Source organism: Streptosporangium sp. LJ11 (genome assembly GCF_051918945.1).
Lineage (GTDB): Bacteria > Actinomycetota > Actinomycetes > Streptosporangiales > Streptosporangiaceae > Streptosporangium.
Genome location: NZ_JBPXMB010000033.1, coordinates 1 through 54,817, shown reverse-complemented (window position 1 = coordinate 54,817; position 54,817 = coordinate 1). Strand labels below are relative to the sequence as shown.

The following is a 54,817-nucleotide window of genomic DNA, read 5'->3' as shown; positions in this document are numbered from 1 at the left end:
TCCAGCACGCAGTGGAACGCCGGGATGGCCGTGCCCGGCGCGATCGGGTGGACGATCTCGGCACCGACGAGGAAGCGCCGGTTGACATCGAGCCCGAGATCACGGGCCACCCGGGAGCGGGCGCCGTCCGCGCCGACGACGAACCGGGCCGTCACCGGTTCCGCACCCTCGAACCGCACGAAACCCATCGACGCGTCGACGTACCGTACGCCCAGCAGGACCCGCGCCCCGGCCGACTCCGCCGCGCGGTGCTCGTGCTCGTAGACGGCCGCCATGTCGGCCACGCGGTACTCGTCCCGGTCGCTGGTGAGCCGGATCGGCGCCCGCCGCGACGGCGGATACAGCAGCACGTCCCGGATACCCGGCCCGAGCAGGTGATCCGGCACGTCGAAGTCCTCGAGGGTGCGACGCACGAAGATCCCTGTCGTGCGGATGCCCGTCGACAGGGACCTGCGACGGTCGACCACCGTCACGCTCAGTCCCCGTCGCGCGAGCAGGCGGGCTGTGCGCAGGCCGGCCAGGCCCGCACCCACGACCAGTACATCCACTGTCTGCATACCTTGCGACGGTAGGGGCGACGCCTCATCCGTACGATGGTTTGCACGCTACCTGCCCCATACCTCCACACCGCCGCCACACTCGAGACCGTGGACCGCTCCTCTGGCGAGAGGTGGCCGCAGAACCGGCGTCGGGCTCCTCGAAAGCCCGCGCCGGGGAACTTCGGACGCTCGCTCAGGGTCACGCACCGACGTGGGCGGGGAGAACGTGGCGATCGGCGTAACCGGCCGGCCATCGCTACGCCGCTCTCCTGGCCGGGTAGATGAGGATGAGATCCACGCCGGGCCGGGTGTACAGGCGCAGCCGGTAGAGGCCGGGACCGCTGCGCGCGAGATCGGGGAAGCGCACCTTGCTCGCCGACAGCGTCTGCATCACCAGGCGACCCGATTCGCTGACGATGTCCGCCTCGACCACCGCGTCCCAGCCTTTGCGTCGCAGGGGTGGCGGGGCCGAGCGCAGCGCCTTCGCCGTCACACAGGTCGCCCAGTCCTGGCTGGGGGTGAAGATGAGGGCCAGCTGACCGCTGGTCGCCAGGGTGTCGACCGGTTTCGCGCTCCAGATCGCCGTGGAATCTTCCTCGGTTTCCGCTTCCGCGTCGTAGATGCCGTAGGGCTGGGAGTCCCAGTCGTAGTAGGACGCGGTCGCCTGGAACCGGGTACGCAGCGCGGGCCACGGGTCGCGGCACCGGGCGTCCTCCTCGCGCGCCTCGCGCGCCAGCCGTTCGCGCACGAGGTTCTCCTTCTCTGCCTTCTGCTGGTCCATCTGCGCGGACGACAGCAACAGATCCGGATGTTTCCGTCCGACCACCTCCGGGCAGAGCAGCGCGAGCAGCGCGGGCCGAGCCTTGACCGGCTCCCCGGCCGCGAACCTGGCGCACGCGTCCCTGCCCCTGCCGAGCAGGGCCTGGTCCGAGACATGCCGGCCGGGCTTGGTCACGCTGCACAGGTAGGCCCGATCGCGCTTGTGGGCCGGGATGTCCGCGACACGTGGCGGTTTCGACCACGCCCAACATTCCGCGAACTCATCGTCCTGCCGTCCCATGAGGCCATCGCCCTGCCAGCCCGTGAGCCCATTGCTCTGCCAGGTGTAGGTGAGATGTGGACGGCCCTCGGGTCCGACGACCATCAGCGGGAGGACGGCGGCGGTGGCCGCGACCGCCGTGGGCACTCGCAGAGGCGCCTTCCGCCTCGGCTCACGGTTCAGCTCATGGGCCGTGCGCGCCAGCCAGACGATGTAGAGCACGTTCATCGCCTCGGCGATCGACTCGATCGGGCCGCCGCGCGTCAGGGCGTCCGCGAGCTCCACCAGGAACGCGCTCGCGAACGTGCCCGCACCGATGAGGAGCGTCACCCGGCTCCAGCGTCCGTCGCGCCGCTGGGCGAGCAGGAGCATCACCATCACGACGAACGTGGCCACCACCGCGGCCATGGCAGTCGCCCGGTAGGCCGAACTCACGAAGAACCGGAGCTCTGAATCGTCTGCCAGGCTGTTCGCGAGCGATATGGCCGGTTCCACCAGTCCGAGCAGGAGTAGAGCCAGCCGGAAGGACCGCCCCGACCCGGTGAGCACCACCGTGAACAGCACGAGCGCGGGCACCCAGAGCGCCAGCCCGATGACCGTCTCGACCGGGCCCGGGAGGAACGAGGGGATCAGCAGCCACACCACGTCGGCGTACAGCAGCAGCCGCAGCCACGTGGCCGCCCGGCCCATCGGCACGGCCGTGGGCGCGGGTCCCCGCAGAACCTGCCACAGCATCCACGCGTTCACCAGCCCGAGCAGCAGCAAGCCGCCCAGCACCAGAGGAGAACTCCCGACGCTCTCGCCGGGCGGGTACCACATGGTGACCAGCCATGCGGGTGTCGCGGTGCCGATCACCAGGCTGAGGATGATCGAACCGAGGGTGATGCCCAAGGAGGCAAAAGCCGCCAAACGGTGTATGCGCACGATGAAGCATGATCGTAGTACGACCGGGCGACGCTCTCGCGAAGGTCCGGTGAGGTCCCCCCGGAGCCGGTCGGCCCGCACGGTCCACGGCCGTTCCCGGCCCGGCGGCCCGGCCTTCCCCGTGGTGGCCGACCCGAAGGGTCGCGTCGTCGGCCGAAGCTCCACACCCGCTCCGGCCTGGCCACCGGCCGGCTTGAGGCGTGCTCACCGGTTGGGAGACTTGCGGTACGTGACCGGCTCGTCCCCCTTCCCGGGGAACGCCATGATCAGCAGACGTTGGCCGTTCTCCTGCTTTCCCTTCCACGTGAACCAGTCGTAGTGCACGCGGACGAAATACTCGATCGTGCCTCTGGGGCCGATCCAGAGGTACCTGCCGTGCGCGAGGTTGACGGCGGCGGGGATCAGCGGGAGCACGATCGCCACGGCGGGCAGCGGCCACCGCCTGGTCGCCGACCGCGCCGGCGCCTGCCTCGGGACCGGCCACGGACACCACCTGCGCGATGACGCCCATCCGGACGGTCGCCGCGCTCCAGCGGGGATCCCTGGCCTGGGCGATCAGGATCGACACGGACCACGCCAGCCAGACGTAGCCGTACCCTCCGGCAAGGGTGAAGATCCGCGCGACGGAGCCCAGGTCGAAGATGTCCGTGATTTCCTGGCCGACGCTGCTCACGCAGGCGACGACGCCGGCGACGAGCGAGAACAGCCGCAGCCTGCGGGAGACGATGTCACGGAGTACCAGGAAGAACAGCCAGACGATGGCCAGCTGCACGAAACCGGAGGTGATCGCCGTCACCGACCAGAACCAGTAAATCTCCAACGCCAGAATCAGCGGGACGCCGACGATGCTCGTCAGCCCGTAGCCGACGCTGACATACAGGGCGAGCCGCAGCAGGCCGACCTTCCTGCCCCGGCGTGTCAGCTCGCCGCGGGCGCGCCCGCGCAGCACCTGCCACAGGGCCCACGCCTGGAGCGCCCCGATGAGGACCAGGACGAGCGCCAGCCCCCACGGGACGGTGAACGTGTCTTCGTCCGGACCGAGGAACCAGCCCATGCTGGAGTCGCGGGTGACGACCTTCCAGAGGAGATCGCTCCGGTCGGTGGTCAGCGCGAAGCCGCCCAGCACGGCGATCGCGACGAGGTAGCCGAGCGCGATCAGGACGGCGATCCTGCCGAAACGGTAGCGACGCATGGCCATCTCTCGGGAGGGCGGAGCGGTCAAAGCGCCTAACCCTAGCGAGTCACCAGAAAGTTGATCAGGCTATGGCGAGTGCGGAGCTTTCGCGACCCGTTATCGCTTCTCGTCACGCCGCGGCGCCCGCCCACCGGGACGCCGGACCCCGCACCCGGTGGGCCCGAGGCGCCGCGCCGACGCGCTCGAGCCCGCCGTGAGCGTCAGGACGTGGCCACCGCCGCCCGGAAGCGTCACGAAAGCCCCGAGCCCCGAAAGCACTGTGCCCGGTCGTTACCGGCGTTCCAGGAGGACAACGGGGATCTCGCGGGTGGTCCGCTCCTGGTAGGCCGCGTACTCCGGCCTCGCCGACACCATCAGGCGCCATAGCGGCGGACGCTCCGCGGCCACGGCGGGACGCGCTCGCGCGGCGAAGGCCTCCGTACCGACCTGCACGGTGACGCACGGATCGGCGAGCAGGTTCAGATACCAGGCTGGATGGTGGTCCGCGCCGCGGTTGGAGGCCACCAGGACGTAGCGGTCGCCGTCGAGCCCGTAGACCAGCGCGGTGCGGCGCAGCGCGCCGGTTCTCCGGCCCCGGGTCGTCAGCAGTAGATCGTTCACGCCCGGCCGTGGCCGGCCGCCGGTCTCCCGGAAACGACGGATGTGCTCGGCGATCCAGGGATCCGGGCTGTCGTGGATCTCGGGCATCACGCCTCCCGGATGCTGACGGCGGCGCGGCGGTGGCGAGGGGCCTCGATCTCGTCGAGCAGCGCGATCGCGAAGTCCGCGTACGAGATCCTGGCGGCCGGGTCCGCATGATCGGCGATCCGGTACCGGCCGGTGCGCGTGCCGGCATGGTCGAAGTCGCCGGCCGGCGCGACGTACGTCCAGTCGAGGTCGCAGCCCTGAAGCACGGCGAGCCCCGCCGCGTGGCCGAGATAGAAGTCGCGGTACTCGTTGGGGTAACCGGGCTCGTCCATCAGGGGAGCACCCGACGCCCCGGGCATGATCGACGCGAGGCCGACCACCGCCAGCCGGCGCACGCCCGCCTCCGCCAGACCGGTGGTCAGGGCGCGAGCCGACGCGGTGAAGAACTCGTGAGGCGGCACCGACAGGTCCGCGGCGGCGCTGACGGCCGCGTCATGCCCCGCGGCCGCGTGCGCGACGCTCGTCCCGTCCGTGACGTCGCCCGCCACCACCCGTACGTCGGCCAGGTCACTGTGGCCCGCGAGGTCACGCACCACGGCGGTGACCCGGTGCCCACGCCGGCGCGCCTCGGCGACGACCTGCCTACCGGCTCTGCCGCCCGCGCCGAAGACCACGATGTTCATCGCGAACCACCTTTCACCGGGGCCGGATCCCATCCGCCCGGCCGCTTCGCGGACGCTATCGAGGGCCGTGGTTACCGCTGGGATACCGGCTATCGTGAGGCCATGAGGGAACCCCTGCCCGCCGACATGTTCGACGAGCTGTGCCCGTCCTCGCTCAATCCGATCCGGTTCGGCGACAAGTGGGCGGCGCTCATCATCCGCTGCCTCGAACACGGGCCGCGCCGGTTCTCCGAGCTGCGCGTGCCGCTGAGCCGCGTCACTCCCAAGGTCCTCACCCGGTCACTGCGTTCCCTCGAACGGGACGGGCTGGTCAAGCGCACCGTCCACGCCGGCGCCACCCCGCGTGTCGAGTACGAGCTGACCCCGCTCGGCCACAGCATGCTCCGGCCGATGGCGATCGCCTGCGCCTGGACGCGGGAGCACTGGGACGAGTTGCTCGACGCCCGCGAGTCGTACGACGACAACGCCCGCCTCGACCGCGCCGGCTGACGCGCGTTGAGCCGCGACCCGTACGTGTCCACCGCCTCTGCCACCTGGTACGCCATCGGCCCGGGACGGATCGGACGCTTAACGATCACTTTCCGGAACAGGATGGATCGTTTCCCGCTCGTTCGGTGGCGTGTGGTGCGGGCGGTAGGCGACGGCCGCGACGATCGCGCTTGACAGGGCGACCACCGAGGCGGCCGTGAACGCCGCCGCTCCGCCGGTGTCCGACTCGCTCAGGTAGCCCGCGACGGCGGTTCCCAGGCCGTAGCCCGTCCACATGAAGGTGTTCAACCAGGCGAAGACCTCGGTTCGGTGGCAGGCAGGGCGGCACCTACGTGGAGGCGATGGGCGGTGAGTTCGCCACCGCCCTGGCGCTGATCGTGGACGGCTACGGGGCCGAGCGCTTCGGACGGTGCTCGGCCGATCGGTGCGACGCCGTCTACGTCGACCTCACGCGCAACGGATCGCGCCGGTACTGTGGCCCCGCCTGCACCGCCCGGGCCAAGAGCGCCGCGTACCGCAGCCGGCTGCGACGCTGAGAGATCCGCCCCCTGTCCGGTGATCAGGCCGGGGCCTGCTCCCGGCTCACGCGGGCGATCACGTCCAGCAGGGCGGTCACGGCAGGGAGGCGGAAAGGCGGCGCCAAGGAGGCCGCGTACAACCGGCGGGAGGGGAGCGAGGGAACGGTCGGCCTCCTCACCACCCCCGGGTGTACGGCGCCCCGCACCAGCGTGGGCACGAGCATGACGCCGGATCCGCCCGCGACCAGGGCTTGCCTGCCGTTCCAGTCCTCGCAGAAGAACCCGATCCGAGGGGGTCGGCCCAGGGCTTCGGCGAGCTGCGGGAGCGGGCCGAGGCAGTCGGGGTAACCGCCTTCGATCCACACCTCATCACACAGGTCAGGCAGCGGCACCTGGCTGAGCCGGGCCAGCCGATGGCCGGCGGGCAAGGCGACCTCGAACTCCTCATCCAGCAACGGCAGCAGATCGACTCCGGTGAGATCGGCGGGATCGAGGGGCTCGGCCGACGAGTCGTGCTTGGCCGCCGGCGGATCCGCGTACAGGTTCCAGGCGGTGACCAGGGTGAGGTCGATCCGGGCCTCTTTGATCGCGGCCATCGGCCCCGCGGCGTCCTCCCGCATCAGGCTCAGCCGCACTCCGGGGTGGGATCGGCTGAAACGCCTGATGACCTCCGGCATCAACCAGGTGTTCGCGCTGGAGAACGCCGACAGGCGCAGATGCCCGGTCTCGGCGCCGGTGAAGGCGTTCACCCGCATCTCCAGGGCCCGCAGGCGCGCCAGGACGTCCCGCGCCTGCTTGGCGACCATCTCACCGGCCGCCGTCGCCTTGACGCCGCGCGCGGTGCGCCGGAAGAGGGACACGCCGAGCCTGCGCTCCAGACCGCCGATCTGCCGTGACACGGCCGGCTGGGTCATCGACAGGGCTTCGGCCGCCGCCGAGAAGGAGCCGCGCTCCTCCACCTCGACCATCACCTGCAACGTCCAGGGATCGAGCATGTGCGAGCCACTCCCTCCGATCGGCCTGCCATGCGGACCACGCATGTCCCCCATAAGACATCCGCAGTGGTGTGCATATCACTCCCACGTGATCCTGGGAACCTCAGCGCTTCCCGACACCGAACTGCGAGGGCACAGCATGCACACAGGCTCCGGCGAACACCGGGAGTGGTCCGGCGCGGGCAAGTCGATCGTCGTCATCGGCGGGTACGGAGCGGTCGGCGGCGCGACCGCGCGACAGCTCGGCCTGTGGTTCCCCGGCCGGACCGTGGCGGCCGGGCGCGACCCGACGAAGGCGCGGACCTTGGCGCGATCCACCGGCGCCGCGGTCAGAGCGGAAGGCGTCGACGTCAGCGATCCCGCCGATGTGGATCGGCTGCTCGACGAGGCGGCCGTGGTCGTGATGTGCGTCGAGCGCGCCAACGCGGCACTGGCCGAGGCGTGTCTGCGGCGGGGGGTGCACTACGTCGACGTCAGCGCGTCCACCTCGGTGATCCGGGAGATCGAGTCGCTGGACGAGCTCGCGGCGCGGCACCGGGCGACGGCCGTTCTCAGCGTCGGCGTGGCCCCTGGGCTGACCAACCTGCTGGCCCGTCACTGTCTCGAGCGCCTCCCGTCAGGAAACAGGATCGACATCAGTCTCCTGCTGGGCCAGGGCGGCGACCACGGCGCGGACTCGGTGCGATGGATCGTCGCCGGCCTCACCCGCCCGGACGGGTGGCGGCGGCCCGGCACCCGGCGGGCACGCGTCCGGCTTCCTGGCTGGGGAACGCGGACCGTCCACCCGTTCCCCTTCTCCGACCAGCGGACGATCGGCGAATCGTCGCGGATCACGGCCACCACGCGGATCTGCTTCGACTCGGCCCTCGTCACCTCGGTCCTCTTCGGGCTCGCGACCATCGGATTCTTCACCCTGGTGGGCCGGTTGCGTGCCGAATCGCCGCTCACGTCAGCGCTTTCCCGGTGGCACCGCGGGTCCGACCGCTTCGTCGTCCACGTGAGGGCGTCGGACGCCGAGGGGAACGCGGTGTCGAGCACCGTCACGGGCCGCGACACCTGCCGGATCACCGGTGCCGTGGCGGCTCTGGTGGCTCGCGACCTGTTCACCGCCTCGCTTCCCGCCGGAGTCCTGCACATCGACGCGCTTCAGCCCTCCCGGCCTCTCCTCGACGAGTTGCGCGAGCACCTGACGACCGTCGATCACAACGCCCAGAACTGATCAGGAGACCCATGTCCCTCCCGAACGCCGCACAGGCGAACTCATGGAACGGGCCCGAAGGAGCCCACTGGGCCGAGAGCACGGACCGCACCACGGGCCGCAACACCGCCTTGCACCGGCTGTTGTTCGAGGCCGCGGCGATAGAGGAAACGGACAAGGTCCTGGACATCGGATGCGGCGCGGGCGAGACGACCATCCTGGCGGCTCGTCAGGCGTCCCGCGGATATGCCGTGGGTCTCGACCTCTCCCGGCCGATGCTGGAACGGGCCCGCGCCGACCAGGTCCGAACCGGGCTCGCCAACCTCCGGTTCGAGGAAGGGGACGCCCAGGTCCATCCCCTGGGCGACAGCGAGTTCGACGTGGCCATCAGCCAGTTCGGAATCATGTTCTTCGCCGACCCCGTGGCCGCCTTCGCCAATGTCGGCCGCGCCCTGAAACCCGCGGGCCGTCTCGTCTTCGTGTGCCCTCGGCGGATGACCCGATGCGAGTGGTACACCATTCCGATCTCCGCTCTGACCGGGCCTCCCGAGCCCTCCCCGAACGCGTACGAACCTGGGATGTTCTCGCTCGCCGACCGGGGGAGAATCGAGAACGTGCTCCACGGGGCCGGATTCCGGACGGTCACGGCGGCCTCCGCCGGCGTTTCCCTGTTCTTCGGCCAGGACGCCGCGAGCGCCGCCGGCTTCTTTCTCGGCACCGGCCCCGTTCGCGCGATTCTCGACGACGCGGTCATGACGGCCGACGCCGCCCGAACCGTTCTGGAGGATGCGCTGCGGCCTTACGCGGGTCCTGAAGGCGTCCGCCTGGGCGGAGAGCTTTGGGTGGTCACCGCCCGGCGGTGACTGTTCGAGGTCGCGCCGGAGGCCGCGCCTGACGCCGCGCGCCCCTTTCCGTGGCCCACCGACCTCCTCACCCGTCCAGCGTCAGCTGTCTCGCCGGCTTTTCGCCGGCCATCGCGTCGTCCGATGATGAGATCGCTCTCCCGGTGCTCCGGCGCGGGCGACCGGCCGATCTCCGGCCCGTCCCCGACCAGGGCGCGGATCCTGTCACGCTTCAAGATCTACCTCAGGAAGGTCGATTCATTCGACCAGCCGGGACCAGGGGGTGAACCCCTTTACCTCTCCGGGTTCGCAGGGGCCGGTCACCAGGTGAATCCGCCGACGTAGGTTTCACCCCGCCAGACGACCCTGTGCGGGAAGGCGCCGGCGGCCGTCGGAGTGAGACCGACGCGGAGCAGTTCGTAGTCCTTGCCCCCGCACGGGCGGTTACCGGCCGTCGAATCGTTCTCGTTGTCCTTGCCGACCAGGAGATGCCGACCGGATCGGTCCAGCGCCATCGACACGATCTCGCCGCAACTCAAGGTGAGTACCGTGGTCACCTTCCGGTCCCCGTCGTAGAGGAGCAGCTCGGACGGCTGCTCGTAGCTGCCCTGGCGCACCCGCAGGGTCCGGCCGTCCGGCAGAGGATGAGGGAGAGTATGGCTGCCGTTGTCGCGGGGCGCCCGGACGAGCATCGCCGCGGACGGCGAATCCGACGCGGGCATCCGCACGTCAAGGGCGCCCTCCCAGGCCTTCACCAACTCCGGTCTCGGCGGGTACGTGACCCCGGTGAAGTGGAGGTCGCCGGGAAGCACCAGAGCGTGGGCGTCCCTCCAGTAGAACCCGTACGCGGCCGCCCGCCATTCGACGTCCGGGTCGAGGACGCCGACGTAGGTGGTCTGCTCGTGATCGCGGCCCTCGGTCCGGCGGCTGTAGGCGATACGGCCCTCGGGCGACAGCACGATCCGGTCGACGCTCCCGTTCAGCCTGCCCGACAGCGCCTGACCCAGCTTCGCCTGACCGTCGGCGTCCACCGTCAGGCGGTGGATGCGTGAGACGAAGCCGCGCGGCGACCAGGAGTCCTGGCCCTGCCGCAAGGTCACGCTCACCACGTACTCACCCGGCTCCCGGGTGGCGGCCACCGCGTTGACCGGGATGGCGCGCCTGCCCAGGTAGGGCATGTACTCATGGGCGATGCGGCCCGTGTCCAGGTCCACCGTCTCCAGATAGCCCGCGGTGAGCAGCGCGTACCGGGGAGTGCCGTCATCCGCGACCGGTGGCGCCGCCAGTCGCTCGGGCAGGATCCGTACGGCCTGCACGACGAGCACGATCACCCCGAGCGCCGCGACCAGCCTCAGTACTGAGCCCCGGTCCGGGCGCACGCGCGTCCCGGCGGCGCCCGCGAGCAGGATCATCGTCAGTGGCGAGATCACCCAGGCCAGAACCACCGGCAGGACGCGGAACGGCTCCGGGTCCGGCAGGCAGCCGGGCGGCGGCTCCACGGGCGGCCTGAGCACCTCCGCGGCGACCGCCAGCACCTCGGGCAACGCGACGATCACGAACCCGGCGACCGCGGCCATCAGGTGGACGCGGGCCTTGTCGCGCCTGGCCACGAACAGCGCGATCATCGCCAGGACGAACGGTCCCGCCAAATACAGTTCGCCCGACGCCACCTCGGCCACGTCGGCGATTGTGCGGCGGACAGGACCCACCGGGTGCAGGGTCGGTGGCCCGACACACGTGACGTGCCGCGGGGGCGTCAGCACATCCCAGACGATCTCCCATAACGCGTACGAGGCCGCCAGCCACCACCAGAACACCGGATGGCGCCGCCGCGGTCCGAGAGGAGACACGGAGAGCACAGCGGCCCACCCTTTCCGCATGATCGCCCAGAATGATCAGGAACCCTACCGGGCCGGACAAGCAGCGCGTACGGCCTTAATTGGGCACAGCAGGATCCGCGTATCAAGGGCGGACAACACTCGGGCGCGCGTCGGCGCGGCCGTAGACCAGGATGCGCCGCGACGCGTTCCTGAACTCCTCGATCGCTTCGTCGTCCGCCTCGCGGCCGCCGCACGCGCTCGGAGGAGCCCGCACCTCAGGCCGCCGGGCGGGATACGGCCCAGCGCGCAGGCCACGAGCGTCGACCGCTTCATGACGCGAAGTCATCGCCTCAACAGATCACTCGGCATCTGCCCACGGTCAGATACGCGCATCCGTCTGGGGTCTCACCACCTGCTCGTGCCCGCCCGCCAAGATGCGACCCGAGCCAGACGCGCGTCCCCCGCGTCGTCCCTCACCATTTCGGTGTGCCCGGACATACCGGTCCGGGAACACCGACACGGACAGGACGGGCAGCAATCCATGAGCACTGATCTTCGCGGGCGCGTCACGCGATGGCGGCGGACCGGCGCGGACCGGCGGGCCGCCAACGCCGCCGCCAACCTGGACCGCCAACCCCCGTTTCCCGGCCGATGGGTGAGCGCCGTCTCGCTGATCGGCGGTCCCGCCCTGATCATGGCCGGGACTCTCCTGCGCTCCCCGTTCTACTACTTCGTCCCTTATCAGCTCACCGCCTACACCCAGCATCCCGCCCTCATCACCGCCGCCTACGTCTGTTTCGCCAGCGGGTTCGTGCTGCTGTGGCCGGCGGTCATGACGCTGGCGCAGAGGATCGCCGCCACCAACCCGCTGTGGGGAATCTGGGGCGGTTGCCTGGTGATCGTCGGCCTGTTCACCCGGACCTTCCAGTTCGGCACCGATCACCTGGCCTTTCACCTGACCGACACCCTCGGCCTGCAGACCATGCTCACCGGCATCGACGGCTACTACCTGGCATGGCGGGACACGGTCTGGCACCCGTTCAGGTCCATGTCCGGGCCGGCCTTCTTCGGCTGGGTCGTGCTGGCCATCGGCGCCTACCGCTCCGGCGCCCTGGGGCTGGGCCGTTCGATCGCGCTCGGCCTGATGTCGGCGCTCGCGCTCGGGACGCTCAAGGGCACCGAGCCACAGTCCTTCATCGCCGTGGGCGGCCTCTGCCTCGCCTTCATCCCCCTGGGCATCTCGCTGCTGCGTGGAGGACCCCCGCCGACCAGGCGCGCCATGATCTGGGTCGCCGTCCTCATCGGCGTGCATGTCCTCATGACGGCCTTCGGCCCGAGAGGATGACGATCCGGACCGGTGATACGGCGTTGAGCCGGCACGTCACTTCCCTGGAACCCAGGCCAGGCAGAGAGACGGAACACGCGAATAAAGTCGATCAAGCGGCAGGGCTGCGGGCGAGCCGACTTCGATCCGCTCCGCGAGCGAATCCCGCCCCGGACCCGAAGCCGACCGTCCCGAGGCCGGCGACAGAGCCGATGAGCGTGCGGAGGCGTGCCCTCGTCCGGAGAAGGGCGGGCCGGTCACCGGCGACCGTCCGGGTTGGTGATGAGCCCGCCTTCGTAGGCGGCGATGACGAGCTGTGCCCGGTCACGGGCCTGCAGTTTGGCCAGGAGGCGGCCGATGTGGGTCTTGACCGTGCCGACGGTGAGGTGCAGGTGCTCGGCGATCTCGGCGTTGGACATTCCCCTGCCGATGAGGGTGAGCACCTCGCGCTCGCGCGGGGTGACGTCATCGAGGTTCCGCACGACCTGGGCGGGAGGAGAGCCCTGCAGGAACTCGGTGATGAGCCGGCGGGTGACGGTGGGCGCGAGCAGCGCCTCACCGGAGGCGACGACCCGGATGGCGGCCAGCAGCTCGGCCGCCGTGGCGCTCTTGAGCAGGAAGCCGCTCGCGCCCGCCTGCAGCGACGCGTACACGTATTCGTCCAGGTCGAACGTGGTGAGGATCAGTACGCGCGCGCCGGCACAGTCGGGGTCGGCACAGATGCGCCGGGTTGCCTCGATGCCGTCCATGTCCGGCATCCGCACGTCCATGAGGACGACGTCGGGCCGGCACCGGCGGGCCAGGAGCACGGCCTCGGCGCCGGTGCCCGCCTCGCCCACGGCGGCCAACCCCGGCGTGGCGTCGATGAGGACCTTGAAGCTGTCGCGGATCAGGACCTGGTCCTCGGCGAGCAGGACCCGGACGGGCGGGGACGAGTCGTGCGGTGCGGCTCCGATGCTCATGTCGTCGATGCTCATGCCGCGGTGCCGTCCGGGTCGTAGGGCAGTCGAGCCAACACGCGAAAGCCTCCTTCTGGCCGGGGTCCCGCGTCGAACGCGCCTCCGTACATCTTGGTCCGCTCGCGCATGCCGACCAGGCCGTGTCCGCCGTGGCCCGCGCGCGGCGGCCGTCCGTGGCGGGGGCCGTCGTCGACGACCTCGATCACGGCCTCCTGCCCGTCGACGTCCACGGTGACCGCGCAGCGGGTGGGCCCCACGTGGGTGACGACGTTGGTCAGGGCCTGCTGCACGATCCGGTACACCGACATCGCGACCGCCGGAGGTGGCGCGGCCTCCTCGCGGACGGTCAGCTCCACCTCGACTCCGGCCGAGCGGGCGTGGGCGGCCAGCTCGGGCAGGTCCGCCATGCCGGGCGCGGGCACGGGGTCCTGCTGGGGATCGCCGTCGGAGCGCAGCAGATCGAGCACCCGGTGGATCTCGGTGAGCGTGCTGCGGCTGGTCTGCTCGATGACGGCCAGCGCGGCGCGGACCTCCTGCGGGCGGGCGTCGGCGACGTGGTTGGCCACGGTGGCCTTGACGGCGATCAGGCTCATGCTGTGGCCGATGACATCGTGCAGTTCCCTGGCGATGCGCCTGCGCTCGTCGGCCACCGCGGCGTCGGCGAGGTGGCGGACGAGGCGGGCGGTCGTGTCCCGCTTCCAGCGCACGACCGTTCCGACAACCCACGCGACGGTCAGGAGCACGCCGATCGTACCGATCTCGATCGGCCAGGCCGCCGGCATCTCGCTGGGCGTCGCCGCGGGCGCGAGACCGGGGAACACCTGCGCGTAGAAGATCAGGATCGCGGTCACCGCGGCGGACAGGCAGACCGCCAGGCCCGCCGCGGACCAGGCGATCGAGGTGGTGGCGGCCACCAGGTACAGCACGAGCACGGTCGGCACGAAAGTCAGCCAGATCGCGCCCGCCGCGACGGCGCCGGCCATGGTCACTCCCGTGCCCGCGGCGCACGCGACAGCGAGCATGGCCCGCGGCCGGCGCCGCCGGAAGGCGATCGGAAAGCTCAGGACCGCCGCCACCGGCCAGGCCGACCACGCGAGCCACGGTGACGACGGCCCCGGCGGATCGACGATGGCGTATCTGATGAGCAGCGCCACGGCGACCGCCACCGCCGCGTCGGTGACGTCCCTTCCACTGCGCCGCCATCCGGCCCATCCCATGATGGGACGGTACCGCCTCACGGGATCACGCGATATCTGCCCATGGTCGGACATCCGCATCCGTCCGCGCATCCGTCTGGGGTCACACCAGTCCGGCGGAGAGGGATCGCATGCCGATCGGGGCGGCGTCGATTCAGCAGGAGGCCGACGGTCGCGGGCAGTGAGCTGATCTCAGCGAATTTCGGCTGGATGATCGTGCTCGGAATGGGTGAGGACGAGGGCGGCGCGGGTGATGTCGCCGGTTTTGCTGGGGCCGGCGGTGATGCGCTGGAGTGTGCGGCTGCGGCGTATAGAGCGCCCAGCACGTGAACACGGGCCGCGGCCAGGTCGTGGATGGAGCCGGGTTCGACATCGGAGACCCACAGCGGCAGCCCGTCCGGGGCGGAGAGGGCTTGGACGTTGCCGGCGTGGTGGTGGGCTTTGCCGGAGTACCACCGGTCGATCTGCTCGCCTTTGACGCTGGTGGTCTACTCGGCGCACCGGTCCATCGGCAGCAGGGTGACGTCGAGCGTGGCACGATGGGGAATCACGCGGAGCCTTCCGGCCGCGCAGGGTTCTTGTGGTGAGACCTCTTCTACCGGAGGCTCCACACCAAATTTCCGGCCGTCGACGGCCTCTCCTGATAAGCCCGGAATTCCACCATTCATGCCTCGGAAATTCCAGCTGTCGGAACTATTCCGCTGAGATCACCTCATTGACACCATCAGGTTCCTCGCCAACGGCAAATACGTGAGCGCCGATCTGACCTACGCGGGCGACGGCTACGCCATGCTCATGGCCCGGGCGGACGTCGTCGGATAATACGAGAAATTCCTCATCTCGTGACACATCGAAAGCCGACGAACGGACGAGCCCCATGGACTCGCCCGTTTCATCAATAGGTGATGATGCACTGACTGGAAGTGGGAAGAGGCGGCGAGGTAGTCGTCATAGGCATGCGGATCTCGAACCCGAAGTTCGCGTACTGGTTCGGCAGGATGGCGCCATTCCACGACGCTGGTCTCCACACGTTCGTCGAGAACCTCTTCACGTTCCAGAACTGGTGAACGACCGCGCCCGCCGAGAAGGGGAAGTCGATGACCGCCTCCCAGGTGGTCGACGGTGTCGTGCCGGTGTTGGTCAGCCGCGCATCGACCTGCCACCTGTACTGCCCGCCGACGGTCCCCCAGTAGTTGGCTTGGAACGTCAGCGTGCAGGTGGTGGCGGCGTCGGCGGGTGTGACGACGGTGAACGCGCCGAACAAGGCGGCCACCAGCCACATGGTCAGGCGCCGTCGCCGACGGACGCGCCGTTCTGTCATGGGCCCCTCCTGTCTGGAAGTGCGCGCGATGAAAGACGCGCGCATAGGCGATGATCGAACGATACGGTCGGCGTCGAATACCGTCAACGGCACTGAAAGTTTCAGCTATTCAATGAGGTGATCTCAGCGGAATAGTTCCGACAGCTGGAATTTCCGAGGCATGAATGGTGGAATCCCGGGCTTATCAGAAGAGGTCGTCGACGGGCCGCCCTCGTCCTCACCCATTCCGAGCACAATCATCCAGCCGAAATTCGCTGAGATCAGCTCAAAGAGTGCAGGCTCATCTTCTGACGGCGGCGCACCCGACGGTTGCGGGCGAGACTCTGCCGGTCGCGACCGTCCTATGTAGTGGGAGCTGATGGTCGTCCCAGACCCTGTGCGTCCACATCCGCGCCAAGGCGTGTGCGTCCGAGTTTTCGCCGCCGCTTCGTGTTGACCCGCGAGGAGGGTCACTGAAGGATGAGGCAAGGCTCTCGACCGAAGGGGTGACGGGGGATGCGATGGTGGCCTGAACGCCGGCGACGACGTGCGGCCGAATCCGACTCCTTCGCCGACCTCTTGCTGGCGGCGGCGCGGAAACGGGGTGTCCCCACTGCGCGGGTGAGCAGTTCCGAGGCAGAGGAGCTGGCGATCGCGGTGGCGAAGGACACCTACGAGAAAGGCGACGTCGCCGCGGCGGAGGAAATGCTGCGCCTGCTCGCGACCAGGGGCAGCCCGTCGCCCGCCGGGATGGCGGCCTTCGACTGGGGGGTGGTGCTGGAATCTCGCGGTGATGCGCGCGGCGCCCAGCACGCGTACCGGATGGCCGTGAACTCTCCCAATCCCGAGGCGGCGGCGATGGCCGCGCTGAACCTGGGGATCATCCTGTTCTACGAAGGTGACACCAAGCAGGCCCGGACCTTCCTGACCCTCGCCATGGAGTCGGGACACCCGCAGGCCGCGCCGAAAGGGGCGTTCAATCTGGGAGGCCTGCTCGCCGGAGAGGGCCATGCCGAAGAGGCGATGCGCGCGTTGCAGCGCGCGGTGGATTCGGGTCATCCCGACGAGTCGCCGGGAGCACTGACCCAGCTCGGCGCCCTCTGGTTCACCGCGGGTCGCGTCGCGGACGCCGAGGCGGCATTCGAGCGGGTCATCGCGACACGGCACCCGGAGTTCGCGCCCATGGCACACACATGCCTGATGGACTCACGCCGCCAACGGGGCTGATCAGAACCGTACGGAACAACCACGCGGCAGGCTCTTCAAGCCGCGAACCCGAGAACGCCGTGGTGGCGGCGACTTGTCCGACGAGCAGTGGGCGCTGATCGAACCGGTCATCACGGCGTGGAAGGCCGCGCACCCGTCGGTCAAACGCGGCCCGGCCGTGGACACGTTCGGACCGGTCATCGCAGCGGTGGGGCTCGCCGCCTCAGCGCACGAGAACACCGCGGGATCGGCTCTGCTGGACCGCATCGCCGCGACCCGAATCTGTCGGCCCCGTACGCCATGATCGGCGGTCATACATCCCGTACATCCCCTTAAGGAGCGGCCATGGCCGTCAACGACGGATCCGGATGGTCCGGCATCGGCTGGGACGGCTGGACGGACCTCAGCCTGATCCGTGCCCGGCTCGACGCGGGAGCCGACCCGAACTCAGGGGTGTCCTTCCACGGACGACCGCTTCATGCGGCGGCCGAGCGCGGTTCATCCGAGGTGGTGGCGGAGCTGGCCCAGCGCGTCGACGACGTCGACGCGGAGCACGAAGGCCGTACCGCGCTCTGGGAAGCCGTCTTCAACCACCGCCCCGGCAACGCCCGCGCCCTGATCGCCGCCGGAGCGAACCCGTGGCGACCGATGATGAACGGCTGGTCCCCCGGACGGCTCAGCCTGGCCACTCCCACCCCTGACCTGTTCGCTCTTCCCGACGGCGAGGCCGGCCTGTCCGCCGCCGAGGCCGCCGCCGTGGCAGAGGCCGGACGTCTGATCGCCGCGTTGGGGCGTTTCGACGACGACGGCCACAGCCTCGCCTGCGTCGCCGATCTCACCGCCGCCGAGGCGGTACGGCGCCTGGAGGCCGTACCGGCCGATGACGCCGACGTTGAGAAGATCATGGAGGATCCCTGGACGGATGTCGACGCCACTCTGTCCGTCATCGGTGTCACCGACGTGCCCGGCGGATGCGTCGTCTTTCAGCCGTGTGGATACGCCGCGTCCAACCCCGGCGTCATGAAACGCCTGTCGGTGGGCACCGTCTGCTACGGGCTGTTCGCCAATCCCAAGAGCGGCAACCAGGGGGCCGTCGCCCGCGACGGCGCCATCGAGGAGTGGGACACCCACCCCGGCGGCGGCGGCGTCTACTCCGAAGAATCCGCGGAGGAGATCCTCGCCACCTACCTCTACCACCACCAAGCCGAGGCCTACTGCTTCGCCGGAGCGGGCCTCCGGCCGGCTGACGCCCGATCGGTCAACGGTCAGGCCGACATGTGGCTCAAGCTGCCCGAACAAGACTGGTGGGATTAACCGGAGATACAGCGAGAAAGCCCGATTCCGCTATCTGGAGTCGGGCCTTCGTCATGCGGCTCGACCTCCGCCACAATGATCATGTGATCGATTACTACCGCGATTTCTTCGAGCGGCATCAGTGGCTGGAGGACGGGCTCTCCTGGACCGTCGTGCAACCCCTCAACGAAGAGATCACGGTGGACGACCTCCTGCGACGGCTGAACGGAGGCCGCGCGCCCGAGCAGCGCGTCATGGAGTATCCCCGGGAAGAGGCCGGGGAGGAGACCCGCCCCGTCCTCCTCGTCTCCGAGGGAGAAGGAACCTGGGGTTTCCTCGAACTCGCCTATGGCTTCGGCCTGTCCGACCGCGTCCTGATCGAGCTCAGCAGGGAATCACGCGTGTGGATGGTGACCTGGCACTTCAACGGGGGATACACGATCCTCTATGCGGCCGGCGGCGAGATCAGGGCGTGGATGCGCGACTTCATCTTCACCGAGCACAGGGTGGAGAACGGTGACCCGAGCATCCTGGCCGGTTTCCGCACCATGCTCGACGCTCTCGACCCGGAGGACTACCGCGGCAAACGCGGTGCGGCGTTCGCCTTCATCGAGGCGGCCACCGGCATGTGCCTGGACAGCGAGTTGCCGGATGTGGAGGACGCCCCCGTCGTCATCCTCGACAACCCTGCCGCCTGACCGGTGGTCGGCCGGCCTCCTCGCCCCCGGTGGCAGCTCGTCCACTCCGAAGACGTCCGCTGACTTTTCGCTGACTCCGCCTCCGGGACCCTCAACGGACACCCCCCGCCCGGCCCCGACCACTGACGAGCTGCACGTGACCTGAACAGCGAAAAGGCCCGGTTCCATGATCTGGAACCGGGCCTTCCGTCTTGTGGGGCGTTCACGAGGTGGGCCGGCCTGAGGTGCAGGAGATGTCGAGAAGATCGCTTCCCGAGGAGGCGATGATCGTTTCCCGCATACGTGTCCGAGCCCTGCCCTGGCGCGAAGAAGATCTGAACGCCGGCTGTTCTCCATCCGTGATCAACACGACCGCGTCGGCTGCTGGCCTCGCCCGTCTCCTCTTTCCGGCGTACCTGTCTCACCCCCTCGCCGGGCCGAAGCACGAAGGGCCGCCGCGATCCACGCGAAGAGCGCGGGACCCTCCTCGCCCGTATCGGGCGGCGTCCCGTTGATCACGGCCACCAGGGACAGGTACCTGCCATGAGTGGCGTCGTACCGGGCCTCCTCCTGGGAATCTTCGCGTTGGATCCTCTCGACGAGGAGGAAGGCCGCGGCCAATCGGTCCCGCGACTCGGCCGTGGCCTGCCCGCCGAAGACCCCGGCGGTCGCGTTCGCCATGCGAACGACCAGCTCCCGTGCCCGGGGAGAGTCCGCCGGCAGCCCGGAACGATACGCCTCCAAGACCTCCTCCCCGGCCTTCGCCCCCTCCCGGTGGATGAAGTCCCACACCGGTGCGGCGGCCAGGCGCCGTCCCGGAAACATGCCGTAGGTGTCTCGGAGACAGGAACGGACCGCGCCGCGGAACTCCTCACCCCGTACCAGGTCGGCCAGCTCGATCCAGGCCTCGAGCTGGGCGACGGCGGGGTCCTCCGGCAGCCGCGGTCGCATCGTCGTCCTCGATCTTGAGCCACATGTGGCCCGCACCGACCCGGTTGTAGGTCCCGCCGCGCTGCGGTCGTCCTATCGAGCTGGTGAACCGAATCGCATAGCACCATCCGGCGTCGACGCGGACCGCATCCCAGTCCGCGAGATACGGCGTGCGTTGGCCCGCGTAGATCCACATGCGCGGGGACGCCGCGACACAACTGTCCGAGCCACCGGAGCCGGTGACGCCGCCGCAGGTCCAGTCGCGCCCGACGTACACGGACGAGCCGCTTTCGTTTCTGGTCGTGGAGCAGAGCCAAGACTGCGAACAGGAAGGGCCGGCTTGGGCAGCGGCGGGAGCCGGCGTCGATAAGGTGGCGATCACGGCGGACGTGCCGAGTGCCACCGCCGCGGTCCTGCGCTTCGAACGCCATTTCATTCGGCGATTTCCTTTCTTTTCGTGGCGCTGGACATGGGACGCGTTCGGGGGCGTTTTTTCGATCCGTTGCTCGTTCTTCGGTCGACGCCCCTCGCGAGGATTCCGGGAGCCTGACCTCGCCCTCCCCGTTCTAGCGATTCCAGTGTTTGTCCGGCAACGTCGGGCCGGTTGGACAAACAAGGCGCAATTCGGGTGGGGAATATGAACTGCGGCGGGATCTAATCCCGAGGTGTTGTCCTGCCCCCGCCAGTTCGCCGCCTACGGCGTGAGCGCCCGCCTCGACGGCTTCACCCTCCAGGCGTCCGGCGCCCCGGAGCGGCTTCGCCTCGGCGCTGCCCCGCCTGGTGGAGCCGGTCGAGGGCCACACCACGATCGTGATCTGCCACCACGGCCACTGGGAGCGTCACGTCAACGCCGCCCGCCACCTGGAAGGCCGCGGGCATCTCCCGTTCTCCCGTTCTCCCGTCGAAGCCGTTGCCGACGTCGCCCCCGAGACGTGGCGGCGGATGCTGGCGGTGAACGTGGCCCCCGCCGCCGATCTGACCGATGCTCTGGACGGCAATCCCACACTATGCGAATATGTGTTCGATTTATGAAGATCGTCAGTGGGAGCGGGTCCCGTAGTCATGCCGGGGTGCTCGCCCCTCCCCTTCTCCTCCAGAACGGAGTGCCCGTGCGCCCATCAACCTCTGCCCGTGCTCCCCTGTCCCGCCGATTAGTCGCCTGGGCCGGGCCCCTGCTCCTGACGGCGGCCCTGCTCGTCACTCAGGCGCCCACCGCCGCGGCCGCCGCGACCGCCGCGACCGTCACCGACCTCGGCGTCGCCGGGAAGGGCGGAGACGTGGTGGCGCGCAGCAGCAAGGTCTTCGTCGCCGCCGGCGACCGGATCGTGGTCGCGTCCATCGACGGCAAGGTCATCAACACGATCCCCGGCCTGTCCGGTGCTGTCGCCCTGGCCTCGCCGGAGACCGGCAGGAAGGTGTACGCGGCGCTGCGCGATTCGCATGAAGTGATCGAGATCGACACCACCACGCTCGCCGTCACCAAGCGCATCGACCTCACCGCGTACCCGTGCCCGTCGAGTCTGGCGCAGTCGTACGACCGGCTGTGGATCGGATTCGGTTGCGGCGAAGCGGGAGAGGGAGGGGTTCTCGGCCTCATTCCGGCGGCGGCGACACCCACCCCCGTCCGGGTCGGGCCGGCCACGACCCAGGCTCCGCTCGTCGCCGTCGCCGGGAACACGCTGGTGGCCGGGGAGCCGGGAGTCAGCCCCGCCACAGTCAAGGTGTACGACATCAACACCACGCCTGCCACTTCGCGCGGCGAGATCCGCGGAGTGGCGAACGAGCTGCCGGCCCTGCGGGATCTCGCACTCGCCGAGTACGGATCGGCGGCGCTGTCGGCGTTGGACGATACCCGCCGGTTCGACGCCTGGGACACGACAGCCCTGACTCAGGGCCGCGCCTACGACAGCAGCGGATTCGGCGAGCACGGCCTCCCCACCGCTGTCGCGGCCAGCCCGGACGACGCCTACGTCGTGGGCGGCTGGAACTCCTCCGCGGACGACGCGGCGGAGCTCGTGGTGTACGACGCGACCACCGCGGAGGTCATCTACACAGCCGCCCACCAGGGGAAGGCGGTGGTGGCGGGCAGCATCGAGTTCTATGGCACACTCACCTTCGCGGTCTTGAAAGAGCCCGGCACCGGGCGGATGCACCTCTGGCGGCTGCCGCCCTCGCCCTACCACTCCTCCACGCTGACCTTGACGGCTCCCTCCGAGGTGACCGCGCTCAAGCAGTCGACTCTCAGCGGACGACTCACGCTGAGCAGCGGGCTGCCACCCGGCGTGCAGACGCTCGAACTGCACAGCCGGCTCCCCGACGGCACCTCCAGGCCGTTCCAGGAGATCACCACGGCGGCGGACGGGACCTACCGATTCACCGACGCCCCACCGTCCATCGGGGCGTTCAAGTATCAGGTGTACTGGCCGGGCAACTCATGGTTCCGGGGTAGCGGCTCCTCGGTGACCGTCACAGTGGCCTTGTACGAGCCGACGCTCACCGTGACCGGACCGGCGGCGGGCAACGTCGGCGAGCGACTCGACTTCAACGGCACCTTCGGCGCCGACGGCATCACCTTCCCGCGGACGATCATCACCGTCTCGCGCAAGGTCGTTGGCCCGGATGGCACCGTCACCTCGAAGGGCCTGGTGAAGTTGATCCCCGCCGCCGACGGGTCGTTCAGCTTCTCCGATACGTCGACCACGGCCGGCGAACACACGTACACCGTCAACCTGCTCGGCAACTCGACCATCAAGTCAGCGAGCACCACCCACGTGGTCACCGTCCTCCAGCCGCCCGCGTAGCATCCCGACGCCCGGGTGACGGTGACCCGACTCGCCGTCACCCATGCTTTCCCACGCCAAGGGACTACAGCTCGCCAAGGCAGCCATGGGGGTCCGCCTGAGCGCCGGCGGAACGACACCGTCCATCGACGAGATCGCGGCCGCCGCCGACCGGCAGCAGCCACAGCTCCTGGAAGGAGCCGAAGTCATGAATCGGCTCTTCCCGGACCGATCACGGCATGCGATCATCGTCCAGCTTGGTCCGCACGAAGGATGATCAACGAAACCTCGGCCTCGCCCCCACATGCTTCCGCTGACCCTCGGGTGGGCGATTCCCGTTCTCGGCGGATGCGGAGCGGTCGCCACCGGCGCCGACAACGACGCCGCCCCCTTCCTGATCGCTCATTCCGCTGCCGGGCTGGCCTGCATCCTGACCGCCGCCGTGATGGCGATCTCAGGACGCGACTCCCAGTAGCGGGGCTAGTCACTCAGTTGGTCACTCAGCAACGCAGAAGGCCACTCCCGATCTCTCGAAAGTGGCCTCTGACCTGGTGGAGTGTTCACGAATGGGCGTGACCTGCACCGAGTCGGTCACGGTGATGATCGCTTCCCGCAAAGTAACTGATCGTTTCCCAGCCGTTCGGTGCCTTCAGGTACTGACAGCGCTCTGCGCGCGGCACACATCGGCGAGGAACCGGGAGGTCATGCATCACGTGAGGTTCAGGGGCCGTCAGACCAGATGTACCAGGGGCCCGCGAAGTGTTCATACCTTCCCTCTTCTGGATCCGGTGCCCGATCCGGGATGTAGGCGAAGCCGTAGCTCTTCCAATCCATCGTGAGCTCGGTGACCATGAACCTCGCTCCCCCGGGGATCTTCTCCACTTCGTCCACCCAGTACAGGCCCCACCATCGATCGCTGGCATAGTCGCTGTGCACTGACCGGGCGTAGCGCTCCAGGCTCGGCTCCGACAGGGCGAAGCGCGCGTGAAGGGGCGCGTCGGTCTTGACGAGCAGCACGGTGCCCAGCACCAGTGCGAGCGGGACGAACATCCAGGGCGCCCACCCCCGCCGACCCGGCCCGCGACCCAACATCCACGACCAGGCAATGGCGAGCGCCAGCCAGTACGACACCAATGCCAATGCCCAGACGGACAGGCCGGGAGTGCTCACCTCAAAGAGCGTCAGGAGCGAGGCGAGTCCGATCGCCCCGGTGAAGAGCAGAGCGCGGCGGTTGCGAGTCAGACCCATAGGGCGATCTTGCCCAACACCAGGATCAAGCGCAGCAGATCATCTCCCTGCACCCGCCCGATCTCGGCCACCTGGACAAGTTCGGCCGGGACTGTCCTGCCCAAGCCCACACTGCCGGAGCGTGTACTTGCGGCAATCCGCATCCCGGTGTAGCCCACCTCGAAGAACTCAGATACGCCATCCGCGCTTCCTAGACGACGGGCACCCGTCGACCGGCGCGTACATGTCCGCTAACGCCTCCGGCGGGAACAACCCCTTGCCGATGCTCGACCAGGAACGCGAACACGCTCTCGGCCGGGATCAACTCCCGCCTTTCGACTGTTCCACCGTTGACGATGCATGGCCTGAAAGATCTCAAGCCCCGTGGTGGCTGCCAGTGCTTTGCCGTTTGCAGTGCGGAGTTGTTGGACTGCATGGCGTGAATGCGGCAGGCGGGTACGACTGCTTCCCCTCTGGGAGGCGATGGTGACGTCACTGTTGGAACGCGTGGCCCTGGCAGAGACGGCTGCGCTACGGCAGGCCGAGGACTTGCGGGCACAACTGGTCGCGGTCGAGGAACGACTGCAGCGCCTGGCCATTACGCGCGAGACGCTGACAGAGTTCGCCGGCGATCACCTCAGCGACGCCGACATGCCTGAAGACGACGCGGGCGCGGAGGAGGAATCGTCGCAGGCGGCTCACCTCGACCCCGCAGAGGAGCCGTCACCGCTACCGCCGTTGCGGGGGTTCCGGCAGCAGGTGGTGGCGTTGCCGGCCACGGCCGATGAGCCGATGCGGACACGGGAGATCGTGCAGGCCATCGGCAAGCCGGACACCCGCTCCCAGGTGGAGGGCATGCGTTCACGACTGCAGCGGCTGGTGACTGATGGATGGCTGCGCCGTCGTCATGCAGATCGGCTGACAGGCACTGAAGCCTGTCATGGGACGAAAGGAGCAGAAGCCGCACGCGGCGCATCGGGCGCCGCAACGTGCCCGGGCGACGTCGCGCCGATCGACGCCGGCCCGATCCGGGCGTCGGGGAGGGCATGCCGGTCGTCACGTCATGGCGCCGCCCGGGGCACCAGCCCGCACTCGTAGCCGAGGATGACCGCCTGCACCCGGTCGCGCAGCTGCAGCTTGGCGAAGATGCGGCCGATGTGGGTCCGTACGGTGCCGGCCGACAGATGCAGCTCCGCCGCGATCTCACCGTTGGTGCGGCCTCGCGCGATGAGGGTCAGCACCTCCCGCTCGCGCCGGGTGAGCACGGCGAGCCGGTCGGGCACGGGAGAGGCCGCGGGCCGCGGCTCCGGCTCGGCGCGGTCGAGATAGTGGGCGATGAGCCGGCGCGTCACGCTGGGAGCGGTGACCGCCTCGCCGGAGGCGACGGCCCGGACGGCGGACAGCAGGTCCTCGGCGAGGGCGTCCTTGAGCAGGAAGCCGCTGGCACCGGCGCGCAGGGCCTCGTAGACGTACTCGTCGAGGTCGAACGTGGTGAGGATGAGAATCCTCGGCCGGACCGCCGTGGAACGGCCGCCGTCGAGCGCCCGGATGCGCCGGGTGGCCTCGATGCCGTCCGTGCCGGGCATGCGGACGTCCATCAGCACGACGTCGGGTCCGGTGCGTTCCACCACGGCGACACCGCTGTCGCCGTCCGCCGCCTCGCCGACCACGACGATGTCGTCCGCCTGGTCGAGGATCAGCCGGAACGCGGTGCGCAGCAGCGCCTGGTCGTCCACGAGCACCACCCGCACGATGCGCGGGGGCGTCCCACCGGCCGCGGCACCGGCCGCATCCGTCCCAGGACCACTCCCCGCGGCGGAACCGGCGGAGCCCCCGGACGCTCCGGGACCACCCGTTGCCGTGAAAGCGCCCGTCCGCCTGAGAACGCCCGCGGCCGCGCCCCCGGAGCCGGTCACGCCCGATCGCCCGCCGTCTCCACCGTCTCCCCTGTCTCCACCGGGTCGGCCGCGTGGCCGCCGACGGGCAGCCGCGCCCGGACGCGGAACCCGCGCCCACCGGCCGGCCCGGTCTCCAGGTGCCCGCCGAGGAGGTGGACCCGCTCGGCGATGCCGCGCAGCCCGTTGCCCTCGCCGTCGTCCGTCCCGTCGGCGGGACCGGCGCCGTCGTCGGTGACCTCCACCTCCACGCCGTCGTCGCCGAACCGGACGCGGACCACGGCCCCGGCGCCCGGACCGGCGTGTTTCACGGTGTTGGTCAGCGCCTCCTGCACGATGCGGTAGACCGACATGTCCTGCAGCGCCGGCAGCACCCGCGGGGTGCCCGCCACGTCGAACCGCACCGGGATCCCGGCCATCCGCACGCGGTCGACCAGGGCCGGCAGCTCGCCGAGACCGGGCCGGGGGGCGTGGTCACGCTCCTCCCCGGCGTCGCCGCGCAGCACGCCGAGCAGCTGGCGCAGCTCGGCCAGCGACGCGCGGCCGACGGTCACCACCTCCCGCATCGCCCCGGCACTCAGCTCGGGGTGGCGCTGCTGCACGGCCACCGCGGCCTGGGCCTGCGCCACGATCACCGCGAGGCTGTGCGCGAGGACGTCGTGCATCTCGCGAGCGATCCTGGCACGTTCGGCCGCGGTCGCCAGCGCGACGCGCTGCCGCTGCTCCCGCCGCAGGTCCTCGGTGTGCCTGCTCAGCGCCTCCAGCCGCTCCTGCCGGTTGCGCACCCCGATCCCCCACGCGTACGCGAGCGCGAGCACCATCGCTCCCCCGATCGCGTTGGCGGCGGCCACGCCCAGCACGTCGGGGAAACCGGGCCCGGCCGCGGCGCCCCGTACGAGGTCGGCCTTGGTGACCATCCCGGGAAAGGCCAGCCACCCGCCGCGCACCGGTGGCCGCCACACCGCCCACAGGCTTGCCGCGTACGTGACGACGAGCAGGACGCCGAAGGCCGACCGCCCGCCGCGACGGCCGCGACGGCTCGCGACGAGCCCGTACAGGGCCCAGGGCACGACGAGGTCGATCGGCTGCAACGGCACGTACGGATTCAGCTGGTGCGCCACGCCGCCCACGGCGGCCAGCACCACCGCGACGAGCGGGCGGGAGCGCCGGACCAGCGCCGCGGCGACCAGCAGCAGCGTGGCACCCCACCACCACACCGACGGCGTGACGGGCTCACCGGTGCCGGGCCACGCGGCCGACGCGGTCGAGAGCAGGACGAGCGGCAGCACGAGGCCGACGTCGCGCGCCACCGCCCACCGGCCGGGCGGGACGTGGCCGAGGACACGGGCGGAGCAGGGCATACGCCCATCGTAGGCAGCCGCCCCTCGCCCGGCATCGGACCCGGCTCGTACACCGCCTCCCCCTCCGGTCGTACGGCCGGGACGCCGAAACCGGATCATGCTCCGACGACGTCCCCCCGCCCGGCCACGACCCTGGACCCATGACAAGACTCCTTCGAATCGTGGTCACCGCCACGCTCCTGATCGGCCCGGCCGCATGCGGCCCGGGCGGCGGGGAACCCGATGAGCGGATGAGCGACACGGATCTGCTGGCGCTCGGCAGGGAACTCTCGAAGTGCGTACGGGACAACGGGGTGCCGGAGTTCCCCGACCCGACCGTCCGCGACGGGGACCTGGTAATGCCCCAGAACCAGCCGGCCGATGCGGTGGACGACGCCATGACGGCATGTCGGAGCATCACCGACCGCATCCCCCGACGGTCGGGCGGGGAGGGATCCGGCGCCCGCGACGTGCCCCAGCTGCGCACGTTCGCACGGTGCCTGCGCGAGAACGGCGTGCCGGACTGGCCGGACCCCAGGCCCGACGGCAGCTTCCCGGTTCTCGGCACCCCGCTGGACGGCAAGACCCCGGAGCTTCAGCGGGCCCGGGCGGCGTGCCGGAAGCACTGGGACCGAAGCTGGAGCGTCTCGTGACGCAGACGGATCTCCCCCGCCGTTCCGGCCCGCCCAGGCGGGCGGCGGTCACGGTAATGGTGGTGGTCGTCGTCGGCGCCGCGACCGTCGTCCTCTGGAGCGCCACCACCCACCGCCCGGCTCCCGGCGACACGTCCCCTCAGGTGCGGACCGCGACGGCGACCGTCACCCGCGGCACCGTCACCGAGCGGACCCAGATCGGCGGCACCCTGACCTTCGACGGCTCGTACACCGTCGTCCACCAGGGCGCCCCCGGCGTGCTGACCACGCTGCCCGCCCCGGGCGACGTCGTCGCACGCGGCGAACGCCTGTACTCGGTGGACGCGCGACCGGTGCGCCTGCTGTACGGCACGACACCGGCCTACCGGGATCTCGGACCGGCGACCACCGACGGTGCCGACGTCCGGCAGCTCGAACGCAACCTCGTCGCGCTGGGCATGGATCCCGGCCGGGACATCGTCGTCGACGCGCACTTCACCTGGGCGACGAGCGCGGCGGTGCGGCGCTGGGAGGCGTCCTGGGGGCTGCCCTCCTGGCGCCGCGACGGCCGGCTGGCCATGGGCGAGGTGGTGTTCCTGCCGGGCAGGCTGCGCGTACGGCAGGTGCGCGCCGCGCTCGCGAGCACCGTCAGGCCGGACACGCCCGTACTGGGGGCGACGTCGACGCGACAGGTGATCACCGCGCGAATCGGCGCCGACCGCCGGCGGCTGGTGCGGGCACGCGACAGGGTCCGCATCTCCATGACCGGTGCGGAACCGCTGCGGGGAACCGTGCTGCGGATCGGACGGGTCGCCACGGCTCCGCCGCAGAACGACTCCACGCAGGGCGGTGAGGCACCGGCGACGGTGACCGTCGTCATCGGCGTCAGGCCGCCGCGGGGCGGCCCGGCGCTCGACCAGGCTCCGGTACGGCTGAGCATCACCACCGCGACCCGCAAGGACGTGCTGATGGTGCCGGTCACCGCGCTGCTCGCCCGCCCCGGCGGCGGATACCAGGTGCGCCTGGCGGACGGCCGGCTCGCCGGGGTGGAGCCGGGCCTGTTCGACGACTCCGCCGGCACGGTGGAGGTGACCGGCGCCCTGCGGCCCGGCGACCGGGTCGAGGTGCCGTCGCCATGACCGCCGTCCTCGAGCTGCGCGCCGCCCGCAAGGTGTATCCCGGCACGCCGCCGGTGGAGTCGCTGCGCGGCGTCGACCTCACCGTCCACGGCGGCGAGCTGGTGGCCGTCATGGGCCCGTCCGGTTCCGGCAAGACGACCCTGCTGAACCTGGCCTCCGGGCTGGATCGCCCGACCAGCGGGTCGATCCGCATCACCGGCCAGGCGGTCGAGCCGATGACCGATCGGCAGCTGTCCGGGCTGCGTGCGCACCGGCTCGGTGTCGTGTTCCAGCAGTTCCACCTGCTCGACCGACTCACCGCGCTGGACAACGTCGCCACCGGCCTTCTGTACCGGGGCGTACCGGGCGCCCGGCGCCGGGCCGCGGCCGCCACCTCGCTGGCCCGTGTCGGCATGGCGCACCGGGCGCACCACCGCGCCCGGCAGCTCTCCGGCGGCGAGCGGCAACGGGTGGCCATCGCCCGGGCCCTGGTGGGACGTCCCGGCCTGCTGCTGGCCGACGAGCCCACCGGCAACCTGGACTCCGCCACCGGCGCGCAGATCCTCGCCCTGCTGCGCGAGCTGAACGACGACGGGACCACGATCGTGACCATCACCCACGACCCCGGCGTCGCGGACGCCATGCGCCGGCGTATCGACATGCGCGACGGCCGGATCGTGCGCGACTCCGGGAGCCACCCGTGACCAGGCCGGACGAGTCCTCCGCGCCCTTCCGGATGCCCGCGGGCGCCGCGCCGCCGTCCCGGCTGCGCGCCGCGGACCTGCTGCCGGTGGCCGCCGTGGGGCTGCGCACGCGGCGCATGCGTGCCGTTCTGTCCACGCTGGGCGTGGCCATCGGCATCGCGGCGGTGGTGTCGGTCCTGGGCATCACCCGGTCGAGCCAGGCCGACCTGCTCGCGCGTATCGACCGGCTGGGCACGAACCTGCTGACGGTGACCGACGGGCGGTCCGCGAGCGGCCGCGAGGTGCCGCTGCCGGTGACGGCCTCGGCGACGATCAGGAGGACCGACGGTGTGCGGTCCGCCGCGCCGACCGCCGAACTGCCCGGGGTCCAGGTGTTCCGGTCGGACCGGATCCCGGCCACGCTGACCGGCGGGCTCTCGGTCCGGGTCGCCGATCCCTCGTTGCTGCCCACCCTGAACGCGAAGGTGGGGCACGGCACGTACCTCAGCCGGGCCACGAGTGCCTATCCCGCCACGGTGCTGGGTCACGCCACCGCGCAGACGCTGGGGATCCGGGATCTCGCCGGCACTCCGCGGGTGTGGGTCCAGGACCGCTGGTTCACGGTGATCGGCATCCTGGAACCGCTTGAGCTGGCGCCGGAGATCGACCTGTCGGCACTGATCGGCCCGGAGATCGCGGCGCAGGGTTTCCGGTACGGGGGACGGCCCAGCCGGGTGTACGTGCGAGCCGACGTGATACGGACGACGGAGGTCTCCGAGCTGCTGGCGCGGGCGACGAACCCGGAGAGTCCGAACGAGGTGGACGTCAGCCGGCCGTCCGACGCGCTGTCGGCCCGCCTGGAGGTCGCGAACGCGGGGACCTCGCTGTTCATCGGACTGGGAGCGGTCGCGCTGCTGGTGGGCGGGATCGGCATCGCGAACGTCATGGTGATCGCCGTGCTGGAGCGGCGTACGGAGATCGGGCTGCGCCGGGCACTGGGCGCCGCGCGCGGCCATGTCGCGGTGCAGTTCCTGGTCGAGTCGCTGATGCTCGCGGTGGCCGGTGGCGTGTGCGGGGTGGTGATCGGGGCCGCGGTGACGTACGCGCTGGCGCTCCAGCGCGGGTGGCAGCCGCTGATCCCCCCGGCGGCGGTGGGCGCGGCGCTGGTCACCGCGGTCGTCGTGGGCGCCGTCGCGGGACTGTACCCGGCGATGCGGGCGGCCCGCCTGTCCCCCACCGACGCGCTGCGCACGGCCTGACGGCGACGGCCGGTGGATCCCGCTCGTCCGGTCCACCGGCCCCCAGCGTTCACCTCCGCCGTCAGGGAGGCCGCCTCGCTCGACGTCCGCGACCATGGGCCTGGAACACCGCCTGGAGCCGGGATCCTCCGTCATGGCGATGACCGCCACCCGCCTCGGCCATCCCGACCTGGTCGCGGGGGCACTGCTCATGAACGACACCGGGAACACCCATCCGCCCACCGGCCGCAACCTGCGGATCGGCAGCGCCCTGACCCACCGGTGTCCCCCCTCGTGTGGGCGGACCGGGAGGGCGCCGACACCCCGAGTCGGACTCCGGTATCCCACTGGAGAACATCTCCCGCCTCGTCGGTCACCGCAACACCTCAGTGACGGAGACGGTCTATCGCGAGCAACTCCGCCCGATGCTCCTGGAAGGGGCCGAGGCGATGGACAAGCTCTTTCCCGACCTACAGCCCAGAACTCTGACGTAGATCCAAGCCCGGCGAGAGCATCCATCTCGCCGGGTTGTCTCTTTCTAGTCCTGATTCCCCTTGTTGTAGTGGAAATGCTCCTGGTGCGCGGTCGTGAAACGCCCGACGAACGAGGGGGTCTGCTGATGGGCGGCGCGAGGCTGGAAGTGGCCGTGCTTGATCGCCCAGCCGTAGACACCTGTGTCGAGGGGGTACTCGGTGAGCATCCCCGTCAGCTCACCGGTCTTGATCCACGACTCTGCGCGCTCTCGCGTCCCGAACACGCCGGACGGCCACTGAGCGCCCTCGCCCAGGAAGACCCACACGGTCACAGGACTGGAATCGCTCACCGCTGAGACACCTCGCCACTGGACTTTGCGAAACTCGGAAGGGCACGGACCTGGTGGATGGACCGTAGTCACTCAGTTGGTCACCCGGCAACGCACGATCTCTCGGAAGTGGCTCTGACCTGGTGGGGTGTTCACGAGTGGGTGCGATCTGGGGTGGGTCGGAACCCTAGAAGATCGCTTCCCGGAATGGGGGTGATCGTTTCCCGGAACCCCCACACGGAGTCGGCTTCACCGAGACCGCCGAAATCCCGGGATCGGGATCGATCGGTCGTTGCGGGGCTTGCCGAGCTCTTCGATCAGCACGGGATACCGCTCCCCCCATGTCCGGCGAGGCAGCCGATCGCGACCACCACGTGGCTCAGCGGCCCGACGCCGGGTACCGTCGTGGCTCCGGCACCGAGCACGACCGCCAGGGCCATACCGGCGACGATGTCGGACACCTTGGCGCGCCCGCTCGGATCAACCCCTCTGCACCTTACTGGCGAGATGAGACCTTCCTCATCCGCGTGGCGCCATGGCGCGTGCCTACTCCCGGTGTCGTAGAGAGACGGTCTCTCCTCCCGATGTCGTACAGGTGAAAGTCTCCTGCGGTGCGACGACCGGCGTCGGCGGGCAAGCGACGATTACGGCCATGAGAACCCCAGTCAGATACGTCCACGGGGCCGCACTGCTGGCCACCGGACTGCTCGCCGGAGCCTTCGGGTACGGCGCGGCCAACGTGGTCCCCACCTTCGGGACCGTCCCGCTGGACGTGCGTCTGACCTTCCACACCGCGATGATGGAGGTCAACGAGCCGATCATGCAGAGTGCGATGGCGCTGGCGATCCTCACCTCGTTCGGCCTGGCCGTCGTCTGCCACGGCCTGCCACGGCGCCTGGCGCTCGGGGCCGGCGCCCTGACAGTGGCTTCGCTGCTGGTGACGGTCTTCGGCAACATCCCGCTGCACGCCCACATCAGGCGATGGGCCGCCGCCTCCGCCCCGGCCGGTCACACCGAGATCCTGCAAAGGTGGGAGCTCTTCCACACGATCCGCACTCTGACCGCTTTGTCTGCTTTTGCACTGATAATCAGCATCGCCGTCCTCACCCGGCCCGAGACCCGTTGAAAGAGCCCGGCGACTCACCTGATCCGGAAGTACGGCGGGCAGCTCCGTCTCGGGTCGCCGCCGCAGCCCGGCATCGGGTACCGCGGTGCCGGTGATCCTCGGCCGCCGTCGATCGATCGACCACACAGGACCGTTGCCGGCGACAAGGGAGCCGATGTCCCGGCCACCGTGTACGGCGCCCCGGACACCCTCGGCGATCGGACAGATCACGGCACCACTGCGAAAAACGGCGGCATGACTTCGGCGTCGGCACGGATCGCCGGACGCACGTACATCCCAGGCACCTACCTGAAAGCACTGGAGTAACGACATCCAACGGGCGAGTACACGCTTGCGAAGCACATACGAGATGGCGTCTCGGCTCTCCGCGAGACACCGCCGTCAACCCAAACCGGATACCCGAAGGATGTGAAGCCATGTGGAAACGAAGAGTCGTCAGGATCGTCAGTGTGACGCTCGCCGTTCTGATCGGGGTGCCGGCACTGGGAGTCGCCGGGCTCGTCCTCTGGGACGGCGGCATCGACACCGATCCACGCCGGGCGATCCTCCGTGATGTCCGGATCGATCTGCGGACCGCCATGACACGGCTCGGTCCGATCGAGTACGACCTTCACGGCGCAGAAGGCCCTGTGCTGCTGTCTGTTCACGCCGGGCTCGGTGGAGCCGACCAGGGACGGCTGTTCGCCGGTTGGCTGCAAAAGGACGGGTTCCGCATTCTCAGCCCCTCACGGCCCGGCTACCTCGGAACGCCGCTGGAGAGCGGCCGGACCAACGAGGAGCAAGCGGATCTGCTCGCGGCTCTGCTGGACGAGCTCGGCATCGACCGAGTCGGAGTCCTCGCGGTCTCGGCAGGAAGCCCGGTGGGCTACACCTTCGCCGCGCGCCATCCGGATCGAATCTGGGCACTGGTCTCCATCGGCGGAGTGAGCAAACCGCAGCCTGCCGGGATGGGCTCGCCACTGCGGAGAGCGTTCCTGGACACGGTGGGCCAGAAGCTGGCCCGGCTGACGGCGGAGGTCTCGTTCGAGACCATCGTTGCGGGGACGTTGAGCGAGACCAGCACCTATACCGACGGGCAACGGGCGGAGCGCGTCTCGCACATCATGAACACGCCGCATGTGCGGGAGCTCTTCAAAGCGATGTTCGATACGACGTTCCCCTACCAGAAGCGCTGGGCGGGCACCGACAACGACGCGGTGCAAGCCCGACGTGGAAAGCCGCCTCTGGAGCGGATCTCGGCTCCGGCACTACTGATCCACGGCACACAAGACGGCGATGTGCCGTTCGACCACGGGAAGTTCGCAGCCGAGCGGATACCCGGCGCGAAACGGTACTGGATGGAACACGACGATCACCTGGGCTTCTGGCTCAGCCCGAAAGCGAGTCAGGCACAAGCCGCGGCGCGAGACTTCCTCCGGCAACACGCGCCAGGCGAATGAGCACTCGTCCAGGACCGGGCGCCAGGAGGTCCCGCTTCCCGGGTTCGCGGTCGACCTCCTCACCCGGCACCGGACCGCTTTCCCCGCTGGGCCACTCGGCTAGGTCTTCACCGTCCGTAGCGGCAACCTGATGAGCCGGCACACCTTCCGCGCCCGCGTCCGGCGGCCCTCCCTCGTCCGGGCCGGTCCGCTCGGGTCGGTCTCCGACCTCGGGGACGGCTTCCTCGGCACCTGGACCGACAAGAACGGCACCGAACGGCGCAAGCGGTTCGTAACGCGGGAGGAGGCCGTCTCCCATCTCGCCCAGCACGCGGGCGAGGGGCTGCGCTTCCACGATCTAAGGCACGGCTACGCCACCTGGCTCCTCTCCAGCGATGTCCCCGTCAACGACGTTGCGGTGCTCATCGGCCACGAGCAGATATCGACCACGCTCAACCGCTACACGCACGCCTCACGCGACCGCAACAACAGGGCTCGCGCGGTGTTCGCCGACTTCTCCCTGGCCTCCTTCCCAGAGGTCATCTCCATAGATCAACAATCGTCCGCTGACGAATCAGCCACGTAGGCCGAACACGGTGAAGACCCGATTCCACGAGCTGGAGTCGGGTCTTTCGGTTGTTCTCCGACAAAGGGCTATGACGGCGAGAAGAAGCATCAAATGAGCGTGTTTTGTCTCTGGCTTCCATCACAATGATCATGTGATCGACTACTACCGCGATTTCTTCGAGCGGCATCAATGGCTGGAGAACGCACTCTCCTGGACCGTCGTGCAACCCCTCGATGAAGAGCTCACTGTGGACGACCTCCTGCCACGGTTAAACGGAGGCCGCGCCCCCGAGCAGCGCGTCATGGAGTGTCCCGGAGAAGAGGCCGGAGAGGAGGGTTGCCCCGTCCTCCTCGTCTCCGAGGGCGAAGGAACCTGGGGTTTCCTCGACCTCGCCGGAGGTTTCGGGCTCTCCGACCGCGTCCTCACCGCACTCAGCACGGAGTCACGCGTGTGGATGGTGACCTGGCACTTCAACGGGGGATACACGATCCTCTATGCGGCCGGCGGCGAGATCAGGGCGCGGATGCGCGACTTCCTCTTCCCCGAGCACGTCTTCGAGGAAGGTGACCCGAGCATCCTGGCCGACTTCCGCGCCATGCTCGACGGTCTCGACCCGGAGGACTACCGCGGCAAACGCGGTGCGCCGTTCGCCTTCATCGAGGCGGCCACCAGCATGCGCCTGGACAGCGAGTTGCCGGAGGTGGAGAACGCCCCCGTCGTCATCCTCGACAACCCTGCCGCCTGACCGGTTGTCGGCCGGCCTCCTCGCAGCGGTGGCAGCCATCCCTTCCGAAGACGTCCGCTGACTTTTCGCTGACTCCGTCCCGGAACCTTCAACGGACACCACCCCGCCCGGTCCCGGCCCCTGACGACCTGCACGTCACCTGAGCAGCAAAAAGGCCCGGTTCCATGATCTGGAATCGGGCCTTTCATCTTGTGGAGATGAGGGGATTCGAACCCCTGACCCCTTCGATGCGAACGAAGTGCGCTACCGGACTGCGCTACATCCCCAAGACGTGGACTAGATTAGCAAACTTCCGGGGGCACTCGCGCCATCCGGAGCGCGGGTCAGTCGCCGACCGCGCGGCGGGGCGTCTCCGCGTACTGGTCGAAGATCTCGTCGCGATGCGCGGCCAGGTCGATGATCTCGGCCACGGGGCGCTGGGCCTCCAGCAGGGCGGCACGGCGGCGGGCGCGCTTGGCACGTTCCGCGCGGGCCTGGGCGATGGCTTCGCGCCGTTCGGCGTCGATTTGGACCGTGACCCTGAGAACGGCCATGTAGGCGCCCAGGAGCACCACTGAGGGCGCCACACCCCACCAGGGGATGACCTGGACGGCCGCCGTCACCACGGAGGCGAGCAGGAGCAGCACGCACCAGAGCGTCAGACGCCTGCGCTTGGCCACCTGCTTGCCCCGGCGGCGGAGTTCCGCGCGGCGGCGCTCGGACGCGGCCCTGCCTGCGGCGGTCCTGCCGAGTGCGGGCTTCCCGGCCGGGGGCCGGGCGGGCTGGGCCTCACTCCCGGTCTCGGACGCTGCCGGGGCGCCCGGCGAGGCACCCTCGGCACCGGGCGACGGAACCTCCCCTTCCGGGGAGAGCGAGGACTCGGGCAGGTCGGCGGAGGAGACGGGCAGGGGCTCGGTGAGGGTCTCTGCCGAGTCCTCGTCGACCGCCCGCTCGTCGTAGGCGTACGGCTCGATGTCCTTGTGGGTCTCGGCCAGGGTGTTCCGGTCGCGATGCAGCCACATGGGCACGAGCACGCACAGCCACATGACGACGATGGCCAGGTAGAGAACGACACCGCTGCTCACGGCCACCTCCGGGCAGCATGAAGACGCGCATGGTCTCCCGGCGTCCTCAATCTGCTCATGTCACGCACCGTAAGACCGCGTGTCACTATTTGACGAGCATTCGATGCGGTGTGTCGCGAGATCTTCAAACCTCTTCATGCGGAGTGCCACCGTGGGCGGCCGCCTCACGGGCCCGCCGCCACCGTACGAGCAACCCCCTCGGAGCGTCTTCGACCGTGAGTGCGTAACAGATGTGGTCGCGCCAGGCACCGTCGATGTGCAGGTGCCGACGTCTGATCCCTTCTTCCCTGAAACCGAGCTTTTCAACCACTCTGCGGCTCGCGTGGTTCTCTGGGCGGATATTGGCCTCGACGCGGTGCAGCCCGGTGGTGAAGAAGCAGTGGTCGACGGCCATGGCGACCGCGGTGGGGGTGATCCCGCGACCGGCCAGCGCGCCGTCCACCCAGTAGCCGATCTGGGCCGACCTGGCGGAGCCCCAGACGATGGCGCCCACGGTGAGCTGCCCGGCGAAGGCGCCCTCGTAGGTGACGACCCACGGCAGCGCGAGACCCTGCCTGGCCTCCCTGCGCAGGGTTCCGGCCATGGAGATGTAAGGACCGAGGCCGGTCTTGAAGAGAGGGGTCTCGGGATTGCTCGGTTCCCAGGGACGGAGCCAGTTCGCGTTGCGCAGCCGCGATTCCCGCCAGACGCGCACGTCCCGCAGCCGCAGCGGCCGAAGTCCTACCGGGCCTTCCGTAAGGGTCACCGGCCAGCCACGAAGTCGATCCACGCCCTCATCATCTCCCGAAGAAGGCCCGGCGTGCCATGGAAGCAAGGGAGACGGATCAGCGGGGGTGATCTCCGCCCCGGATCTGGTCCACGGCATGCCTGAGCACGGGAGACAGCACGCCCATACCGTCGCGTACCCCTCCCGAGGAACCCGGCAGATTGACGATCAACGTGCTGCCCGCCTGCCCGGCGAGCCCGCGGGACAGGATGGAGGTGGGTACTTTGTCCCGGTTCACCTGGCGGATGGCCTCGGCGATGCCGGGAACCTCCCTGTCGATCACCCTCCGGGTCATCTCCGGGGTGAGGTCCGCCGGGGTCAGGCCGGTGCCGCCGGTGGTGACGATCACGTCGTATCCCTCGGCGACCCCGGACCGCAGCGCCGCCTCGACCGGCTCGCCGTCGGGGACCACCTCCGGGCCGTCCACGTCGCACCCGGCCGCCGCCAGCAGCTCGGCCAGCAGCTTCCCCGAGGTGTCCTCGTACGTCCCGGCGGCGGCCCGGTTGGACGCGGTGATCACCAGAGCTCTCATGGGCTCATCCTCCCAGTCTCTCGTGGGTCCGGTCTTCGAGGACCCGGCCTGCTGAGGACCCGGGATCCGGTCTCTCGGGGATCCGGCGCCGTCGTGACGGAGTGTTTTCCCGCCTCGGAATATCCCGGGACGGGATATTCCGGAGCGAGATGGCTCGGGCGGGATGTCAGGGGCGGGTCCAGATCCCCGTCTTGCCGCCGGTCTTCTCCTCGACGCGGACATCGGTGATCACGGCCGCCGGGTCGACCGCCTTGACCATGTCGATCAGGGCGAGCGCGGCGACCGACACCGCGGTCAGCGCCTCCATCTCGACGCCGGTACGGTCGGCGGTCTTGACCCGTACCGTGATCTCCACGCCGTCGTCGACCACGACCAGCTCGACCTTGACCCCGTGCAGCGCGATGGGGTGGCAGAGCGGGATCAGGTCGGGGGTCCGCTTGGCGCCCATGATCCCGGCGATCCGCGCGGTGCCGATCGCGTCGCCCTTGGGGACCTCCCCCGACCGCAGCAGCGCCACGGCCTCGGCGGACAGCAGGACCCGGCCGGTGGCGGTCGCCGTACGGAGGGAGACGTCCTTGGCCGAGACGTCCACCATGCGCGCCGCGCCGGTCTCGTCGATGTGGGTGAATCCGGTCATTTCGCTCCGGTCCCGCTCGTTCACAGGGGAATGACCTCCACGTCCGTACCCTCGGGAAGCTCGGTGACGTCCTCGGGCACCACGATCAGGGCGTTGGCCGCGGCCAGGGCGGCGAGCTGGTGGGAACCCTGCCCGCGCACCGGGCCGACCGTACCGCCGGGGCCGAGCACGCCGCGCAGGTAGGAGCGCCTGCCCTCGGGCGAGCGGATCGGGCCGGTGGTGACCGCCCGCACGGTCGGCGTGGGCTCTTCGGGCAGGCCCTGCATCCTGCGCAACGCCGGCCGGACGAACAGGACGAACGACACGAACGATGAGACCGGGTTGCCGGGCAACGCGAAGATCGGCACCTGGTCCTCGCCGACCACGCCGAACCCCTGAGGCATGCCCGGCTGCATGGCGACCCGCTCGAAACGGACCGTGCCGAGCGGGCCGAGGGCCTCCTTGACGGGCTCGTACGCACCCATCGAGACACCGCCGCTGGTGATCACGAGGTCGGCCCGAAGCAGCTGCGCGTCGAGCTGGTCGAGGAATCCCGCGGCATCGTCGCCGACGATCCCCGCCCGGTAGCCCTCGCCCCCCGCCTCGCGGACGCCGGCGATCAGGGCGAAGCTGTTGGACTCCCAGATCTGGCCGGGTCCCAAGGGCAGGCCGGGCTCGACCAGCTCGGCTCCGGTGGAGATCACGACCACCCGTGGGCGTGGCCGTACGAGAACCCGGCGACGGCCGACACCCGCCAGCACCCCGAGCTGCGCGGGGCCGATCGGGGTGCCCACGGGCAGGACGACGTCGCCCGCCCGCACGTCCTCCCCGGACCTGCGGATGGCGTGGCCCTTCCCCGCCGGGCGGCCGATCGCGACCTGCGCGGTGCCGCCGTCGGTCCACTCGACCGGGACCACCGCGTCGGCCCCGGCGGGCAGCGGGGCCCCGGTCATGATCCGCATCGCCATACCGGGACCGATGGCCTGCAACCGGCCGTCTCCGGCCGCGATGTCGTCGATCACCGGGAGCGTCACCGGGGCGTCCGCGACGTCCTCGGCCCGCACGGCGTAGCCGTCCATCGCCGAGTTGTCGAAGGGCGGCAGCGCGACCGGGGCCGTGACCTCCTCGGCCAGCGTGGTGCCCAGCGCCCGTTCCAGCTCCAGCTCCAGCGGGGCGAGCACCCGCACGGTGCGGAGGATGTCGGAGAGATGGTCGTCGACCGATTTCAGGGAGCTCATCGCGAGGCCAGGAACTCCTTGAGCCAGGGCATGAACTCGGGCGCCAGGTCGGGACGCTCGGCGGCGAACTGCACCACCGTACGCAGGTAGTCGAGCTTGTTGCCGGTGTCGTAGCGGCGGCCCCTGAACAGCACGCCGTGCACCGGGCCGCCCTGGTCGGCGCCACGCCCGGCGAGGGTACGGAGCGCGTCGGTGAGCTGGATCTCGTTGCCGCGTCCCGGCGGGGTGTTCTCCAGGACCTCGAAGACGGCCGGGTCGATCACGTACCGGCCGATGATGGCCCAGTTGGACGGGGCCTCGTCGGCGGGGGGCTTCTCCACCAGGTCGGTCACCCTGACCACGTCGTCCTCACCGGTGGGCTCGATGGCGGCGCAGCCGTACAGGGAGACCTGCTCCTGGGGGACCTCCATCAGCGCGATGACGCTGCCGCCGTGCGTGCCGCGCACCTCGATCATGCGCTTGAGGAGCTCGTCGCGGTGGTCGATGAGGTCGTCGCCGAGCAGGCAGGCGAAGGGATGGTCGCCCACGTGCTGCTTGGCGCACAGGACGGCGTGGCCGAGGCCGCGCGGCGTGCCCTGCCGTACGTAGTGCAGGATGGCCAGGTCGGCGGGCTCCCGCACCTGGGAGAGGCGCTCGTCGTCGCCCTTGGCCTCCAGGATCTCCTCAAGCTCGTGGGCCCGGTCGAAGTGATCCTCGATGGAGCGCTTGTTCTTCCCGGTGACCATGAGAACGTCGAGCAGCCCGGCGGAGACGGCCTCCTCGACGACATACTGGATCGCGGGCTTGTCGACGATGGGCAACATCTCCTTGGGGGTCGCCTTGGTCGCCGGAAGAAAACGGGTGCCCATACCCGCCGCGGGAACGACTGCTTTCGTCACAGCTTCGAAGTCGGCCATAACCGAAACCTTAGTGGAGGGACCTGTGGACAAGCTGACGCTGCGTGCCACGATCGAGGCCGCACGCGCCTCGATCCCCGACGAGAAGCGGCACGCGGCCTCCGTCCAGATCAGGGAATCCCTGCTGGACCGGCCCTGGGTCCAGATGGCCGGGCTGGTCGCGTGCTACTGGTCGATCGGTACGGAGCCCGCGACCCACGGGCTGGTCTTCGCCCTGTGGAAACACGGCGCGACCGTGATCCTGCCGGTGCTCCGCGACGACGACGATCTCGACTGGGCGGTGTACGACGGCCCCGACACCCTCGCCCCCGGCCGCTTCGGGATCATGGAACCGGTCGACACGCGGCGCGGCGTCGACGCCGTCAGGACCGCGGCCCTGGTGATCGTGCCGGCGCTCGCGGTGGACAGGTCCACCGGGGTACGGCTGGGCCGCGGCGGCGGCTCCTACGACCGGGCGCTGGCCAGGGTCGGCCCGAACGTGCCGACGGTGGCGCTGCTCCACGAGGGCGAGCTGCTCGACGACGTGCCCACCGAGCCCCACGACCTCGCGGTCCGCTACGCGGCGACCCCCGAGGGGATCTTCAGAACCACCGCCGCGGAGGTGTGACCGACCGGCGGAACGGGGCGTGACCAACCGGGAAGTGCAGGCGTGGCCAACCGGCGGAACGGAGCGTGACCGACCGGGAAGTGCAGGCGTGACCGACCGATGGGCGTAGGTGTGACCGACCGGCGGAATCGCCGCTGGACGCGGGGCTGAAGGCGTCGGAATCGTGACAGGGAGTGCGCGCCGCTCGTGCGTGGCGCCCCACCCGAATGCGACACAATGGTCCCCGGAGTCAGAGAGGGGACCAGATGGGACTGGACGTCTGGCTGCTTCTCGGTGCCGGAATCGTCATCGCGGCCATCGTCGCAGTCCGTGTCGCCCATCGGAGCGGACTGCCCAGCCTTCTGATCTTCCTGGGTTTCGGGTTGCTCGTCGGCGAGTCCGGGTTCGGGTTGCAGTTCGACAACCCTCAGCTCGCGCAGGAGATAGGTCTGATCGCACTGGCGATCATCCTGGCCGAGGGCGGCCTGACCACCACCTGGAGCCACGTCAAGGGAGCCATTCCCACCGCCCTGGTGCTCGCCACCGTCGGCGTGGGGGTGAGCATCGTGGCCGTCGCGATCCCGGCGCACCTCATCCTCGGCATGGACTGGCGGACCGCGCTCCTGCTCGGCGCGATCCTCGCCTCCACCGACGCGGCCGCCGTCTTCTCCGTACTGCGCCGCCTGCCCCTGCCCTCGCGCCTCGCGGGCATCCTGGAGGCCGAGTCGGGCCTCAACGACGCCCCCACGGTGATCGCCGTCATGCTGCTGAGCGCCGCCACCTCGCCCAGCCTGGGAGCGGCGCTGTTCGAGGTGATCCTCGAACTCGTGGTGGGCGCGGCCGTCGGCCTGGCGGTCGCCCCGCTCGGCGCGTACGCGCTGCGCCGCATCGCGCTGCCCGTCTCCGGCCTGTACCCCATCGCGGTGCTCGCGCTCGCGTTCGTCGCCTACGCGGGAGCCATGCTGCTGCACGGCAGCGGCTTCCTCGCGATTTACCTCGCGGCACTGGTCATGGGCAACTCCCGGATGCCGCACCGCGCGGCCTCGCGGGGTTTCGCCGAGGGCGTGGCCTGGCTGGCGCAGATCGGCCTGTTCGTCATGCTCGGCATGCTGGCCAGCCCCTCGGAGATGCCGTCCGCGATCGTGCCCGGCCTGGTGGCCGGGCTGATCCTGGTCGCGGTGGCCCGGCCTCTGTCGATCGTCGTTTCCGCGCTGCTGGTCCGGCTGATGCGCATCGACCGGCTGGGCTGGCGGGAGCAGGCCTTCCTGTCGTGGGCCGGGCTGCGCGGCGCGGTGCCCATCGTGCTCGCGACCATCCCCTGGGCCGCCACCTCCGTTCCTGACGGCACCGCCAAGTTCGTGTTCAACGAGGTCTTCGTGATCGTCATCGTCTACACCCTGCTGCAGGGGCCGACGCTGCCGTTCGTGGCGAAGCTCCTCAAGCTGTCCACCCCCGACGAGGCCCGCGACCTGGAGGTCGAGTCGGCGCCGCTGGAGGAGCTCAACGCCGACCTGCTCCAGGTCAGGGTGCCGCCGACGTCCAAGCTGCACGGCGTGGAGATCTTCGAGCTGCGGCTGCCCACGGACGCCCAGGTGACGTTGATCGTCAGAGACGGCCGGACGTTCGTCCCCACCGACTCCACGAGGATCAGGATCGACGATCAGTTGCTGGTGGTGACCACGGCCGCCTGCCGTGACACGGTCGAACGCCGGATGCGCGCGATCAGCCGCAAGGGCAAGCTCGCGGGCTGGTTCGGCGAACGCGGCACCTGACCGGGATCCGCCCTCTGATCGAAGGCGGCACCTGACCTGGATCGGCGTCTGCTCGAAGGCGGCACCCGATCCGAGGGCGGCCCGCATCCGAACCGGAGTCCGGCCGCATCCGCCCCAGGGCCCGGCCACATCCGAAGCGGGATTCGACCCATCCGAATCGGGGGCCGGCGACACCCGATCCGCCAGGCCGGGCCACGTCCGAAGCGGGGTCCGGCCCCATCTGATCGGAATCCGGCTACGGAATGCGAGGACTCCGACTCGCGTTTAAGCTTGTCGGCTGCGTACCATTAGCAGTCGCGCCACTAGAGTGCCAATCGGCGCGGATCATTACGAGGAGGAGCGCGTGCCCACCTACCAGTACGCCTGCACAGCTTGTAACAACCAGTTCGAAATCGTCCAGAAGTTCTCCGACGACGCTCTCACCGAGTGCCCGAGCTGCACGGGCGACCTGCGCAAGGTGTTCTCCGCGGTCGGCATCGTCTTCAAGGGCTCGGGCTTCTACCGGACCGACAGCCGGTCCTCGTCGTCGAGCACGGTGACGTCCGCGAACGGTTCGTCGAGCTCCTCGGATTCCTCCGGTTCGAAGTCGTCCGACTCGTCGAGCTCGTCCGACTCGTCCTCGTCGAAGTCGTCGAGCTCCTCGTCCTCGTCGGACTCCACGTCGACGAAGACCGCGAGCAGCACGGCCGCCGCGGCCTCCTGAGCCGCGTCCCCGCCCCCTCGAACCCACCACCCCCTCCCCGGGCGGCCGTCCGACCGGCCGCCCCGACCATGGCCTCCCACCCGCCCCCCACCGGCCGAAGCGGGGTCGACGAGCCCCGGCCCCTCCGTGCGCCGCCGGTGATCACAGGACGGCCCGCGGTTGGTTCGGCACAGCTTGTACGACCTCCGATCGACATCCCACCGTTTTCACCGAAAGTGATCGGTCGGCTACCCGGGGACGCGGTTATCCACAGGCCTTCACCCTGGCTCCTCAGGGACCGGCCCGTGGCGCTAACCTCGGCTCCATGGTCACTCGCGCGGACATCGGAGTCATCGGCGGCTCGGGCTTCTACTCCCTGCTCGACGACGCCACAGAGGTCGAGATCACCACGCCGTACGGCCCTCCCAGTGATGTCGTCACCGTCGGCCGGATCGGGTCGCGCTCGGTCGCCTTCGTGCCCCGCCACGGCCGCGACCACCGCTTCCCTCCGCACCGGATCCCCTACCGGGCGAACCTGTGGGCACTGCGTTCCCTAGGCGTCCGCCAGGTCCTCGCCCCCAGCGCGGTCGGCTCCCTGCGCGCCGAGATCGGCCCCGGCGCCCTGGTCGTCCCCGACCAGATCGTCGACCGCACCTCAGGCCGGGTGCAGACCTACTACGACGCGGACGGCGTCGTCCACGTCGCCTTCGCCGACCCCTACTGCCCCTCGGGTCGCACGACGGCCGTCTCCACGGCGCGTTCCGCCGACTGGGAGGTGACCGACGGCGGCACCCTCGTGGTCATCGAGGGCCCGCGCTTCTCGACCCGCGCCGAGTCCCGCTGGTTCAGCGGCAACGGCTGGTCGATCGTCGGCATGACCGCCTCCCCCGAGGCCGCCCTCGCCCGCGAGCTGGCTCTCTGTTACACCTCGGTCTCCCTCGTCACCGACCACGACGCCGGGGTCGAGGCGGGCGAGGGGGTCACCCACGACGAGGTCCTCGCCTTCTTCGCCACCAACGTCGGCCGCATGCGCTCCCTCGTCGGCGACATCGTCGCCGCCCTCCCCGAAGAACGCACCTGCCCCTGCCAGAACGCCCTGGACGGCCTCAAGCTCCCCTTCGACCTCCCCGGCTGATCCTGTGGCCGGCGCACCCGGCATCACCACCAGGTGAGTAACCGACGAATCCCGAAAAGGGCTGAATCCCGCTCCCCCGGCCACGCCACCCGGATCCGTCGAGAATCCTCGATCCGCCCCGCCCCGCCCCGCCCCGTCCCGCCGATCGGCGGGGCGTCCCATCCACCCCGGGCACCGCCTCGCCACTCGGCGGGGCGTCCCACCCGCCACGGGCACCACGCCACCACTCGGCGGGGATGTCCCATCCATCACGGGCACCGCGCCGCCCGGCTCCCACCCTTGGAGTCAGCCATGCGCGCTCTGCGCCGCTTCCTCGACCGCCGTCACCGTCTCATCGCCACCGCCGTCGCCGCCCTGGCGATGGGATGCGCCGTGCTGGCGCTGCGCCCGGACACCGCCTCGGTGACCGTCCTGACCGCCGCCAGAGATCTTTCCGGAGGCGTGCTGGAGCCGGCCGACCTGACACCGGCCCCGCTGAGACCCGGTACGGTCCCCGACGGCGCCCTGAGGCCCGGCACGCCGTACGCGGGAAAGATCCTGACGGGTCCCGCGCGGCGCGGCGAACCGCTGACCGACGTCCGCCTGCTCGGCCCCGGCCTGCTGACCGCCCACGGTGAGGGGACGGTCGCCACCCCCGTACGCGTCGCCGATCCCGAGACCGCGCGCCTGCTCTCCCCGGGTGATGTGGTGGACGTGCTCGCCGCCAGCTCGACATGGGACGGCGATGCTCCGGCGACCGTCGCGGCCCAAGACGTCACGGTCCTGGCCACCCCGGGCGGGGAGTCGGAGCGGGGCGCGCTCGTCGTGCTCGCCACCACGTCGGCCCAGGCGACCGAGCTGGCCTCCGCCCAGGCCGGCGGGCGGCTCTCCATCACGATCGGCTCCCGCACGGAATGAATCTCCCTCGATCAATGAGGGCGCGGCGGTCCGAGCCGAGAAAGATCCGGTCGCCGTACCCGAATTCCGCATGCCTCCCCTCAGCGGCCCCAACAACGATTGCGTCGAGGTGGCCACCGCCTGCCGGGGCTCGTCGCCGTGCGCGACAGCAAGGACCCGTCCGGCCCGGCGCCGACCTTCTTCCCGAGGGCCTGTTCCCCGGGGGCCTGGAACGGCTTCCTGACGGGCATCCGCAACGGAGAGACCGGATCTGCCGCCGAACACCGACTTCGGAGACAGGGGCCGCGAGACCGCAGCCCCTCTTACAGCAGGGAACCGATCTTGGGGTCGTACTCCCAGTGCCAGGGCTCGAAGGGGCTGACGTAGGCCCACTTGGGGTGGATCCAGCCGAACTTCTTGCCGTTGGTCTCCAGCCAGTTGAACTCGGCCGAGCGGAAGCGCTCGACGCCCCCGCACAGGTCGACGGCGAGTCCCAGACCGTGGTTGCTGCGGCCCGGGATCGCCGCCAGGCCGGGACGCGTGTAGTAGACCGACTGCTGCTCGGCCAGGCTCCGGTAGCTGTCGGTCACGCACATCGGCCTGCCGAACTGCCGCTTGTACGACTCGTTGAGACTGATGAACGCAAGCGCAGCGTCCCCCCGCAGCTGGTTGCCCCGCTGCTGGAGGGGGCAGAGGTAGGCCTGCGGGATGAGGCCGTTGGGGAATTCGCTCATCGAGGTCGCCCTGGTCGGGTCGCACCCGGCCGCGGGACGCCCCTTCTTGTCGATCTTGACGCCCAGCTTCACCAGCGCCTTGGTCAGGGACTGCACGATCTTCTGCGAGCGCACCCTGAGCGTCTCGATCTCGGCGCCCATCTGCGCCTCCGCGAGGAGGTTGCTCGCCCGGAGTTCCTGCGCCTCGCCCGCCAGGCGCTCCCGTTCCAGCTGCAGGCGGCTGCTGTCCTCAAGGATCAGGTCGCGCTCGGCGACGATCTGGGTGAGACCGGCCATCGCACGCAGGGTGTCGGTGTCGGACTCACCGGACAGGAAACCGGCCACGTCCCCACCGCTCGGCTGCTGGTAGAGCACTCCGACGAGGTCCGACAGCGGCTGCCGCATCTGGGCGAAGGCCCTCTCGGCCACCTGCAGCTCCCGCAGCTTGGTGGAGAGCTTCTTCTCCGAGGTGCGGATCTGGGTCCGCCTCTGCTCCAGCGCCTTGGTCGCGGCCTCAAGATCCTTGGCGGCCTTCTCCGCCTCACGACGCAGTTCTGTGAGATTCACCGGCTCCGCGGCAACGACGGCCTGAACCTCCGCCGGCGCCCGCTGCGCGGCAGCGGCTCCCGGCAGGAAGGAAGTCATCGTCGCGACGACGGCGATCAGACCCGCTGATCGACGAGGTGGCACGTTCGACCCCTCCGTTTGCGAACTCGTGACCTGGGTCAGGCACGCACGCTACTACAGCTGACCAAGTGCACGGGCCAGACTCTCCACAGCCGTTATGCGCCGAACACCCCATTTTGGGACCGGACAAGTCAGACTTCTTGCCGCGCGCGCTTCTTACAGACCTCCCAGAGCCACGTCCCCTTCCACTCCGCCGAACACCCGTCGCGGGGCTCAGGTGGCGCGAGTGGCGGCGTCCGCTCCCCCCGAGGCTCAAGTGCCACAGAGGGCGGCAATGCCACCTTCCGTGGCCCTCTGGAGCCTTGCGGGCGGGTCTTTATGGGGACGACCACATCTGTCTCACCCGCACCATCCGTCCCGTTCGCCTCACGGGCATCATCCAGCCGGCCGGGCTCGCTCGGGTCCTCCTCCGTACGACGCACTCCCGATTTCGCCGCGACGGGCACCCACCCCCCGTACACCCGCTCCGGCCGCAACGGCGGAGGCACCAGCCTCGGCTCGAACATCCGGCTCCGCACGGGCCCGACCACGACCGGCACCACGGCCACCGCGTCCCCCGGCGGCTCCTCGTCCGGCGACCCGTCAGGCCCCCCGGCCCCCAGCCGGGACGTCGTGCCGTTCCAAGCTCCCCCACTCTCCAGGGAGCCCCGCCGCTCCCCGCCCTTCGCCCAGAGACCCCTGTCGTCGCGAAGCGTCTCGGCTTCCTCGGACCTTTCGAACTCTTCCGTCTCTTCCGCCTGTGCGGCTTCCCTGGCCTCTTCGGCTTTTCCGCGCCTTTCGACCTCTCCAGGTCCCTCAGGCTCCGCATCGGCGTCGGTCATCCGGACGGCCGCCTCGTAGCCGGTGAGCTCGGCCACCAGCAACCCCCCGGCCAGAAGCGCGGGCGCCAGCATCGCACCACACAACACCACCGGTCGCAGGGCGCGATGCCCGCGAATGCGCTTCCGTCGCCTGTCGATCACGGAACGTGACGCTAACCTCGCCCACCACCCCACACCCGCCCACTTGCCGCCCTTTTACTCCAGGCCAGCGAAGCGATAACCCATCCTCTGCCCCCAACTCCCCCTCGGAGCGCGCAACCACTCGCCACTTTCGCTACTCTTACTAGGAGCCCCTGCCTCCGTAGCTCAGGGGATAGAGCACCGCTCTCCTAAAGCGGGTGTCGCATGTTCGAATCATGCCGGGGGCACCTAGTTGACCTTGCGATCTGTCGTCTGACCCGAGAGTGCTTCTCAGGTCAGGCATGCGTCGTGTGTGGCCGTAGGTCACCGAACGCAGCCCTGACTCATTGGTCACGGTCTGTTCACAGGTTGATCTTGAGCGGGTTTCTGCAGCTCACGCGTCGAAACAGAGCCGTCAGACCATCGAGAGATGCCTTCCTACCGATCTTTTCGACGACCGCTTGCCCGCCCGGAGTTTCACATGGAGGGCGACAAAACATCCGATTCAGGTGACCATGACTTCATGGACGGCAAGCGAGTGCTGGGTATCGACGGATGCAAGAAGGGCTGGATCGGTATCGCGCTCGGTGAAGGCCGTCTGAGCGTGTACTTCGCGGCGCAGATCGGCGATCTCGTCTCCCTCGCAGAGAGAGGGCGATCTTGAGGTCATCACCGTCGACATGCCGATCGGTCTTCCTGATCACGGGCGTCGGCAGGCCGATGTGCTGGCGCGTCGGGAGGTAGGCCCGCGCTGGAAATCGGTGTTCATCACTCCGACCCGTGCTGCGATGGAGGCGGACGATCACTCATCGGCTGTCGCGATCAACCTCCGCCTGGCCGACGAAAAGGTTTCGCAACAGGCTTTCGGCCTGAAAGAGAAACTGCTGCAGGTCGACCGGTGGGTTCGCCAGGCGCGGCAGCACGTGGTTGAAGTCCATCCCGAACTCTGCTTCGCCCGGTTGGCGGGCGCCCCTCTCCCCATTCGCAAGACCGTCTGGGCGGGCGTGGAGCACCGGCGTGCCCTGCTGGCCGAGGCGGGCATCGTGGTTCCTGGAGATATCGGCTTGGCCTGCGCAATGGCGAAGGTGGACGACGTCCTTGACGCCGCAGTCGCGGCCTGGACAGCACAACGCATCACCATGGGTCGGGCACAGTCCGTCCCCAGCCCGCCCCAGACATTCAGCGACGGCCTGTCCTGCGCGATCTGGGCCTGATCGACCATGTCGCCATCAGACTCGATGGGGTGGGCCGTCGCATGTCGCTGCGGGGCGCCGGGTTCCACGGGCCCGGGGCCGGGCTCCTTTCTGCTCGTTGAGGCGAGGGTCCGGCGTCAGGTGAGGGCCGGTAGCCGGGTGAGGCGCTGCCAGGCCAGGACGAACGCCTGTGCCCAGGGCCAGGTGCGCTCGATCCGCAGGTAACGGCGGCGGGCGTGGGTGGCCAGGCGGGCGGGCAGGCGGGCGATGGCCTGCTCATCGGCCTGTGCCGTTTCACCTGGGCTTCCGCCGACGGTTCTTGTCGTCAGCCGCGCTTGCGTGCCGTGAGGAGGAGGTACTCCCATTCCATCACCGTTTTTTCCTCGCCCTGTAGATGGCGGCGGGCCAGTTCGGTGAGAGCGTGGTCCAGGGCGGCGATCCGGTCGGGGTCCCCGGCCATCCCTTGGTAGACGGCGACGGTCGGGCCGTAGTTGGCCTTGAAGTAGTCACGAAACGCGCTGGGGTGAGCGAACCGGTCGATCGTGACCGTCTGCCGACGCATGACGACATCGGTGACCGCGTCCCCGAGCAGCGCACGGACGTGATCCTCGCTGCCCCACAACGGAGGGGGTTGCGCGCCGGGCGGAGGTGGGGGCGCATACGGTTTCATCGTCGCGAACATCTGACCGATGAACCCCTCCGGCGTCCAGTTGAGCAGGCCGATCGTGCCGCCCGGGCGGCAGACCCGGATCAGTTCGTCGGCACTGGCCTGGTGGTGGGGAGCGAACATGACCCCCACACAGGACAAGACCGTGTCGAACTCACCGTCGGCGTACGGCAGGGCCTCCGCGTCGGCCTGCCGCCACTCGACCTCTGCGCCGCGCTGCGCGGCCAGGGCCCGTCCCACCTCCAGCAGTTCCGGGGTCAGGTCGCCGGCCACCACGCTCGCCCCGGCCAGCGCTGCGGGAATGGCGGCATTGCCGGACCCGGCGGCCACGTCCAACACCCGGTCCCCGGGTCCCACCCCGCACGCCTCGACCAGGATCGCGCCCAGATCAGGGATGATCTCGGCAGCGACCGCGGGATAGTCGCCCAGCGCCCACATGTTGCGATGCCTGGCCTTCAGCGCGCGGTCGGCCTCTAGCGCGTCGCTCTGTACGTTCATCTTGCTTCTCCCTCATCGCCGCGGTGAACTGGGATCGACGGTAAGGAAGGACGGGTTCGCTATCTAGTACACGATCTGTACCAGCACCCGGCCGAGACCCGGTCGGGTGTCTCTGGCGTTCATGGCGGCTGAGCTTAGACTGCGGAGCATGGGCTCCTCGTATCACCAGTTCTGCCCAGTCGCCAAGGCCGTGGAACTGCTCGACGAACGCTGGACGCTGCTCGTCATCCGGGAACTGGTGTGCGGGACCGAGCGTTTCAACGAGCTGCGTCGCGGTCTGCCGCGCATGTCCCCCACGCTGCTGTCCCGACGGCTGCACCAGCTCACACATGCCGGCATCGTGGAGAGGCACGCCGAGGACAACGATGTGCGATATGTCCTGACCCAGGCCGGCCACGAACTGCGACCGGTGGTCGAGGCGCTCGCCGCCTGGGGCATCCGCTGGATCGGAGAGCTGGGCGACGAGGACCTGGACCCGAAGCTGCTGCTGTGGGACATGCACCGCAACGTTGACCAGACCGCCGTTCCGGACGGGCGGACGGTCATCGAGTTCCGGTTCCCGGACGTGCCGCCCAGCAGTCGCCGCTGGTGGCTCGTGATCACACGTGGCGAGGTCGACGTCTGCGACACAGACCCCGGCCACGCCGTGACCGTGACGGTGACCGCCGGCCTGCGCAGCATGGTCGAGGTCTGGCGCGGCAACCTGAGCTGGTCGGATGCGCTGCGCGCCCACGCGGTCGAGGTGCGGGGTCCCGAAGCGCTACGCCGCGCCGTACCCATGTGGTTCACGCTTCCCGAATGGGCCTCCGTGCCCCGGCCTGTCAGGCCGCTTCCTTTCGGGACCGGTCAGTCGATGTAGTCGGTGATGGTATTGACCGAGCAGGTCTCCGTGCCGCCGCGGTACATGCACAGGCGGTACTTGATCCAGTGGCGCGAGGTGTCGGACTTGTAGTCGCTGAAGGTGATCTCGGCCGCGTTGCCGCCGCTGGTGGTCACCTTGTGGGTGGAGTTCCACTTCCCCTCGGCGTACTGGGTCGTGTAGAGGAGTTTGGCCCACGTCGTGCCCGCCGCGGCCCGCAGCGTGAAGGAGTTGCGACCCTTGGCCATGTTGTGGGTGCCCGAGTTGTACCAGACGATGGCGGCCATGTTGCCGCTCTGCTTGAGCTCGATGTACGAGGTGTACGCGCTGGCGGGCGTGGCGGTGGCGACGACGAGCCCGGCGGCGGCCGCGACCACCAGGGTCCGGCTGAGGAGGTTGCTGCGCACGGTGGTTCCCCCAGGAGGTTCGGAGTGGTGCTCACGATGATCGCGGGACGCCGTACACACAGTTGACATGATCACTACGCATTCGCTACACAGGAGCCGCCTAGCACGTAATAGGGGACGGACGGCACATCGATGCAGTTTTCGGTCTTCGGCCCTGTCGTGGTCGAGCGAGATGGGCTTCGCGTCTCCGTTCCCCGCTCACAGCGGCGCGGACTCTTGGCGTTGCTGCTGCTCAACGAGGGCCGCCTGCTCTCCGTCGACGCCATCTGCGAGGCCCTGTGGGGCGGCGCCGCCCCGGCGACGGCCCGCCAGCAGATCCAGACCGGAATCCACGCCATCCGCATGGCGCTGCGCGACCTCGACGGCGAGGACGCCGTGATGGCCGGCCCCGCCGGATACGGCATCGCCGCCGGGTACGGCACGCTCGACCTTGCCAGGTTCGAGGAGATGACCGAGCGCGCCCGCAGGCTGCCACCCCCCGAGGCGGCCAGCATGCTCCGGCAGGCCCTGGCGCAGTGGCGCGGGCCCGCCCTGGCCGACGCGTCGGGCGCGTTCGTGGAGCCCGCCCGCAGCCGCCTGGAGGACCAGCGGCTGGCCGTCATCGAGGATCTCGCACAGATCGAGCTGGCACGCGGCAACACGGAGGCCGCGCTCCAGGAGATCCGCCCGCTCATCGAGACCCACCCGCTGCGCGAGCGGCTCAGGGAGAGTCACATGCTGGCGCTCTACCGAGCCGGGCGGCCGACCGAGGCGCTGGAGAGTTTCCGCGACCTGCGGGCTCGCCTGGCCGAGGAGCACGGCCTCGCTCCCGGGCCCGCGCTCGTGGCCCTCCAGCAGCGCATCATCGAGGCCGATCCGGCGCTGCTGCCGGGGCCGGTCGTCCGTACGCGCGGGAACCTGCCCGCCGACACGACCACCTTCGTCGGGCGGCGGGCCGAGGTCACCGAGGTCGCGCGGCTGCTGGCGGGGTCGCGGCTCGTCACGCTCACCGGCGTCGGCGGCGTCGGCAAGACCCGGCTGGCCGTCCACGTCGGCCGCGACCTGGCGCCGCAGACCCCCGACGGCGTCTGGCTGGTCGACCTCTCCGGGCTGGGCGACCCCGGCCTGGTGGCCGAGACCGTCGGCGAGGCTCTCGGCGTGGCCGGGCAGACCGCCCGGCCGCCCGCCGACGAACTGCGCGACCACCTCGCCGACCGGCGGACCCTGCTGATCCTGGACACCTGCGAGCACCTGGTGGAGGCCTGCGCGCACCTTACCGAGTCGTTGCTGCGCGGCGCGCCCGGCCTGCGCGTCCTGGCCACCAGCCGCGAGGCCCTCGCCCTGCCCGGCGAGCGCGTGTACGCCGTGCGGCCGATGGCGGGCAGCGGCGACGGCGCCGCGCTGTTCGCCGAGCGGGCCAGGGACGTCGACCGCGAGTTCGCCCTCACCCGCCACCACGACCAGGTCGCCCGGCTCTGCGACCGGCTCGACGGCATCCCCCTGGCGATCGAGCTGGCCGCCGTACGGCTGCGCGTGATGACGGTCGCCGAGATGCTGGAGCGCGTCGACGCGCGGTTCGCGCTGCTCGGTGGCACCCGCACGACTCAGGCGCGGCACCAGACGCTGCGCACCGCCATCGAGTGGAGCCACCAGCTCTGTTCGGCCGGGGAGCGGGCGCTGTGGGCGCGGCTGTCGGTTTTCCCCGGCACCTTCGACCTGCGCGCGGCCGAGGACGTCGGCGTGAGCGAGGACACCACCGACGTGTGGCGGGTGCTGGCCGGCCTGGTCGACAAGTCGATCGTGATGCGCGAGCGCGACGGCCGGTACCGCCTGCTCGACGCGATCCGCGAGTTCGGCCGGGAGCGCCTGCGGGAGATCGGCGAGGAGGAGCGGTCCGCCCGGCTGCACCGCGACCACTACCACGCTCTCTCGCTACGGTTCGAGGCCGAGTGGTTCGGCCCCGGCCAGGTCGAGTGGTGCGACCGCCTCCTGCGCGAGGACGCCAACCTGCGCGCCGCCCTCGACTTCGGCGTGAGCAGGCCCGGCGAACGCCTGCGCGCCCTTGAGCTGGCCGCCGCCCTGTGGCCCCTGTGGGCCGCGTGCGGCCGGTTGCGCGAGGGCCGCCACCACCTCGACCGCGCTCTGGCCGCCGCCGCCGAGCCCTCCCCGCAGCGCACCAAGGCACTGTGGGCCTGCGGCCACCTGACCGTGGGCCAGGGGGACCTCACGGCCACCCGCCGCCTGGCCGCCGACTGCCTGGCCGCCGCGACCTCGGTGATCGCCGAAGGCGCCGGGACCGTGGAGGCGGAGGACGCGCTGATCTACGCTTTCCACCTCGAAGCGGTGGCGGCGACGCTGGCCGGGGAGCACGCCGTGGCCGAGGCCGCCACCCGGCGGGCCGTGGCCCGCCACCGCGGGGGCGACGGGCCGCCCGCCCGGCTGCTGACGCTGCTCATCTCGCGCGCGTTCGCGCTCCTGCACGCGGGCGACCCGCATGGCGCGCAGGTGACCCTGGCCGAGCACCGCGCCGTGGCCGAGGGCCTGGGCGAGATCTGGACCCGGTCGTGGGGCGACTACATCGGCAGCCAGGTCGCCCTGGTCATGGGACGGCTCAACGAGGCGGCGGCGCTGGCGGCCGGCTCGCTGCGGGCCCGCTACCTGCTGCGCGACAGCCTCGGCATGGCCAACTGCGCCGACACCCTCGCCCAGGTCGCGGTCACGGCCGGCGACGGCGAGCGCGCCGCCCGGCTGCTGGGGCTGGGTCATCAGCTGTGGCGCGACTACGGCCACCCCCAGATGGGTTCTCCGGAGCTGCGCGACGCCCGTGCCCGCTGCGAGGCGGCGGCCCGCGCGCTGGCGGGGGACTCCCGATACGAGGCCGGTTTCGCCGAGGGCGCCGCACTCGGCCTGGCCGAGGCCGTCGAGTACTGCGAGGGCCCCACCGGCTGCCTCACGCCCGGCTGAGGACGGCGAACTCGCACTCGGGATCGTGCGGCGGGGCCGGCGCCCCGTCGACGACGAAGCCGAGTGCGACCGAGGTCCCGGCCTGCCAAACGTGCAGGCTCGCACGGCCGAAAACCGCTTGCCCCGTGTGGTGGGCTCAGGGAACGTTGTGTCCATGACGCTCTGACGGACGCCTCCCGCCACTCCGAGATGCCACGGCGCCGGCTCGCGCCGTAACGCTGTCAGCCCACACTCTTTTGAGGGAAGCGAGTCGCTTTGTCCCAGCACGACTCCCGGCCGGAGTCCCCGCTGCCGTCCACCGCGGCCGTGGGTCCGGCCACCGTCGCCGTGTTCGCCTCCCCGGCGAGCTGGATCGAGTCCGACGCCCTCGCGCAGTGCCACCAGGTGGCCGCGCTCGACGGCATGACGCACGTCGCCGCC

61 protein-coding genes, 2 tRNA genes and 1 pseudogene (1 of these 64 cut by a window edge) are annotated in these 54,817 nt (G+C 70.1%); 34 read left to right on the top strand and 30 right to left on the bottom strand.

Annotation, left to right across the window (positions count from 1 at the left end; all coding sequences use genetic code 11):
* The 3 genes from ACTOQ3_RS36900 to ACTOQ3_RS36890 form a co-directional block, all read right to left on the bottom strand.
* A protein-coding gene (locus tag ACTOQ3_RS36900; RefSeq protein ID WP_440088191.1) for an FAD-dependent oxidoreductase crosses the window boundary here: on the bottom strand, positions 1–557 show its start. 583 nt of this gene lie to the left of the window's left edge; 557 of the gene's 1,140 nt are visible here — the first part of the coding sequence; its start codon is at positions 555–557; its stop codon lies off the left edge, out of view.
* 238 nt (positions 558–795) lie between these two features.
* Positions 796–2,469: a hypothetical protein gene (locus ACTOQ3_RS36895; protein WP_440088190.1), complete on the bottom strand. Its 1,674-nt coding sequence runs from the start codon at positions 2,467–2,469 to the stop codon at positions 796–798.
* 237 nt (positions 2,470–2,706) lie between these two features.
* Positions 2,707–2,925: a hypothetical protein gene (locus tag ACTOQ3_RS36890; RefSeq protein ID WP_440088188.1), complete on the bottom strand. Its 219-nt coding sequence runs from the start codon at positions 2,923–2,925 to the stop codon at positions 2,707–2,709.
* Between the two features lie 218 nt (positions 2,926–3,143).
* Here ACTOQ3_RS36890 and ACTOQ3_RS36885 point away from each other — a divergent pair, with 218 nt between their 5' ends.
* A complete protein-coding gene (locus ACTOQ3_RS36885; protein WP_440088186.1) occupies positions 3,144–3,314 on the top strand; it encodes a hypothetical protein in 171 nt (56 codons plus the stop codon).
* Between the two features lie 653 nt (positions 3,315–3,967).
* Here the strand turns inward: ACTOQ3_RS36885 and ACTOQ3_RS36880 are convergent.
* Both ACTOQ3_RS36880 and ACTOQ3_RS36875 read right to left on the bottom strand, forming a co-directional pair.
* Complete coding sequence (locus tag ACTOQ3_RS36880) at positions 3,968–4,384, bottom strand: nitroreductase family deazaflavin-dependent oxidoreductase (protein WP_440088185.1); 417 nt, start codon at positions 4,382–4,384, stop codon at positions 3,968–3,970.
* Positions 4,384–5,007 (bottom strand): NAD(P)-dependent oxidoreductase, encoded by a 624-nt coding sequence (locus tag ACTOQ3_RS36875; RefSeq protein ID WP_440088183.1) that lies wholly within the window; start codon positions 5,005–5,007, stop codon positions 4,384–4,386. Before ACTOQ3_RS36875 ends, ACTOQ3_RS36880 begins: the two co-directional genes overlap by 1 nt.
* 102 nt (positions 5,008–5,109) lie before the next feature.
* Here ACTOQ3_RS36875 and ACTOQ3_RS36870 point away from each other — a divergent pair, with 102 nt between their 5' ends.
* Complete coding sequence (locus ACTOQ3_RS36870) at positions 5,110–5,496, top strand: winged helix-turn-helix transcriptional regulator (RefSeq protein WP_440088182.1); 387 nt, start codon at positions 5,110–5,112, stop codon at positions 5,494–5,496.
* A gap of 78 nt (positions 5,497–5,574) precedes the next feature.
* Here ACTOQ3_RS36870 and ACTOQ3_RS36865 read toward each other — a convergent pair whose 3' ends face one another.
* Positions 5,575–5,784 carry a hypothetical protein gene (locus tag ACTOQ3_RS36865; RefSeq protein ID WP_440088180.1) on the bottom strand — a complete coding sequence of 70 codons (210 nt, stop codon included), beginning with the start codon at positions 5,782–5,784 and terminating at the stop codon, positions 5,575–5,577.
* 53 nt (positions 5,785–5,837) lie between these two features.
* Between ACTOQ3_RS36865 and ACTOQ3_RS36860 the strand changes: the two genes are divergently transcribed.
* Entirely contained in the window at positions 5,838–6,032 is a 195-nt protein-coding gene (locus ACTOQ3_RS36860) for a CGNR zinc finger domain-containing protein (protein WP_440088178.1), read from the top strand.
* Between the two features lie 23 nt (positions 6,033–6,055).
* On the opposite strand, the gene ACTOQ3_RS36855 is transcribed toward ACTOQ3_RS36860, so the two are convergent.
* Positions 6,056–7,009, bottom strand: coding sequence for a LysR family transcriptional regulator (locus ACTOQ3_RS36855; protein WP_440088177.1), 954 nt, complete (start codon positions 7,007–7,009; stop codon positions 6,056–6,058).
* Positions 7,010–7,097: 88 nt separating this feature from the next.
* Here ACTOQ3_RS36855 and ACTOQ3_RS36850 point away from each other — a divergent pair, with 88 nt between their 5' ends.
* Together ACTOQ3_RS36850 and ACTOQ3_RS36845 are read left to right on the top strand one after the other, a co-directional pair.
* On the top strand, positions 7,098–8,228 hold the full coding sequence (locus tag ACTOQ3_RS36850; RefSeq protein WP_440088175.1) for a saccharopine dehydrogenase family protein: 1,131 nt from the start codon (positions 7,098–7,100) through the stop codon (positions 8,226–8,228).
* An 11-nt stretch (positions 8,229–8,239) separates the two neighbouring features.
* Complete coding sequence (locus tag ACTOQ3_RS36845) at positions 8,240–9,070, top strand: class I SAM-dependent methyltransferase (RefSeq protein ID WP_440088173.1); 831 nt, start codon at positions 8,240–8,242, stop codon at positions 9,068–9,070.
* Positions 9,071–9,369: 299 nt separating this feature from the next.
* Here the strand turns inward: ACTOQ3_RS36845 and ACTOQ3_RS36840 are convergent, their stop codons facing one another.
* Entirely contained in the window at positions 9,370–10,728 is a 1,359-nt protein-coding gene (locus ACTOQ3_RS36840) for a hypothetical protein (RefSeq protein ID WP_440088172.1), read from the bottom strand.
* Positions 10,729–11,410: 682 nt separating this feature from the next.
* Between ACTOQ3_RS36840 and ACTOQ3_RS36835 the strand changes: the two genes are divergently transcribed.
* On the top strand, positions 11,411–12,214 hold the full coding sequence (locus ACTOQ3_RS36835; protein ID WP_440088171.1) for a hypothetical protein: 804 nt from the start codon (positions 11,411–11,413) through the stop codon (positions 12,212–12,214).
* Between the two features lie 236 nt (positions 12,215–12,450).
* Here the strand turns inward: ACTOQ3_RS36835 and ACTOQ3_RS36830 are convergent, their stop codons facing one another.
* The 4 genes and pseudogenes from ACTOQ3_RS36830 to ACTOQ3_RS36815 all read right to left on the bottom strand — a co-directional run bounded on the left by ACTOQ3_RS36830 (position 12,451) and on the right by ACTOQ3_RS36815 (position 15,669).
* The gene (locus ACTOQ3_RS36830) at positions 12,451–13,155 is read right to left on the bottom strand and encodes a response regulator (RefSeq protein WP_440088169.1); all 705 of its coding nucleotides are present in this window, start codon (positions 13,153–13,155) and stop codon (positions 12,451–12,453) included.
* A gap of 11 nt (positions 13,156–13,166) precedes the next feature.
* Entirely contained in the window at positions 13,167–14,369 is a 1,203-nt protein-coding gene (locus ACTOQ3_RS36825) for a sensor histidine kinase (RefSeq protein ID WP_440088168.1), read from the bottom strand.
* Between the two features lie 275 nt (positions 14,370–14,644).
* Positions 14,645–14,809, bottom strand: a pseudogene (locus ACTOQ3_RS36820) (transposase family protein); the annotation flags it as partial.
* 434 nt (positions 14,810–15,243) lie between these two features.
* Positions 15,244–15,669 (bottom strand): cellulose binding domain-containing protein, encoded by a 426-nt coding sequence (locus ACTOQ3_RS36815; protein ID WP_440088166.1) that lies wholly within the window; start codon positions 15,667–15,669, stop codon positions 15,244–15,246.
* Positions 15,670–16,269: 600 nt separating this feature from the next.
* Here ACTOQ3_RS36815 and ACTOQ3_RS36810 point away from each other — a divergent pair.
* The 4 genes from ACTOQ3_RS36810 to ACTOQ3_RS36795 all read left to right on the top strand — a co-directional run bounded on the left by ACTOQ3_RS36810 (position 16,270) and on the right by ACTOQ3_RS36795 (position 18,845).
* Complete coding sequence (locus ACTOQ3_RS36810) at positions 16,270–16,875, top strand: tetratricopeptide repeat protein (protein WP_440088164.1); 606 nt, start codon at positions 16,270–16,272, stop codon at positions 16,873–16,875.
* 73 nt (positions 16,876–16,948) lie between these two features.
* Positions 16,949–17,158, top strand: a complete 210-nt coding sequence (locus ACTOQ3_RS36805) for a hypothetical protein (protein WP_440088163.1) — start codon at positions 16,949–16,951, stop codon at positions 17,156–17,158.
* 41 nt (positions 17,159–17,199) lie between these two features.
* Entirely contained in the window at positions 17,200–18,168 is a 969-nt protein-coding gene (locus ACTOQ3_RS36800) for an ankyrin repeat domain-containing protein (protein WP_440088162.1), read from the top strand.
* Between the two features lie 83 nt (positions 18,169–18,251).
* Positions 18,252–18,845, top strand: coding sequence for a hypothetical protein (locus ACTOQ3_RS36795; RefSeq protein WP_440088161.1), 594 nt, complete (start codon positions 18,252–18,254; stop codon positions 18,843–18,845).
* 342 nt (positions 18,846–19,187) lie between these two features.
* Here the strand turns inward: ACTOQ3_RS36795 and ACTOQ3_RS36790 are convergent, their stop codons facing one another.
* A complete protein-coding gene (locus tag ACTOQ3_RS36790) occupies positions 19,188–19,775 on the bottom strand; it encodes a hypothetical protein (protein WP_440088160.1) in 588 nt (195 codons plus the stop codon).
* 759 nt (positions 19,776–20,534) lie between these two features.
* Between ACTOQ3_RS36790 and ACTOQ3_RS36785 the strand changes: the two genes are divergently transcribed.
* From ACTOQ3_RS36785 to ACTOQ3_RS36770, 4 genes are all read left to right on the top strand, one after another.
* Positions 20,535–20,786, top strand: coding sequence for a hypothetical protein (locus tag ACTOQ3_RS36785; protein WP_440088158.1), 252 nt, complete (start codon positions 20,535–20,537; stop codon positions 20,784–20,786).
* A 77-nt stretch (positions 20,787–20,863) separates the two neighbouring features.
* Complete coding sequence (locus ACTOQ3_RS36780; RefSeq protein ID WP_440088157.1) at positions 20,864–22,555, top strand: YncE family protein; 1,692 nt, start codon at positions 20,864–20,866, stop codon at positions 22,553–22,555.
* 43 nt (positions 22,556–22,598) lie between these two features.
* A complete protein-coding gene (locus ACTOQ3_RS36775) occupies positions 22,599–22,811 on the top strand; it encodes a hypothetical protein (RefSeq protein WP_440088156.1) in 213 nt (70 codons plus the stop codon).
* A 27-nt stretch (positions 22,812–22,838) separates the two neighbouring features.
* On the top strand, positions 22,839–23,009 hold the full coding sequence (locus tag ACTOQ3_RS36770; RefSeq protein WP_440088154.1) for a hypothetical protein: 171 nt from the start codon (positions 22,839–22,841) through the stop codon (positions 23,007–23,009).
* Positions 23,010–23,254: 245 nt separating this feature from the next.
* Here ACTOQ3_RS36770 and ACTOQ3_RS36765 read toward each other — a convergent pair whose 3' ends face one another.
* A complete protein-coding gene (locus ACTOQ3_RS36765; RefSeq protein WP_440088152.1) occupies positions 23,255–23,782 on the bottom strand; it encodes a hypothetical protein in 528 nt (175 codons plus the stop codon).
* Positions 23,783–24,244: 462 nt separating this feature from the next.
* On the opposite strand from ACTOQ3_RS36765, the gene ACTOQ3_RS36760 reads away from it, so the two are divergent.
* The gene (locus tag ACTOQ3_RS36760; protein ID WP_440088151.1) at positions 24,245–24,859 is read left to right on the top strand and encodes a hypothetical protein; all 615 of its coding nucleotides are present in this window, start codon (positions 24,245–24,247) and stop codon (positions 24,857–24,859) included.
* On the opposite strand, the gene ACTOQ3_RS36755 is transcribed toward ACTOQ3_RS36760, so the two are convergent.
* Positions 24,823–25,506: a response regulator gene (locus tag ACTOQ3_RS36755; RefSeq protein WP_440088149.1), complete on the bottom strand. Its 684-nt coding sequence runs from the start codon at positions 25,504–25,506 to the stop codon at positions 24,823–24,825. The genes ACTOQ3_RS36760 and ACTOQ3_RS36755 overlap by 37 nt on opposite strands.
* A gap of 167 nt (positions 25,507–25,673) precedes the next feature.
* Positions 25,674–27,017, bottom strand: a complete 1,344-nt coding sequence (locus ACTOQ3_RS36750) for a sensor histidine kinase (protein WP_440088147.1) — start codon at positions 27,015–27,017, stop codon at positions 25,674–25,676.
* A gap of 140 nt (positions 27,018–27,157) precedes the next feature.
* Here ACTOQ3_RS36750 and ACTOQ3_RS36745 point away from each other — a divergent pair, with 140 nt between their 5' ends.
* Genes ACTOQ3_RS36745 through ACTOQ3_RS36730 form a run of 4 tightly spaced genes read left to right on the top strand, consistent with a single transcriptional unit; the run spans position 27,158 to position 30,688 of the window.
* The gene (locus ACTOQ3_RS36745; protein WP_440088146.1) at positions 27,158–27,649 is read left to right on the top strand and encodes a hypothetical protein; all 492 of its coding nucleotides are present in this window, start codon (positions 27,158–27,160) and stop codon (positions 27,647–27,649) included.
* Entirely contained in the window at positions 27,646–28,767 is a 1,122-nt protein-coding gene (locus ACTOQ3_RS36740; protein ID WP_440088145.1) for a hypothetical protein, read from the top strand. Before ACTOQ3_RS36745 ends, ACTOQ3_RS36740 begins: the two co-directional genes overlap by 4 nt.
* Entirely contained in the window at positions 28,764–29,450 is a 687-nt protein-coding gene (locus ACTOQ3_RS36735) for an ABC transporter ATP-binding protein (RefSeq protein ID WP_440088143.1), read from the top strand. The genes ACTOQ3_RS36740 and ACTOQ3_RS36735 overlap by 4 nt, the downstream gene beginning before the upstream one ends.
* Positions 29,447–30,688 carry an ABC transporter permease gene (locus ACTOQ3_RS36730; RefSeq protein WP_440088141.1) on the top strand — a complete coding sequence of 414 codons (1,242 nt, stop codon included), beginning with the start codon at positions 29,447–29,449 and terminating at the stop codon, positions 30,686–30,688. The genes ACTOQ3_RS36735 and ACTOQ3_RS36730 overlap by 4 nt, the downstream gene beginning before the upstream one ends.
* Before the next feature lie 517 nt (positions 30,689–31,205).
* Here the strand turns inward: ACTOQ3_RS36730 and ACTOQ3_RS36725 are convergent.
* Together ACTOQ3_RS36725 and ACTOQ3_RS36720 are read right to left on the bottom strand one after the other, a co-directional pair.
* On the bottom strand, positions 31,206–31,490 hold the full coding sequence (locus ACTOQ3_RS36725) for a DUF7710 domain-containing protein (protein ID WP_440088139.1): 285 nt from the start codon (positions 31,488–31,490) through the stop codon (positions 31,206–31,208).
* A 296-nt stretch (positions 31,491–31,786) separates the two neighbouring features.
* Entirely contained in the window at positions 31,787–31,930 is a 144-nt protein-coding gene (locus tag ACTOQ3_RS36720) for a hypothetical protein (RefSeq protein ID WP_440088137.1), read from the bottom strand.
* A gap of 191 nt (positions 31,931–32,121) precedes the next feature.
* Here ACTOQ3_RS36720 and ACTOQ3_RS36715 point away from each other — a divergent pair, with 191 nt between their 5' ends.
* From ACTOQ3_RS36715 to ACTOQ3_RS36700, 4 genes are all read left to right on the top strand, one after another.
* On the top strand, positions 32,122–32,595 hold the full coding sequence (locus ACTOQ3_RS36715) for an anthrone oxygenase family protein (protein WP_440088135.1): 474 nt from the start codon (positions 32,122–32,124) through the stop codon (positions 32,593–32,595).
* A gap of 449 nt (positions 32,596–33,044) precedes the next feature.
* Complete coding sequence (locus tag ACTOQ3_RS36710) at positions 33,045–34,034, top strand: alpha/beta fold hydrolase (RefSeq protein WP_440088133.1); 990 nt, start codon at positions 33,045–33,047, stop codon at positions 34,032–34,034.
* 130 nt (positions 34,035–34,164) lie between these two features.
* On the top strand, positions 34,165–34,599 hold the full coding sequence (locus ACTOQ3_RS36705) for a tyrosine-type recombinase/integrase (protein WP_440088131.1): 435 nt from the start codon (positions 34,165–34,167) through the stop codon (positions 34,597–34,599).
* A 133-nt stretch (positions 34,600–34,732) separates the two neighbouring features.
* Complete coding sequence (locus ACTOQ3_RS36700; protein WP_440088130.1) at positions 34,733–35,326, top strand: hypothetical protein; 594 nt, start codon at positions 34,733–34,735, stop codon at positions 35,324–35,326.
* A 192-nt stretch (positions 35,327–35,518) separates the two neighbouring features.
* On the opposite strand, the gene ACTOQ3_RS36695 is transcribed toward ACTOQ3_RS36700, so the two are convergent.
* From ACTOQ3_RS36695 to galU, 7 genes are all read right to left on the bottom strand, one after another.
* Positions 35,519–35,592: transfer RNA gene (locus ACTOQ3_RS36695), tRNA-Ala, on the bottom strand.
* A 57-nt stretch (positions 35,593–35,649) separates the two neighbouring features.
* The gene (gene sepX, locus ACTOQ3_RS36690) at positions 35,650–36,390 is read right to left on the bottom strand and encodes a divisome protein SepX/GlpR (RefSeq protein WP_440088128.1); all 741 of its coding nucleotides are present in this window, start codon (positions 36,388–36,390) and stop codon (positions 35,650–35,652) included.
* A 124-nt stretch (positions 36,391–36,514) separates the two neighbouring features.
* A complete protein-coding gene (locus tag ACTOQ3_RS36685; RefSeq protein ID WP_440088126.1) occupies positions 36,515–37,159 on the bottom strand; it encodes a GNAT family N-acetyltransferase in 645 nt (214 codons plus the stop codon).
* Between the two features lie 55 nt (positions 37,160–37,214).
* Positions 37,215–37,688 carry a MogA/MoaB family molybdenum cofactor biosynthesis protein gene (locus ACTOQ3_RS36680; RefSeq protein ID WP_440088125.1) on the bottom strand — a complete coding sequence of 158 codons (474 nt, stop codon included), beginning with the start codon at positions 37,686–37,688 and terminating at the stop codon, positions 37,215–37,217.
* Between the two features lie 166 nt (positions 37,689–37,854).
* Entirely contained in the window at positions 37,855–38,325 is a 471-nt protein-coding gene (gene moaC / locus ACTOQ3_RS36675) for a cyclic pyranopterin monophosphate synthase MoaC (protein WP_440088123.1), read from the bottom strand.
* Positions 38,326–38,345: 20 nt separating this feature from the next.
* Positions 38,346–39,533: a molybdotransferase-like divisome protein Glp gene (glp, locus tag ACTOQ3_RS36670; RefSeq protein ID WP_440088227.1), complete on the bottom strand. Its 1,188-nt coding sequence runs from the start codon at positions 39,531–39,533 to the stop codon at positions 38,346–38,348.
* Positions 39,534–39,538: 5 nt separating this feature from the next.
* Positions 39,539–40,438 carry a UTP--glucose-1-phosphate uridylyltransferase GalU gene (galU, locus tag ACTOQ3_RS36665; protein ID WP_440088121.1) on the bottom strand — a complete coding sequence of 300 codons (900 nt, stop codon included), beginning with the start codon at positions 40,436–40,438 and terminating at the stop codon, positions 39,539–39,541.
* 25 nt (positions 40,439–40,463) lie between these two features.
* Here galU and ACTOQ3_RS36660 point away from each other — a divergent pair, with 25 nt between their 5' ends.
* From ACTOQ3_RS36660 to ACTOQ3_RS36635, 6 genes are all read left to right on the top strand, one after another.
* Positions 40,464–41,045 carry a 5-formyltetrahydrofolate cyclo-ligase gene (locus ACTOQ3_RS36660; protein ID WP_440088119.1) on the top strand — a complete coding sequence of 194 codons (582 nt, stop codon included), beginning with the start codon at positions 40,464–40,466 and terminating at the stop codon, positions 41,043–41,045.
* 245 nt (positions 41,046–41,290) lie between these two features.
* Entirely contained in the window at positions 41,291–42,796 is a 1,506-nt protein-coding gene (locus ACTOQ3_RS36655) for a potassium/proton antiporter (protein WP_440088118.1), read from the top strand.
* Between the two features lie 343 nt (positions 42,797–43,139).
* Positions 43,140–43,499 (top strand): FmdB family zinc ribbon protein, encoded by a 360-nt coding sequence (locus ACTOQ3_RS36650; RefSeq protein ID WP_440088116.1) that lies wholly within the window; start codon positions 43,140–43,142, stop codon positions 43,497–43,499.
* A 304-nt stretch (positions 43,500–43,803) separates the two neighbouring features.
* The gene (locus ACTOQ3_RS36645; RefSeq protein ID WP_440088115.1) at positions 43,804–44,613 is read left to right on the top strand and encodes an S-methyl-5'-thioadenosine phosphorylase; all 810 of its coding nucleotides are present in this window, start codon (positions 43,804–43,806) and stop codon (positions 44,611–44,613) included.
* Between the two features lie 291 nt (positions 44,614–44,904).
* Positions 44,905–45,510 carry an RcpC/CpaB family pilus assembly protein gene (locus ACTOQ3_RS36640; RefSeq protein WP_440088113.1) on the top strand — a complete coding sequence of 202 codons (606 nt, stop codon included), beginning with the start codon at positions 44,905–44,907 and terminating at the stop codon, positions 45,508–45,510.
* Positions 45,511–45,648: 138 nt separating this feature from the next.
* Positions 45,649–45,876: a DUF397 domain-containing protein gene (locus ACTOQ3_RS36635; RefSeq protein WP_440088111.1), complete on the top strand. Its 228-nt coding sequence runs from the start codon at positions 45,649–45,651 to the stop codon at positions 45,874–45,876.
* On the opposite strand, the gene ACTOQ3_RS36630 is transcribed toward ACTOQ3_RS36635, so the two are convergent.
* Together ACTOQ3_RS36630 and ACTOQ3_RS36625 are read right to left on the bottom strand one after the other, a co-directional pair.
* Positions 45,813–46,769: a D-alanyl-D-alanine carboxypeptidase family protein gene (locus ACTOQ3_RS36630; RefSeq protein WP_440088110.1), complete on the bottom strand. Its 957-nt coding sequence runs from the start codon at positions 46,767–46,769 to the stop codon at positions 45,813–45,815. The genes ACTOQ3_RS36635 and ACTOQ3_RS36630 overlap by 64 nt on opposite strands.
* A 251-nt stretch (positions 46,770–47,020) precedes the next feature.
* The gene (locus ACTOQ3_RS36625; protein ID WP_440088108.1) at positions 47,021–47,746 is read right to left on the bottom strand and encodes a hypothetical protein; all 726 of its coding nucleotides are present in this window, start codon (positions 47,744–47,746) and stop codon (positions 47,021–47,023) included.
* A gap of 259 nt (positions 47,747–48,005) precedes the next feature.
* Here ACTOQ3_RS36625 and ACTOQ3_RS36620 point away from each other — a divergent pair.
* The 3 genes from ACTOQ3_RS36620 to ACTOQ3_RS36610 all read left to right on the top strand — a co-directional run bounded on the left by ACTOQ3_RS36620 (position 48,006) and on the right by ACTOQ3_RS36610 (position 49,044).
* Positions 48,006–48,078: transfer RNA gene (locus ACTOQ3_RS36620), tRNA-Arg, on the top strand.
* A gap of 233 nt (positions 48,079–48,311) precedes the next feature.
* Positions 48,312–48,494: a hypothetical protein gene (locus ACTOQ3_RS36615; RefSeq protein ID WP_440088107.1), complete on the top strand. Its 183-nt coding sequence runs from the start codon at positions 48,312–48,314 to the stop codon at positions 48,492–48,494.
* Between the two features lie 16 nt (positions 48,495–48,510).
* Positions 48,511–49,044, top strand: a complete 534-nt coding sequence (locus ACTOQ3_RS36610; RefSeq protein ID WP_440088105.1) for a DUF429 domain-containing protein — start codon at positions 48,511–48,513, stop codon at positions 49,042–49,044.
* Between the two features lie 116 nt (positions 49,045–49,160).
* Here ACTOQ3_RS36610 and ACTOQ3_RS36605 read toward each other — a convergent pair whose 3' ends face one another.
* Complete coding sequence (locus tag ACTOQ3_RS36605; RefSeq protein WP_440088104.1) at positions 49,161–49,388, bottom strand: hypothetical protein; 228 nt, start codon at positions 49,386–49,388, stop codon at positions 49,161–49,163.
* Positions 49,349–50,188 (bottom strand): class I SAM-dependent methyltransferase, encoded by an 840-nt coding sequence (locus ACTOQ3_RS36600; protein WP_440088103.1) that lies wholly within the window; start codon positions 50,186–50,188, stop codon positions 49,349–49,351. Before ACTOQ3_RS36600 ends, ACTOQ3_RS36605 begins: the two co-directional genes overlap by 40 nt.
* A 148-nt stretch (positions 50,189–50,336) precedes the next feature.
* Between ACTOQ3_RS36600 and ACTOQ3_RS36595 the strand changes: the two genes are divergently transcribed.
* Complete coding sequence (locus ACTOQ3_RS36595; protein ID WP_440088102.1) at positions 50,337–51,047, top strand: winged helix-turn-helix transcriptional regulator; 711 nt, start codon at positions 50,337–50,339, stop codon at positions 51,045–51,047.
* Here ACTOQ3_RS36595 and ACTOQ3_RS36590 read toward each other — a convergent pair.
* Positions 51,035–51,454, bottom strand: a complete 420-nt coding sequence (locus tag ACTOQ3_RS36590) for a hypothetical protein (protein ID WP_440088101.1) — start codon at positions 51,452–51,454, stop codon at positions 51,035–51,037. The two genes, ACTOQ3_RS36595 and ACTOQ3_RS36590, sit on opposite strands and share 13 nt — an antisense overlap.
* Before the next feature lie 132 nt (positions 51,455–51,586).
* On the opposite strand from ACTOQ3_RS36590, the gene ACTOQ3_RS36585 reads away from it, so the two are divergent.
* A complete protein-coding gene (locus tag ACTOQ3_RS36585) occupies positions 51,587–54,397 on the top strand; it encodes an ATP-binding protein (RefSeq protein WP_440088100.1) in 2,811 nt (936 codons plus the stop codon).
* The last annotated feature ends 420 nt before the right edge of the window (positions 54,398–54,817 follow it).

Bases quoted from the DNA above. Each gene is read 5' to 3' on its own strand.
- ACTOQ3_RS36870 (WP_440088182.1), top strand. From the start codon at position 5,110: ATGAGGGAACCCCTGCCCGCCGACATGTTCGACGAGCTGTGCCCGTCC.
- ACTOQ3_RS36825 (WP_440088168.1), bottom strand. From the start codon at position 14,369: ATGGGATGGGCCGGATGGCGGCGCAGTGGAAGGGACGTCACCGACGCG.
- ACTOQ3_RS36830 (WP_440088169.1), bottom strand. From the start codon at position 13,155: ATGAGCATCGGAGCCGCACCGCACGACTCGTCCCCGCCCGTCCGGGTC.
- ACTOQ3_RS36585 (WP_440088100.1), top strand. From the start codon at position 51,587: ATGCAGTTTTCGGTCTTCGGCCCTGTCGTGGTCGAGCGAGATGGGCTT.
- ACTOQ3_RS36750 (WP_440088147.1), bottom strand. From the start codon at position 27,017: ATGCCCTGCTCCGCCCGTGTCCTCGGCCACGTCCCGCCCGGCCGGTGG.
- ACTOQ3_RS36640 (WP_440088113.1), top strand. From the start codon at position 44,905: ATGCGCGCTCTGCGCCGCTTCCTCGACCGCCGTCACCGTCTCATCGCC.
- ACTOQ3_RS36680 (WP_440088125.1), bottom strand. From the start codon at position 37,688: ATGAGAGCTCTGGTGATCACCGCGTCCAACCGGGCCGCCGCCGGGACG.
- ACTOQ3_RS36605 (WP_440088104.1), bottom strand. From the start codon at position 49,388: ATGGGAGTACCTCCTCCTCACGGCACGCAAGCGCGGCTGACGACAAGA.
- ACTOQ3_RS36745 (WP_440088146.1), top strand. From the start codon at position 27,158: ATGACAAGACTCCTTCGAATCGTGGTCACCGCCACGCTCCTGATCGGC.
- ACTOQ3_RS36815 (WP_440088166.1), bottom strand. From the start codon at position 15,669: ATGACAGAACGGCGCGTCCGTCGGCGACGGCGCCTGACCATGTGGCTG.
- ACTOQ3_RS36735 (WP_440088143.1), top strand. From the start codon at position 28,764: ATGACCGCCGTCCTCGAGCTGCGCGCCGCCCGCAAGGTGTATCCCGGC.
- ACTOQ3_RS36775 (WP_440088156.1), top strand. From the start codon at position 22,599: ATGCTTTCCCACGCCAAGGGACTACAGCTCGCCAAGGCAGCCATGGGG.
- ACTOQ3_RS36855 (WP_440088177.1), bottom strand. From the start codon at position 7,009: ATGCTCGATCCCTGGACGTTGCAGGTGATGGTCGAGGTGGAGGAGCGC.
- galU (WP_440088121.1), bottom strand. From the start codon at position 40,438: ATGGCCGACTTCGAAGCTGTGACGAAAGCAGTCGTTCCCGCGGCGGGT.
- ACTOQ3_RS36885 (WP_440088186.1), top strand. From the start codon at position 3,144: ATGTCCGTGATTTCCTGGCCGACGCTGCTCACGCAGGCGACGACGCCG.
- ACTOQ3_RS36875 (WP_440088183.1), bottom strand. From the start codon at position 5,007: ATGAACATCGTGGTCTTCGGCGCGGGCGGCAGAGCCGGTAGGCAGGTC.
- ACTOQ3_RS36845 (WP_440088173.1), top strand. From the start codon at position 8,240: ATGTCCCTCCCGAACGCCGCACAGGCGAACTCATGGAACGGGCCCGAA.
- ACTOQ3_RS36715 (WP_440088135.1), top strand. From the start codon at position 32,122: ATGAGAACCCCAGTCAGATACGTCCACGGGGCCGCACTGCTGGCCACC.
- ACTOQ3_RS36770 (WP_440088154.1), top strand. From the start codon at position 22,839: ATGCTTCCGCTGACCCTCGGGTGGGCGATTCCCGTTCTCGGCGGATGC.
- ACTOQ3_RS36835 (WP_440088171.1), top strand. From the start codon at position 11,411: ATGAGCACTGATCTTCGCGGGCGCGTCACGCGATGGCGGCGGACCGGC.
- ACTOQ3_RS36600 (WP_440088103.1), bottom strand. From the start codon at position 50,188: ATGAACGTACAGAGCGACGCGCTAGAGGCCGACCGCGCGCTGAAGGCC.
- ACTOQ3_RS36880 (WP_440088185.1), bottom strand. From the start codon at position 4,384: ATGCCCGAGATCCACGACAGCCCGGATCCCTGGATCGCCGAGCACATC.
- ACTOQ3_RS36645 (WP_440088115.1), top strand. From the start codon at position 43,804: ATGGTCACTCGCGCGGACATCGGAGTCATCGGCGGCTCGGGCTTCTAC.
- ACTOQ3_RS36800 (WP_440088162.1), top strand. From the start codon at position 17,200: ATGGCCGTCAACGACGGATCCGGATGGTCCGGCATCGGCTGGGACGGC.
- ACTOQ3_RS36655 (WP_440088118.1), top strand. From the start codon at position 41,291: ATGGGACTGGACGTCTGGCTGCTTCTCGGTGCCGGAATCGTCATCGCG.
- ACTOQ3_RS36595 (WP_440088102.1), top strand. From the start codon at position 50,337: ATGGGCTCCTCGTATCACCAGTTCTGCCCAGTCGCCAAGGCCGTGGAA.
- ACTOQ3_RS36760 (WP_440088151.1), top strand. From the start codon at position 24,245: ATGGTGACGTCACTGTTGGAACGCGTGGCCCTGGCAGAGACGGCTGCG.
- ACTOQ3_RS36765 (WP_440088152.1), bottom strand. From the start codon at position 23,782: ATGGGTCTGACTCGCAACCGCCGCGCTCTGCTCTTCACCGGGGCGATC.
- ACTOQ3_RS36790 (WP_440088160.1), bottom strand. From the start codon at position 19,775: ATGCGACCGCGGCTGCCGGAGGACCCCGCCGTCGCCCAGCTCGAGGCC.
- ACTOQ3_RS36705 (WP_440088131.1), top strand. From the start codon at position 34,165: ATGAGCCGGCACACCTTCCGCGCCCGCGTCCGGCGGCCCTCCCTCGTC.
- moaC (WP_440088123.1), bottom strand. From the start codon at position 38,325: ATGACCGGATTCACCCACATCGACGAGACCGGCGCGGCGCGCATGGTG.
- ACTOQ3_RS36615 (WP_440088107.1), top strand. From the start codon at position 48,312: ATGGAGGGCGACAAAACATCCGATTCAGGTGACCATGACTTCATGGAC.
- ACTOQ3_RS36860 (WP_440088178.1), top strand. From the start codon at position 5,838: ATGGGCGGTGAGTTCGCCACCGCCCTGGCGCTGATCGTGGACGGCTAC.
- ACTOQ3_RS36610 (WP_440088105.1), top strand. From the start codon at position 48,511: ATGCCGATCGGTCTTCCTGATCACGGGCGTCGGCAGGCCGATGTGCTG.